General features: G+C 60.5%; 36 protein-coding genes and 1 pseudogene (1 of these 37 cut by a window edge). 15 read left to right on the top strand and 22 right to left on the bottom strand.

The annotated features are described in order from the left end of the window. Positions 1–341: 341 nt before the first annotated feature. The 4 genes from FH08_RS0134820 to FH08_RS0134805 all read right to left on the bottom strand — a co-directional run bounded on the left by FH08_RS0134820 (position 342) and on the right by FH08_RS0134805 (position 4,654). The gene (locus FH08_RS0134820; RefSeq protein WP_031362760.1) at positions 342–1,226 is read right to left on the bottom strand and encodes an NmrA family NAD(P)-binding protein; all 885 of its coding nucleotides are present in this window, start codon (positions 1,224–1,226) and stop codon (positions 342–344) included. Between the two features lie 148 nt (positions 1,227–1,374). Continuing rightward, on the bottom strand, positions 1,375–2,460 hold the full coding sequence (locus FH08_RS0134815; protein WP_081889671.1) for an alpha/beta fold hydrolase: 1,086 nt from the start codon (positions 2,458–2,460) through the stop codon (positions 1,375–1,377). A gap of 76 nt (positions 2,461–2,536) precedes the next feature. After that, positions 2,537–3,394, bottom strand: coding sequence for an aldo/keto reductase (locus FH08_RS0134810; protein WP_326928998.1), 858 nt, complete (start codon positions 3,392–3,394; stop codon positions 2,537–2,539). Between the two features lie 165 nt (positions 3,395–3,559). Further along, positions 3,560–4,654, bottom strand: a complete 1,095-nt coding sequence (locus FH08_RS0134805) for an alpha/beta fold hydrolase (protein ID WP_081889670.1) — start codon at positions 4,652–4,654, stop codon at positions 3,560–3,562. A gap of 226 nt (positions 4,655–4,880) precedes the next feature. Between FH08_RS0134805 and FH08_RS0134800 the strand changes: the two genes are divergently transcribed. Further along, entirely contained in the window at positions 4,881–5,828 is a 948-nt protein-coding gene (locus tag FH08_RS0134800; RefSeq protein WP_031362756.1) for a GlxA family transcriptional regulator, read from the top strand. Between the two features lie 719 nt (positions 5,829–6,547). Continuing rightward, positions 6,548–7,051, top strand: a complete 504-nt coding sequence (locus FH08_RS0134795) for a lipocalin-like domain-containing protein (RefSeq protein ID WP_035568214.1) — start codon at positions 6,548–6,550, stop codon at positions 7,049–7,051. 255 nt (positions 7,052–7,306) lie between these two features. Here the strand turns inward: FH08_RS0134795 and FH08_RS0134790 are convergent, their stop codons facing one another. Beyond that, positions 7,307–8,281 (bottom strand): acyltransferase family protein, encoded by a 975-nt coding sequence (locus FH08_RS0134790; RefSeq protein ID WP_051888759.1) that lies wholly within the window; start codon positions 8,279–8,281, stop codon positions 7,307–7,309. Between the two features lie 618 nt (positions 8,282–8,899). Between FH08_RS0134790 and FH08_RS0134780 the strand changes: the two genes are divergently transcribed. From FH08_RS0134780 to FH08_RS0134765, 4 genes are all read left to right on the top strand, one after another. Then, complete coding sequence (locus FH08_RS0134780; protein WP_031362752.1) at positions 8,900–9,412, top strand: DUF6622 family protein; 513 nt, start codon at positions 8,900–8,902, stop codon at positions 9,410–9,412. 62 nt (positions 9,413–9,474) lie between these two features. After that, positions 9,475–10,383 carry a sterol desaturase family protein gene (locus tag FH08_RS0134775; protein WP_031362751.1) on the top strand — a complete coding sequence of 303 codons (909 nt, stop codon included), beginning with the start codon at positions 9,475–9,477 and terminating at the stop codon, positions 10,381–10,383. A gap of 36 nt (positions 10,384–10,419) precedes the next feature. Continuing rightward, complete coding sequence (locus tag FH08_RS0134770; protein WP_031362750.1) at positions 10,420–11,502, top strand: sensor histidine kinase; 1,083 nt, start codon at positions 10,420–10,422, stop codon at positions 11,500–11,502. A 50-nt stretch (positions 11,503–11,552) separates the two neighbouring features. Then, positions 11,553–12,374 carry a LytR/AlgR family response regulator transcription factor gene (locus tag FH08_RS0134765; RefSeq protein ID WP_031362749.1) on the top strand — a complete coding sequence of 274 codons (822 nt, stop codon included), beginning with the start codon at positions 11,553–11,555 and terminating at the stop codon, positions 12,372–12,374. A 43-nt stretch (positions 12,375–12,417) separates the two neighbouring features. On the opposite strand, the gene FH08_RS0134760 is transcribed toward FH08_RS0134765, so the two are convergent. Beyond that, positions 12,418–13,005, bottom strand: a complete 588-nt coding sequence (locus FH08_RS0134760) for a hypothetical protein (protein ID WP_063771256.1) — start codon at positions 13,003–13,005, stop codon at positions 12,418–12,420. 189 nt (positions 13,006–13,194) lie between these two features. On the opposite strand from FH08_RS0134760, the gene FH08_RS48870 reads away from it, so the two are divergent. Beyond that, a complete protein-coding gene (locus tag FH08_RS48870; protein ID WP_051888758.1) occupies positions 13,195–13,944 on the top strand; it encodes a LysR substrate-binding domain-containing protein in 750 nt (249 codons plus the stop codon). 168 nt (positions 13,945–14,112) lie between these two features. Here FH08_RS48870 and serC read toward each other — a convergent pair whose 3' ends face one another. From serC to mdtD, 5 genes are all read right to left on the bottom strand, one after another. After that, positions 14,113–15,204, bottom strand: coding sequence for a 3-phosphoserine/phosphohydroxythreonine transaminase (serC, locus tag FH08_RS0134750; RefSeq protein WP_031362747.1), 1,092 nt, complete (start codon positions 15,202–15,204; stop codon positions 14,113–14,115). Further along, positions 15,205–16,566, bottom strand: a complete 1,362-nt coding sequence (locus FH08_RS0134745) for a hypothetical protein (protein WP_051888757.1) — start codon at positions 16,564–16,566, stop codon at positions 15,205–15,207. It lies immediately after the preceding gene. Positions 16,567–16,695: 129 nt separating this feature from the next. After that, a complete protein-coding gene (locus FH08_RS0134740) occupies positions 16,696–18,585 on the bottom strand; it encodes a DUF3857 domain-containing transglutaminase family protein (RefSeq protein ID WP_031362745.1) in 1,890 nt (629 codons plus the stop codon). 244 nt (positions 18,586–18,829) lie between these two features. Then, the gene (locus FH08_RS0134735) at positions 18,830–20,104 is read right to left on the bottom strand and encodes an EAL domain-containing protein (protein WP_031362744.1); all 1,275 of its coding nucleotides are present in this window, start codon (positions 20,102–20,104) and stop codon (positions 18,830–18,832) included. A gap of 292 nt (positions 20,105–20,396) precedes the next feature. After that, positions 20,397–21,845 (bottom strand): multidrug transporter subunit MdtD, encoded by a 1,449-nt coding sequence (gene mdtD / locus FH08_RS0134730; protein WP_031362743.1) that lies wholly within the window; start codon positions 21,843–21,845, stop codon positions 20,397–20,399. A gap of 172 nt (positions 21,846–22,017) precedes the next feature. Here mdtD and FH08_RS0134725 point away from each other — a divergent pair, with 172 nt between their 5' ends. Continuing rightward, entirely contained in the window at positions 22,018–23,400 is a 1,383-nt protein-coding gene (locus tag FH08_RS0134725) for a CoA transferase (RefSeq protein WP_419178037.1), read from the top strand. Between the two features lie 10 nt (positions 23,401–23,410). Here FH08_RS0134725 and FH08_RS0134720 read toward each other — a convergent pair whose 3' ends face one another. From FH08_RS0134720 to FH08_RS0134695, 6 genes are all read right to left on the bottom strand, one after another. After that, positions 23,411–24,157, bottom strand: a complete 747-nt coding sequence (locus tag FH08_RS0134720) for a GntR family transcriptional regulator (protein WP_031362741.1) — start codon at positions 24,155–24,157, stop codon at positions 23,411–23,413. A 106-nt stretch (positions 24,158–24,263) separates the two neighbouring features. After that, the gene (locus FH08_RS0134715; protein WP_031362740.1) at positions 24,264–24,845 is read right to left on the bottom strand and encodes a DinB family protein; all 582 of its coding nucleotides are present in this window, start codon (positions 24,843–24,845) and stop codon (positions 24,264–24,266) included. Between the two features lie 163 nt (positions 24,846–25,008). Then, the gene (locus tag FH08_RS0134710; RefSeq protein ID WP_031362739.1) at positions 25,009–26,223 is read right to left on the bottom strand and encodes an MFS transporter; all 1,215 of its coding nucleotides are present in this window, start codon (positions 26,221–26,223) and stop codon (positions 25,009–25,011) included. A 204-nt stretch (positions 26,224–26,427) separates the two neighbouring features. Then, positions 26,428–27,405, bottom strand: coding sequence for a LysR family transcriptional regulator (locus FH08_RS0134705; protein ID WP_051888756.1), 978 nt, complete (start codon positions 27,403–27,405; stop codon positions 26,428–26,430). A 230-nt stretch (positions 27,406–27,635) separates the two neighbouring features. Next, on the bottom strand, positions 27,636–28,286 hold the full coding sequence (locus FH08_RS0134700) for a 2-hydroxychromene-2-carboxylate isomerase (protein ID WP_031362737.1): 651 nt from the start codon (positions 28,284–28,286) through the stop codon (positions 27,636–27,638). A gap of 70 nt (positions 28,287–28,356) precedes the next feature. Further along, positions 28,357–29,712: a TAXI family TRAP transporter solute-binding subunit gene (locus FH08_RS0134695; protein WP_235210596.1), complete on the bottom strand. Its 1,356-nt coding sequence runs from the start codon at positions 29,710–29,712 to the stop codon at positions 28,357–28,359. An 847-nt stretch (positions 29,713–30,559) separates the two neighbouring features. On the opposite strand from FH08_RS0134695, the gene FH08_RS0134690 reads away from it, so the two are divergent. After that, positions 30,560–30,919 (top strand): BON domain-containing protein, encoded by a 360-nt coding sequence (locus FH08_RS0134690; protein WP_031362735.1) that lies wholly within the window; start codon positions 30,560–30,562, stop codon positions 30,917–30,919. A gap of 220 nt (positions 30,920–31,139) precedes the next feature. Further along, entirely contained in the window at positions 31,140–33,248 is a 2,109-nt protein-coding gene (locus FH08_RS0134685; protein ID WP_031362734.1) for a D-(-)-3-hydroxybutyrate oligomer hydrolase, read from the top strand. Positions 33,249–33,441: 193 nt separating this feature from the next. On the opposite strand, the gene FH08_RS0134680 is transcribed toward FH08_RS0134685, so the two are convergent. Beyond that, positions 33,442–34,233, bottom strand: coding sequence for a DUF2242 domain-containing protein (locus FH08_RS0134680; protein ID WP_031362733.1), 792 nt, complete (start codon positions 34,231–34,233; stop codon positions 33,442–33,444). Between the two features lie 2,000 nt (positions 34,234–36,233). Here FH08_RS0134680 and FH08_RS54070 point away from each other — a divergent pair. Then, positions 36,234–37,697, top strand: coding sequence for a hypothetical protein (locus FH08_RS54070; RefSeq protein ID WP_160172533.1), 1,464 nt, complete (start codon positions 36,234–36,236; stop codon positions 37,695–37,697). Positions 37,698–38,741: 1,044 nt separating this feature from the next. On the opposite strand, the pseudogene FH08_RS54205 reads toward FH08_RS54070, so the two are convergent. Together FH08_RS54205 and FH08_RS0134650 are read right to left on the bottom strand one after the other, a co-directional pair. Next, positions 38,742–39,042: pseudogene (locus tag FH08_RS54205) on the bottom strand (sugar phosphate nucleotidyltransferase); the annotation flags it as partial. A gap of 847 nt (positions 39,043–39,889) precedes the next feature. Continuing rightward, a complete protein-coding gene (locus tag FH08_RS0134650; protein WP_235210594.1) occupies positions 39,890–40,720 on the bottom strand; it encodes a sugar transferase in 831 nt (276 codons plus the stop codon). Between the two features lie 1,013 nt (positions 40,721–41,733). Here FH08_RS0134650 and FH08_RS0134645 point away from each other — a divergent pair. From FH08_RS0134645 to FH08_RS0134625, 4 genes are all read left to right on the top strand, one after another. After that, a complete protein-coding gene (locus FH08_RS0134645) occupies positions 41,734–42,024 on the top strand; it encodes a co-chaperone GroES (RefSeq protein ID WP_031362728.1) in 291 nt (96 codons plus the stop codon). Positions 42,025–42,130: 106 nt separating this feature from the next. Beyond that, entirely contained in the window at positions 42,131–43,771 is a 1,641-nt protein-coding gene (groL, locus tag FH08_RS0134640; RefSeq protein WP_031362727.1) for a chaperonin GroEL, read from the top strand. 642 nt (positions 43,772–44,413) lie between these two features. Beyond that, positions 44,414–45,445, top strand: a complete 1,032-nt coding sequence (locus FH08_RS0134630; RefSeq protein WP_235210593.1) for an SGNH/GDSL hydrolase family protein — start codon at positions 44,414–44,416, stop codon at positions 45,443–45,445. Positions 45,446–45,584: 139 nt separating this feature from the next. Further along, positions 45,585–46,619 carry a cupin-like domain-containing protein gene (locus tag FH08_RS0134625; protein ID WP_081889665.1) on the top strand — a complete coding sequence of 345 codons (1,035 nt, stop codon included), beginning with the start codon at positions 45,585–45,587 and terminating at the stop codon, positions 46,617–46,619. A gap of 450 nt (positions 46,620–47,069) precedes the next feature. Here the strand turns inward: FH08_RS0134625 and FH08_RS0134615 are convergent, their stop codons facing one another. Continuing rightward, on the bottom strand, positions 47,070–49,400 hold the full coding sequence (locus tag FH08_RS0134615) for a condensation domain-containing protein (protein WP_031362722.1): 2,331 nt from the start codon (positions 49,398–49,400) through the stop codon (positions 47,070–47,072). 3 nt (positions 49,401–49,403) lie between these two features. Beyond that, on the bottom strand, positions 49,404–50,577 hold the final stretch of the coding sequence (locus FH08_RS0134610) for a hybrid non-ribosomal peptide synthetase/type I polyketide synthase (RefSeq protein ID WP_051888752.1). The gene runs 8,708 nt beyond the window's last position; only the last 1,174 of its 9,882 coding nucleotides appear in the window; the start codon falls outside the window, past its right edge — the gene reads right to left on this strand; it ends in the stop codon at positions 49,404–49,406.

Below are 50,577 nucleotides of genomic sequence, written 5' to 3'. Positions count from 1 at the left end.
TTCCATCTCCTGACCTATCGCCGACATAGAGCGGCCGGCCAAAGTGACTTTGATCGTCTCAGTTCGACCCGTTACCGCCAGTCGGCGCCGCCACAGGAACGACTCCTTTGCATTCGGTAGCGGCCGTATGCACAACCCGCTCTCTCGGGTCAAAGTTTCGAATCCGATTAAGAATCAACTACGTCATATATCGCGCGTATTGGAGCCGGAAGGGTTCGCACTTTGCGGTCAGTGCCAACTACTTCATGCATTCTCTGATGATCGGGATACCTGCTCACGAGGCGTCCTACGCAAGTCCAGACAATCGCGAGCAGCTTCTGGTCGAGGGCAGGACTAGACCGTCAGTCTGCGAAGACCGCCACGTGCTTACGGATGAACGTCTCGACGGTCATGGGCGGGGTGCCCGTTAGTTCCTCGACCAGCGTATTGGTACCGGCGAAAACTCCATTTTGATAGTCGACAGCGACAGACAGGAGATGCTGTGAAAATGCATCGCTAAATTTCGAATCGGTATTCAACCGCTTTTCGAACATATCGAGGTCAATCGGCTGGTACTTCACTTCCCGGCCCAGAACCTTGCTCATTTCATCAGCGATCTGATGGTGGTTCATCTCGATGGGGCCGTATAGCGGGTAGACCTTGCCAGCGTGCGGAGCTGGATCACGAAGAATCGCAGCGATGACGCGCCCCTGGTCTTCGGCTGCAATCGGTGCATGACGCCCGTTACCAAAGGGCAGCCTCAACGTTCCGTCCTTTTTGACGTTTGCAACCTGGCCGGGATAAGTTAACCATTGTGCGAAGAACGTCGGGCGAATGTGGGTGACCGGGATTCCCGACCAGTCAAATACCCGCTCCGAGATCCAGTGGTCACGTGCGGCGTGACTCGTTGCGTTCCTGCGAGCGGAAATTTGCGACATGTTCACGATCCCGCTGATTCCAGCCTCCCGGGCCGCCTGAGCAAAATAGACGCTCGCCTGTATTCCCCCTGCTTCGATTGGATAGACAAAGTACGCCGAAAAAATGCCCTCGAGAGCTCGTGCCACGTCGTCCAGACTGGAAAGGTCACCGACCAAAACCTCGACTCCGCGCGACTTCAGTCGTTCCGAACGTTGGTCCTCCTTCCGCACCAGTGTGCGTACCTTTTCACCAGCCGCTAGAAGTGCTTCGGTAGCTGCTCCACCGGTATCGCCTGTCGCTCCGGCAACAAAAATTTTCTGATCAGACATTTCGAACACTCCACGCTGTAGGGAAAGGGCTGTTGGATCTGTGGCATGTCGGGGTGCTTGATTAACCTCATGCGAGGAAGCTTTGCCTCAGCCAATCGACGAACTGGTTCACTTCGACCGGGAAACGTTCACCCGGCCGGTCCACCCGCTACAACCCGCTCGTCTTAAGCCACGAACGAATCGCTTGGACAAGCTCAGCCTTGCGCTCAAGCGGAAGCCAGTGGCCAGCGGGCAGGTTCGTTACGGAAAGGTCGACGCAGGCGGTGCGCATGGGTTCTCCGAGGCGACTGCGGTTGATGTCGCAGATTGCGTCCCAATCACCGTTGACGAACAAAACGGGCTGGCGTAGTTGGCCGCCGTCGAGCGCTGTGCGCGCGTAGGCAATGTTGGCGGTGTCGTTCAGGTACCAGGCATTGACTGAACGGAAACCACTGACATCGAACGCATCGACCAGCGCGTTAAAGTCGGTGGGCGTCCAGAGCGCTGGATCAGGCGGCGTCGCCGGGGCGCGATGCGCCGAGCCATAACGCCCACCGTTTTTTGTGATCAAGGCGGACGGAGAGACCTGGCGGACAGAGGCAGGATTGCCGCGCCGATAGAGCGACGCGAGCGTTGCCGGGGTGTCCGCCTCGAAATCGCTAACCGTCTGGCTGAAGTGCGTCAGGTAAAAGCGGAAGTAATCCCACTGCCCATCCGGATATTGATCCGCAGGGTACAACTGACGGTCGATCAGCGGCACGAGATTGGGCAGTGCGAAGCCCTCCGGAAAGTAAGGGACTGAGATCAGCACCACGCCGCGACTGCGCGCCCCGTGGTGCGCAGCGAGTGCTCCGGCCACGGGGCTTCCCCAGTCGTGGCCAACCCAGATTGCCGGGCGCGCCCCCAAATGGTCGTGCAGTTCGACCATGTCGTGGACGATCTCGTTCAAGGCATAGGCCTCGGAAGCGGCCGGCACCGATGAGCCGCCATAGCCACGCATATCCGGTGCAACGCAGCGCCAGCCTTCGGATGCGAACGCCTCGATCTGCGCGCGCCACATAAGGCCGATCTCGGGCCAGCCATGGAGGAAGATCATCAACGGCCCATCGGCCGGGCCAGCCTCCAGGTAGCGCGTTGTGTGACGCGGCGAGCTGAAGGTACGCACGGTCAGGTTAGGGACGTTATCTGAACTGGCACCGACGACTACCGTGCCGCCGGCAGCGCCAGACCCAGCCCCAAAAGCTGCCTTACTCATCAACAGGCTTGCACCAAACGCGGTTCCATTGGCGAGCAGAGTGCGGCGTGACATAGCTGACATAGGTAGGTCTGGTTTAGTCACGATTGATTATAGGAAAGGTTTGCGGACTCACCTGCTCCGGGTCTGGTCCGCCACGTTCGCCGGTGTCGAGCTCGCTGATTGCCTGAACTTCCCCCGACGCAAGTCCGAAGTCGAAGATATCGATGTTCTCGGCAATCCGTTCCGGACGCACGGACTTCGGGATGGGAGACGTGCCCAACTGGATCTGCCAGCGCAGGATAATCTGCGCCGGGGTCTTTCCGTATTTCCTGGCGAGCAGCACCACTGTTGGATGGGAGAGAGGGTCATGCATCTCCTGCGAGGTCTTCGCCTTTTCACCGTCGCGTTTGATGCCGCCAATCGGAGACCACGCCTGGGTGATGATTCCGTGCTTCTCATTAGCTTCGCGAAGTTCACGCTGAATGAAGAAGGGATGCAGTTCTACCTGATTCACCGCGGGAATATGACCCGTTTTCTCAATCAGACTGCGGAGATGGTTGGAGCTGAAGTTGCACACGCCAATCGCGCGAACGCGCCCTTCCTCAAGGAGCTTCAGCGCGGCTTTGTAGGCATCGATAGTTGCCTCAAAGGCCGAAGGGACCGGCCAATGAATCAGATACAGGTCCAGGACATCGAATCCCAGCTTCAGAAGACTTCGGTCGAAAGCACGAAGGGTCTGGTCGTAGCCATAGTCGGTGATCCACACCTTGGTCGTCACGAAGACGTCCTCCCGAGGGACGCCAGACGAGCGGATACCTTCCCCAACCTGCTGCTCGTTCACATAGGCCGCAGCGGTGTCGATCAGCCGGTATCCATTTGCGACTGCCGATCTGACCGCAGCTACGGTTTTCTCAGGCTCGCTGCGAAACACCCCAAGTCCGAATGCGGGCATCTCAATTCCATTGTTCAACCTGTACACGGGGCTTTTGCCTGTCACCATCGTTAAATCCGTTTCTCAGTTGGATGTCTCTTGCCGGCGCGGCTGCTGCAGGGTGCGTGGGCGTGGGGGCGGTGACGCCGGATAGGTGCCCTTTCCGCGTATCAATCCCATAGCGAGTCAGGTGGGGGTTACGGTTTGCAGGAACTTCACGAGTTGCTCATTGACCACATCAGGGGCTTCGTGTTGTACCCAGTGGCCCACATTGTCGAGTTCGAGACCGCCAATGAGACTGGGAACGCCCGAGCGCATCTGGTCCACGGTCAGCGGATAGAGCTCTTTCAAACCATCCGCCTTCCCCCAGATGAAAAACGAAGGCTGCGTAATCCTGGCGCCTTTCCACGGAGCGGACAGGTAGAAGTACGGTTCAGCGGCCCGATAGTAGTTCAGGGCACCGTGAAAGCCGGTACGCTGAAATTCCGCCACGTTATGAGCGACGTAATCAGGCTCCGCCCATGACGGTAACGGTCCGGGGGCCGCACGGTGAAGGCTGCGTGCCGGATCCATCGGACTCCACCGCTTGTCTGCGGGAGCGGAGCCCGATGCCCAGTACAGGATTCCCGGAATTGTCACCGTGGCGTCGGCCCAGATCTGATCGGCGTCCGGCCGGCTCTGTTCGAACATGTAGAAGTCATCCTGGTGGCCGGACTTGCGCATCTTCTCGAAGACGCTGACATCCCCTCGAGGAACGAACGGCACGCTCAGACAGAACACGGCCTTGAATCGGTCGGGACGCATCAACGCTGCTTGCCACACATGCGTTGCACCCCAGTCATGACCCACGAGGACAGCGCTTGGAATCTTCAACGCATCGAGCAGGCCCACCAGGTCGCCGACCGTTTGCAGTGGCGTGTACAAGGTTGGGTCCGCCGGAGCCGAACTGCGGCCGCAGCCGCGCATATCGGGAGCAATTGCCCGATATCCGGCAGACGCCACGGCTTTCATCTGCCGGCGCCACGTGTAGGAAGTGTCCGGAAACCCGTGGCAGAAGAGTACGGCTGGCCCATCTCCCTGTTCGGTTACGTGCAGGGTGATGCCATTGGTATTGACGTCGTACTCCTTGATACCCGGTACGCCGCCGGTTCCAGGACTTTGCGCCTGCGCCCCGCGATCCAGCAGCAGGCTTGCACCAAAGGCGGTCCCGCTCGCGAGGAACGCGCGGCGCGAGATAGAGGGTGCGGGAATAGACGCTGTTCCAGAGAGGTTGTTTTCCATAGGGGTTTCTCGATTGGTCCGATGTGAGACTCGGGAATCCGCCAATGGTAGAAGCCCTCAACGAGGCGGGAGAGACGTATTTCCGACAATTCCGGCCATGCTGGCGCGGCCACTCTTATCGGCATCAGGATCGCTGGTTAGAATCACAGTTCAGCAGGCGACGGCTCGCGCCAGGCGCCAGCGTGGAGGACGTAACGTTATGTCCTGCTATTTTCCGGGACCTATCATGCTGCGCATTGGCTACATCGTCGTTCCAGGCTTCCAGGTCATGGTTTTCGGTGGACTGACCGTGTTTGAGCTCGCAAACCGACTGACCAAGGAGCCGTACTACGAGATACGTCTGATATCTGAAAGCGGTGGGCCGGTTCAAAGTTCTCTCGGATACTCCGTCATGACGGACAGTTTCTCTGAAGGCGGGTTCGATACGGTGATCATCGGCGGCGTCATCACTGGCGCGCACCTGGCGAGCGCCGCACTGATTGAATATTTGAGAGACGCGGTGAAAAACACCCGGCGCGTTGCCTCAATGTGCACGGGCGCGTTCTTTTTGGCTCAAGCCGGCGTTCTGGACGATCGGCGTGCCACGACTCACTGGGCACACGCGCGCGAACTGCAAACGACGTATCCGAAAGTCAAAGTCGAAGAAGATCGGATATTTATCGTGGATGGCCCAGTATGGACATCCGCGGGCATGACTGCGGGGACCGATCTTGCGGTTTCGATGGTGGAAAGAGATCTTGGTGCAAAGGTAGCGCGAATTGTCGCCAAGCGAATGGTCATGTTCCATCGACGTGCCGGCGGACAGTTACAGCACTCCACACTGCTTGACCTCGATGCAAAAACTGACCGGATACAAACCGCGCTGGTCTACGCGAAAAGCAATTTGCACACCCCACTGACGGTCGACAGACTCGCTGAAGCCGCCAATCTGAGTGTGCGGCAATTCAGCCGGGCGTTCCGTGAGGAGACCGGGCAATCACCTGCAAAAGCTGTCGAGAACTTGCGGTTGGAAGCAGCGCGTCTCATGGTCGAGCAGGGCAGGCTGCCGATTGACGTCGTTGCGCGAGAAACGGGTTTTGCTGATTCAGACAGAATGCGCCGTGCGTTTCTGCGAGCTTTCGGTGAACCACCTCAGGCTATTCGCCGCAACGCGCGTGAGCACGCCGACAATTGAGGTAGCAACTACCTGTCATGAGCACAGCGCACGGTCCAGATTTCCCATCAATCGAATGACCGATAACGTCGAAGCTGCGGTCGTCGCTCGCACATTCGCGACTGGCTCTTAGTGGCCGGCCAGAGACGGATGACGATCGCCACTGGTCAACCCTGAAGCGGCATTCCCCCTCACCCTCGTCGATCGTCCGGTTCTCGCACATACCGAAGAGATACAGGTTCGGTATCCATGTAAATTGGAAGTCGTGCCCGAGAAAGCTATCCTATAAGCATGTCGTCTGGTGATCGAGGGCGAACCATGTATCGCACGCCGACGATAGAGGGAAATGGTTCCCATACCGCCAATCTGCTGGAATTCCTGGCATGGATAGCGGCACAACCGCATACCTATGCGGAGATGATGATCGCTTGGCGAACCTCCTGCCCTCGGCTCTCGGGTTGGGAAGATGCAATCATGGTCTCCGGCGATCGTGGCAGACGCCAACCCTCGCAAAAATGGACACTAATTGACTCCGCTAGCGCGGTGGCCCGCACGGGGTTGCCTGGCTTCATTGACGGGTATTAGCCTGCGGCGCACCTTACAGGGTAGTGGGGAAACAAAGCAAGGAAGGCGATCCGTTAGGGAATCAGTTTCTCCCTGGCGAATTCGAGTGAATCGGGGAAGGTGCGCAGAGGTGTTTTGCCTTGGCACCATCTGCCCTCACGTTGTTGGAGAACGCCATGAAGTCCATGCTCCAAACCCTGCCTGTCGCAACGCTGGTGGCCTTTGCACTATGTATCGGCGCCCCCAAAACATTTGCCCAGGCGGCGCCTGACGTGGTGGGTTCGTGGTCTTTGGTCTCGTTGACCGTTACGACAAGCGGCAGCGAAGTCGAGGCGCTCGGTCCACATCCGCACGGCCAACTCATCTTCGGTAGCGACGGCCGCTACGTTCTGGTCGGAGTTCGTGCGGATTTGCCGAAGTTCGCATTGGATAACCGGTTATCGGGTACCGCCGAAGAGAACCAACGCATCGTCCAGGGTAACTTCGCGCATTTCGGTACTTATACCGTCGATCCGGCCGGACGAGTGATCGTTTTCCACATTCAGAACAGCACCTTTCCGAACTGGGACGGCGATGTTCAACGGCGCCCATTCACCCTTGATGGCGACCGGCTGACCTACATCACACCCGGAAGCTTTGGATATGGGGCATCGAAAGTTGTGTGGCAACGGATGAAGTAAGCACCTTGCGTCCGCGCCACCGTCAGCCAGGAGCACAACCAGGCAACCGTTGGCTATTGCCTTGTCAGATACATGCCATGCCGGGCGTGATGTCTGCCAGTATCGACCGCAGTGCCAACAACGCAGTCGCAGTGCCGCCAAGCACGACACGTGATCCCAAGTTCGACGAGGCCAACCCGGCGGCCCGCAACTTCATCGTGTCGACCCGGTATCTGACCGACGCGACCAATCAGGCCCCTGCGCCGCCCCACGTGTTCAACTTTGCGCACCCGTTCGCGGAGCGCGAAATGCGCCGCGAATCACACCACGGGTTCTCTGTAGCGCTTGCGAAACGCCGAGCGGCAGCACAACGCCGACCGCCGTTCCGATCAGCAGCAACGCATAAGCATTCTCGACACCGGCTTTCGTCAACACGATGCGAATCCCCGCCGCCGCCATGATGTGCATGACATAGATGTCCATCGAACGTTGCCCGCATAGCGCGAGCGGCGCTTTTGCCGGCGTCCGGTTCGCCCAGTAGCAGACGATCATGATTATTCCCATGCCGAAGATCGCGGCCGGCAGCGCTTGCCACGAATAGACGGGCGCCACGTTCCAGATCGCGCGGACCGCCAGGCCGAATGCAACGCAACAGATAACGAATGATTTCCAGTGTGCGATCGACGCGATGTGTCGATCGAGTCGCGGTCCGATCGCCGCGCCCGCTGCAAAGAAAACGCCCATTTTCATGGTGGTCGAGAAAATGGAGTCGGGCACCGCCGTGCTGAATGCGAGCGCCAGGACCGCGATCACCATGAGCGCCGGACCGCGCCGGCCGCAGGCAAACGCGACCAATTGCCAGATCATCAGCGCATAGAGGAACCAGAACTGACCGATCGGCGCATAGAAGAGTTTCGGCCAGTCGGACAATGCGAGCGAGTGATTCGTCGAATGCGCCATCGCGATCTGCACGCCGCCTTGAATGATCGACCATACGAAATACGGCACGACGATCGACATGAACTTCGAGCCGATGAACGAGCCGCGGCCTTTCTCGAGGGCCGGCCAGACGTAGAGTCCGGCCAGCAGGAAAAACAGCGGCATGTGAAACGTGTAGAGCGTGAAATCGATCTGCGCGAACGGATAGTTCGCCGGCAACAGATGCGCATCGGACAAGCCGCGCTCGACGTGCCCGAAGACGACGAGCCATATCCCCAGGCCACGCGTACAGTCAAGGAAGGTGTTACGCATGTCGGTGTGCTCCTGGGATCGATTGGTTGATTGATGTCTGGGCAGACATGTCTGCTCGCTCTGTTCCGGCTCCCAGGCGCACGCGATCCTCGACGCAAGGTGCGTCATGAGGACAACCGGGCGCATGCTGCACTGCAGCATGCAAAGGAAATGCTCGGGGACGTGCTGGAATGCAGGCGCGCGGACAGCTTCGCGGCTGAGGAAAGATAGGGTGCTTTGAGGGTGGGTTCCGTTCTCTGGCGTACGTACCAGTTAATTAAATTTGAGTGACTTTTTCAGTTATCTACCGCGCAGACAGAAAAAATCTCTAAATAACAGGCCGGCATGCGCAAGAACACCCAACAATTCCCTTACGTGCTTTCCGCGGCGATCACCGTTCTGCGACGTTATTCCGACTTCACCGCGAACGCTGACAAACGGGACGGGCCGTCATTTCAGGGCGGCCCGTTGTCATTTGTCGGTCTTTTTTTGGCTGCCGCCACTCGCGCCACTCGCGCCACATCCGGCGCGTTTCGCGGCGCAATATGTCATCCCGTCGCAAATCGCTAGCGACGTGCGAGGCGAACGCCGACCATGAGCATCATCGAAATCTCCTCCCTACGGATAAGGACGATCATCATGCTCATCGAAATTTTTCAGCACACACCGCATTGGGTCTGGTGGCTGCTCGCCGCCTTGATTTCCCTCGGCGTCTCGCAAACGAAGCCACAGCAAAAGACGCTGCGCAATGCGACGGTAATTCCCCTCGCGATGGCCGCGCTATCCTTTTATGGCGTGGTGTCAGTCTTCGCCGCGCAGTCCATCGCGCTGGTCGCGTGGGCAGCGGCGATGCTCGCGGCGCTTTCGATATCTCACGCTGCCGGCATAGGCAGCAAGGCCCGCTGGCTTGCCGCCGAGCAGCGTTTGCTCGTGCCCGGAAGCTGGGTTCCGCTTGTGCTGATCCTTGGCCTGTTCATCATCAAATTCGGCGCGAACGTCATGTTGGCGATGCATCCCGATCTGAGCGTCGACAGGCTGTTCGCGGTAGCAGTGAGTTTGGCGTACGGCGCCTTCAGCGGCATCTTCCTCGCACGCGGCCTCGCGATGTGGCGCGTCGCCCGGCAGGCCGAGCCGTCGAGCATGGCTTATTGAGCGGCCTTGCCCCGATGTATGCAGCAAACCAGCCTCTTCGCATAACCCACGAACCTGCGACCATGCTTTCGCTCGACAAATTCATGCTGTTCATTGCGCCGCCCGCGGTGGTGGCGTTTGCGCTGATCGAGGCAGCCGTTCTGTCGCGTCGTCAGCGCTACGACTGGAAGGCTTTGGGCGTGTCGGTGGCCGACATGATTGCGCGCATCGCGATCGGTATTGGATTGCCGCTCTCCATCGCCACGCCATTTGTCCTGCTTGCGCATCACTATCGCCTGATGACTCTTCAGCCTTCCGGATGGATCGCGTTGCTCGTGTTATTCGTGGGGCAGGAGTTCTGCTACTACTGGTATCACCGGGCCGCGCACGAGATGCGCTGGTTCTGGGCCAATCACGCGGTGCATCACTCGCCGAACGAGCTGAATCTCTCGGCCGCGTTTCGCATCGGCGTGTTCGGCAAGCTCACCGGCACCATGTTGTTCTTCGTGCCGCTAGTCTGGCTCGGGTTCGACCCGGGTATTGTCTACGCCGTCCTGTCGCTGAATCTCCTGTATCAGTTCTGGCTTCATGCGACCTGGATTCCCCGGCTTGGCTGGCTCGAAGGGATTCTCAACACGCCGTCGTCGCACCGTGTGCATCATGCTGCGAACATCGAGTATCTGGATGCGAATTACGGCGGTGTGCTGATCATCTTCGACCGGCTCTTTGGCACCTATGTCAAAGTGCGCGACGATCTGCCTTGCCGCTACGGCCTCGTGCATCCGATCACCAGCTACAACCCGCTACGCGTAGAATCCGCGCAATGGGTCGATCTGCTCCGTGACCTGGCCGGCGCGCGCAGTGTGTCCGCGATCCTCGGATACTTGTTCAAGCCTCCCGGCTGGACGCCACACGGTGAAGGCGCTACGACTGCCGAACTGCGCGCGCGGACGCGGACAGTTGAACAACCGGATGGCTCAAGCCGCGCCTGAATCACCGCATACCACCACTGCACAATTGACCACTGCATGCGCCACGCTCAACTCATCCTGAACCTGCTATGGCGCGAACTGCGGATCTTTATCCCGGTATCCGCGGCGAGCACCGTGTTCTTTTACGCGATGTATCGCGATTCGTTCGTGAGCAACCTGATCTACTCGCTGTGCAGCGCGCTGTTCATCCAGGGATTGATCGAGGTGGGCCGCTATGGCCTCGCCTACCGCATTCGCAAGCGTTCCCCCGATAACTTCGACGCGCAGCGCGACTGGCCTGGCTGGGGCTTGATGATTCCCTGGATTGTGGTGTCGGGCATAGTGGGTTACGCCGCCGGGCACATGCTCGGCGATCTGCTGACCGGCGTGCAGCACGCACCGTCCACGCGTATTGACAACCCGCGGCCGATGTTGCTGAGCATGACCGGTGTGTTAGTGTTTTCGCTGGGCATCACGTATTTCTTTTATGCCCGAAGCCGTATGGCCGCGATGGAAACGCGCACCGAAGCCGCGTTGCGAAGTGCTGCGGAGAGTCAGCTCAAGCTGCTGGAGTCGCAGCTCGAACCGCACATGCTGTTCAACACGCTCGCCAATCTGCGGGTGCTGATCGCGCAAGATCCGCCGCGTGCCCAAGCCATGCTCGACCGGCTGATTGGATTTTTGCGCGCGACGCTGGATGCTTCGCGTTCGGGATTGGGATCACATTCGTTGTCGGCGGAGTTTGCGCGTATTGACGATTATCTCGAGTTGATGCAGACCCGCATGGGAAATCGCTTGAGCAGGCAGCTCGATTTGCCGGACGAGCTTGGGCGGCTGTCGATGCCACCACTGCTGCTGCAACCTCTGGTCGAAAATGCCATCAAGCATGGACTGGAACCCAAGGTTGCCGGCGGCTGGATTCGGGTGTGCGCGCAGCGTGAAGGCAGCACGCTCGTGCTCAGTGTCCGCGATACAGGGGCGGGGATTGGCGGTTTGCCGTCCGGTGGCTGCCGCTTTGGCATCCAGCAGGTTCGTGAACGGCTCGCCGCGTTGTACGGTAAGACCGCGTCGCTTGAACTCGTTGCCGCAAGCGATGACGAGGGCGGTACGCTCGCTATCGTGCGGCTTCCTGTATCTTGATTTCGTCCGCTGAGTTGATTCCGACCGCCAACGACCATTCTGTGCCGATCATGAAAGCCACCGTATTGATTGCCGAAGACGAAGCTTTGCTGGCCGCAGACCTGCAGGCCCAGTTGACGCGGTTATGGCCAGACCTGCATTGCGTCGCGAGTGTGGCTGACGGAAAGACCGCGGTCGAACAGGCGCTGGCGCTGCAACCCGACGTGCTGTTCCTCGACATTCGCATGCCCGGCATGACGGGACTCGAGGTCGCGCAAGCGCTTGCAGAGGACTGGCCGGACCTCGCCAAACCGTTTCCGTTGCTGGTGTTCGTGACTGCCTACGATCAATACGCACTGCATGCATTCGAGCACGCGGCAGTCGACTATGTGCTGAAACCCGTGCAGCCCGATCGGCTTGAAAAAACCTGTGCGCGTCTGCAAGCCGCATTGCGGCAGAGGGCGCAGCCGCAGGCAGCGGAGCCGTCGTTGGAAGCTGCCATCCACTCGTTGCGCGAGCTTTTGCATGTCGATGCCGCAATGCCCCATGGCAACCCGCCGGCCGCCAGCCCACTGCGGCTGATCCAGGCGAGCGCCGGCAATACGATAACCATGGTGCCCATAGCGGACGTGCTGTACTTCGAGGCCGCCGATAAATACGTGCGGCTTGTCACAGCCGAACGCGAACACCTGATCAGGATCTCGCTTCGTGAACTGCAATTGCAACTCGATCCAGAGTGCTTCTGGCAGGTTCATCGAAGCACGATCGTACGGTGCGATGCCATCGCCAGCGCGTTACGCGATGACACCGGGAAACTCACGCTGACGTTGCGGGGCCACCCGGACAAGCTGAGCGTCAGCCGGCTTTACGCTGATCGGTTCAAGGGCCTGTAATCAAGCTCCGCCAAGCTTGGCCAAGCGGGAACGGCTACTTCGATTAGCCTTCGCCACCCTTCGGCGCCGGAGCCACCGGTGCGTCCAGGTCATGTTTCACCCGCGCGAAAAAATCGTCGTTGGTTTCCTTCGTCAGGACGGTTTTGGTTTTGGCGTCACCGCCGCTGTCCCATACGGTGTTGTCGAATCGAACGCGAACGACTACGCCCGGTCCGGTTGTGGAGGGTGTCACCGTGACAAGTGCCGTCGTGTTCTGGTGGTCCGGCTTGGCCGGCAAGAAACCAACGCGGGTCTTCAACACCCCGCGCAGAACCTCACGCCACTTGGGAACGAGTACTTCGCCGCGTGCTCCCTGGACCAGGCCCGTGTCGTTTTCTATCGTCAGCGGTCCGTAGCCGTTCGCCGTCAACGCGCTTCCGACTGTGCGCAACGCCTGCGCCACCGACACATTCGGGAACCCGCGATCGCGGATCGCCGCGAATGTGCTTTGCTCACCAGCGGTAAGATCCACGGTGGTCTGACGCGAACTGTATTTGACTGCGGTTCCTCCCGAACCCGTGACGCGCTCATTCGGATCGGGCGTACTGCAAGCCGTGAGAAACAGCAGCAGCGTAGCGAGCACGCCGCTCATCGTGCAGCATGCGCTTATCCGAAGACGACGCGAACCGCGGGTTTCGATGCAATATGTCATGCAGGAGGCGAACTATTCGCTGTTGAAAAGCTATTGAGGGCAAGCGCTATCCTAGTGAGCCCGCAGCGGTTTCTTCAACTGAAAGATTTTGCTGGAATTGCAAGAAATACTTGGATATGAAAGGACCTCATGCGCCGTCTACCGCCGCTGAATGCTCTGCGCAGTTTCGAAGCCGCCGGGCGTCTGAAGAGTCTTGCCAAAGCCGCCGATGAACTTTGCGTAACGCACAGCGCCATCACCCAGCAGATCCGCGTGCTGGAGGATTATCTCGGCCAGAAACTCTTCGAACGCAATGGCCGCGCGCTTGAAATGACGCCGCGCGCGCGGCATTACCTTATCGATGTCGCCAGTTGCCTCACCCGCCTGACCGAAGCCACCGAGCAAATGCGCGGCGGCGCGGTGAGCCGCGCGATCCGTGTCAATACGTCGGCGTCGTTTGCGCATGGCTGGCTGATCCCGCGCCTCGCGGATTTTCATGCGCAACATGAGGGTATCGACGTGCAGATCGTGACCACGCCGGACATGGGCGTAGAAGAGGTGGATGAATCGCACGATGCGATCATCCGGCGCAATCATCCCGACCTCCGCCGTTCCGGCTTCGTGTCGAGGCGCCTGCTTGCTAACCGTGCGGTGCCGGTGTGTTCGCCGGACCTGCGCGAACGGTTGGCGCTGCGCATCCCCGCCGATCTGGCCAGTGCACGCATGCTTCACTACTCGGGCATTCCTGAAGCGTGGCAGTGGTGGTTCCATAACGCAGGCGTGCCGGTCAGCGAGACGCTGCACGGGCCTTACTTCGAACATTTTTCGTTGCTGGTGCAGGCCGCTACGAGCGGTCTCGGCATTGCGCTGGCGCCGCATGCCATTGTGAGGGGGATATAGAGGGCAACAGGCTCGTTGCACTCTTTCCTGAGGTCGAGCTGGAAGGGCCGCCGTTTCAATGCTTGTATCGGGATGCGCCGGACGACCGGGCGCTCACCGTCTTTCTCGACTGGCTGTTCGCCGCTGCATGACGAGCGTGAACAACACGGCCAGTCGAACGTTCACCACCTAACCCCGCAGCCGGCAAAACTCCCCCAGCCACTCCGACAACACTGCCACCGCCTCGGGCGTCACCGCGTTGTATAGCGAAGCCCTCAGGCCGCCGATCGATCGATGTCCTTCCAGGCCATGCAAGCCAGCGCGGTGGGCGTCATCGATGAACTGTGCTTCCATGGCCGAATCGGGCAGACGGAAGGCTACGTTCATGGTCGACCGGCAAGCGCGCTCGCCGTGCACGCGATAGAAATCCGGCTCGGCATCGAGCGCACGATACAGCCGCTCCGATTTCGCGCGGTTGATCGCCGCCATCTTTTCCACACCGCCTATTTCATCGCGCAGCCAGCGTGTCACCAGCATCAACACATAGATCGCGAACACCGGCGGCGTGTTGTACAGCGAACGCGCTTGAATATGCGTCCGATAATCGAGCAGGGTCGGCAGCGCATGCGTTGCCCGCTGAGCGAATTCATCGCGCAGGATCACCAGGGTGACACCGGCCGGCCCGAGGTTCTTCTGCGCGTGCGCGTAGATCATCGCGTAACGGTCGATATCGAGCGGCGCAGCCAGCAGATTCGATGACATGTCGCAGACCAGCGGCACTTCGGGGACGCCCGGAATGTCCGAAAACTCCAGCCCTTCGACCGTTTCGTTCGACACGTAATGCAGATACGCCGCGTCTGGCGAGAGGTTCAACTCCGCTGGCGCAGGCAAACGGCGATACCCCTCCGCGCTACCGTCCCACACCACACTCGTTGTTCCTTCGTGTCGCGCTTCGACCGGCGCCTTGGCGCTCCAGTAACCCGACACAATGTACTCGGCATGCTTGCCGCTGCGACGCAGGAAGTTCATTGGCAGCATGGAGAATTGCAGGCTGCTGCCGCCCTGCATGAACAGCACATGGTAGTTGTCAGGGATACCGAGCAGCACACGCAGGTTGCGTTCTGCTTCATCCAGTATGCCGCGGAACCAGTCGGATCGATGGCTCATTCCAAGCACCGACAGACCGGTCTCCGGCAACCTATCGATAGCAACGCTCGTTTCGCGCAACACCGACGCTGGCAACGCGCCCGGTCCACCGGAAAAGTTCATGGTCTTGTTCATTCAGCCCGCCGTCCGGTGCGCGAGCATTTGCTCGAACGCATCGACGATATGTTGCACATGTTGGTTCTTGTGAGCGAGCACGCCGTTATCGCGCTCGTAGTGCGCGAGCATAGTCGCGTTGGCTTCGAACACGAAGACCTGACCGTCAGGCAGAAGCGTGAAATCGATACCGCCGTAGTCCAGATCAAGCCTCTGCCCGATAGCCGCAATGGCGTCCATCGCACGCTCACCGAGTGCGGCACGCGGGTCCTGCAGGAAGCGACGTTCCTCGTCGAGCTTCCAGGCGTGGCTTTCCATATCGGCGGAAAAATAATGCGCGATCCAGTGCGGCGAGATCACAAGATGATAAGGAAGCGGCCGTCGATCGACGTAGATCACGCGGTACTTACGGTAGAAGCCATCGGCTGATTGGCAATCGCGAAACGCCGTCAGGTACTGGGCGCCTGCTTGCGTCGATAAGCGGCCTTCAAGTGTTTCGATTGTGTCGCACAGAACCAGACCATCGCCGCCGTGGGCGGCAACGGGCCGAGCCAGCAGCGGAAACGTGACGGCGTGATCGGCGAGTAGCGAAGCGAGTGCGCCAACGCTCTGTCCTTCGTACCGCACGCACGGTGCGGTCTGTACGTCTTCAAGGCCATCAAGCAGCGCGGGCAACCTATGCCGCGAAGTCGGGGAGATCGCCGAGTTTGGGTTGAGCAACGGACGCGAACACCGCGCCTCGAAACGCGCGAGCCTCTCGCCAAGCGGCGCTGCAATATCCGGATCGCCGATTGCGTTGAAGACGAGATCGAAGGCGGGGAGTTGAGCGTCTTCGTCGTCGGCCGCGTAATCGATTGCGTACTTGATACGACGGTTCCTGGCGCCGGGCAACAACGCGTCGAATGGCACGTTGCCGGTGCTTTTACCCGCGCAAAGGATCAAAACGGAGCGAGTCCAGCCGGCAGTCTCCTCGACGAAAACCCGCTGAATTCCATAAGCGCGCTCGCGATAAACCTCTGCAAGCGCCGTGTTTCCTTCGCCCGCATAAATAGCGGCAAGGTTCTGGCACGCAACCGCGACGTTCGGATCGAGCGTCAGCACGAGCGCGTACCACTGCGCGGCCGCTGCGTGATCGCCCTTCATAAAATAGCCCGTGGCGACGTCGCACAGGCCGTTCGTGCGCGCGTCCGGCGAACCGGTTGCGTACGCATCGAGGGTATGGGCTGCGATCAGATGGGCGAGCGCGCGGAGTTCATCGCCGGCTTGGCGGCATGCATCGGCAAGCGTGCGGTGAACCGATGGATCTGGCGACGTGATCGCGCTTAGACGATCAATCGACGCAGCCGGTTGCTCAGGTGTGTCGTCGGATTTTTGGGTCATCATGGCCTGGCAGTGCGCATCGGGACGCTCCTTCAATGCGGGTTCCGCAGCATAGCCGCCTCGCCCGACATTCCGGTTACAGGCACGCATGCCACGATTACAAAAATTTACGCGCCGGTCGAACGCGCTCCATCACGGCTCCATCGCCTTCACGATGATCTGGGCATCCGCGTCCCGTTCGATCCGCTTCAACACCGGTTGCATGGCGGTGAAGTCCGCTGGCGTGCAAACCTGCTTGCCAAAGTTGGCCTTGAAATGGCGCTCTGCCTGAAACAGGTTCGTCGCGGGATCGAAGACATAACGCGATGAATAATCGAAGAACGCGTTCGTGAAACTGGCATTTGCTGGGACATCGGTGACGCGAACCGTCTTCGGCAAGGTGACTTGCGCGACTTCATCGAATGCGCCGCCGGTGCACATGAATGGCTGCGTCCGCACGCGCTCGGCGAGCAGGTTCTCGACCTGAGTGGCAATGCCGCCGGACAGGCTCGTCAGCGCGGGCAGGGCGGTCGTGCCCGTGGTCCACACCACACTGTCGAGAGTTCCATTGATCGTAGTCGTCAGCGGGCCGTTGCTTGCGTCCAGGTCGGTGGCGGCAAGCGTCGCGACACCGCGAAGGCCTGTCGCCCGAAGGCGGGTATCGGCGATCTGCTTGCGGCGCTCGGCAGTCGCGTGCAGCAGATTCGAACGCTCCGGCCCGGTGCTCCATCCGGCGTCTTCCACCTGATCGCCGAACGCGGCCGAGCCGTCGGGCGCCACGTCGATCTGCAAGCGCGCCGTGCGCGACAGAGGTTCGGTAGCGGGCGTGCGGGACAGCGTGCCATCGTTGACCAGCAGCGTTGGACGGTCCATGTCCGCGAGCGGCAGATAGCCGAACTCGATACTCAAGGCCGTCGAGTCGGCATACATTGCGAGCCCCGGCATCCACGTGATGACATGATTGATCGCACTGCCGCCATAGCCCGGCACGGAAGGCAGCGTATAGACCGAGCCAAGGCTGATCAAGGCCGGCTCGTTCTCGATACCCACTGCAGCCAGCAACGCCCCGTAGAGCGCGACATAGTCCTTGCAGTCGCCATAGCGGTTGGCGAGGATATCGGCGGCCCGGTGGGGGATCGCGGGGCTCTGCCCCAGGAACAGCGACACGTAGCGGATGTTGTGGCGCACCCAGTCGTAGAGCGTGGCCGCTTGGGCGCGTGGATCGGTCTCGTCGCGCGTGAGCGACTGTGCGAGGGTACGTACGGCCGGATTGTTCGCGCTTGGATCGACAGTCCCGTCCCGATAGCTCGCGGCAAAGCTCCGGTAGTCCGGAAACGTCGACACCATCAGCCGGTCGCCGTACTGCGCATATCCGACCGAGCCCGCCTCCACACGGTCGTAATAAGCCCGGCTGTAGTCGAATTCGTAGCGCGTGCGGCCGCCCTGTGTCACCGGCGGCACGGCTACGTAGCCGCGCGCATCGGCATAGAGGGGTTTATCGGCGGGCAAGTCGAAGATCAAGCGTTGCTCTTCCACCGGGCCGCGGCTGGGTTCGACGAAATAATCGAATTGCCCTGCGATGACCGGCTTCGACTGGGTCTTATGAAACCGCAGATGCACGATGGATCCCGTGCTCACTCCTGGAAAGACCACCGCTTTCAGGCGAGAGTCCTCGAACGTGGGGGCGCCTGCTGAACGCGGCTCCTGGACTTCGCGGATCTGATCGGGCGCCACGATGTGTTTGATGCCGTCGGAGCCGAGCGAGTAGGCGTCGCTTATGTCGATGGTCGAGGTCGATTTGTCGAACCAGATGTAGCGTTGCGCGATTTCGCCCACACCCGCCGGCGTATTCGCGCGCAAGGTGGTTTCGTCGTCCTCTGTCAGGGAGCCGTCTTCCGCGACGATGAAAGTGTGGACGTCGCTGACCAGCGTGGACGGTTGCGCGGTTTCGATGGTGTCCGTGCCGAATGCCGGCGATCCAAGACATGCCAGCGACGCAGCCAGCAGCACGCGGCGTTTGACACCTGGTGATCTCGAACTCATGGAGGGCGGTTTTGCCTGCAGCGTCAACGGCTTATCTTATCTCACGCGATATCACACCCGGTATCGGCAACTGCCTGTGATCCTGACGGCGGGATAGGCACACGGAGATGTATCGAAGGACCGCGTAGAGGGGTACGCGGTGCTCAGGAAGCCGTTTCAGATAGGCGACCTGGCGCGCACCGTGAAGGCTGCGCTGACGCGCTCGCATGTGTGATGCAGCGAGCCCGTTTTCGCTACACGACGCTCAACGCCGTTGCGATGTCACGTCCCAGTTGATATCGACGCAGAGAACCTGCAAGCCGCGCGGCGTATGCGCTGCGATGGACGCCGTCACGCACAAGTGCGCCTCGTTGATCGACAGATAGGGCGCTGTCAGATGAACCCGGTCCGGCGTGCGCAACGCTTCGATGAAATACGGCCGGCGTTCCCAACTCGCGCCTTCCGAATGCAACAACGGCCGGAAACGCTTCGCGCGTTGCGATGCCCGCGTGACGGGCAAGACGTTATCGCCGATCTGCCGTCCCGATGAATCGAGCAGGAAGCATCGCGCCGTCTCGTGAAGCTGCAACAGAGTGCGGGTCGCATTGGCGAGCGTTTCGCCTTCGATCAGACGCGCCGCCGCCGTTTCCAGCGCACCCACATACGGCGCCAACCGCGCCGACTGCGTACGTTCACGCGCCGCCACGCGTTCGCGGGACGCGGCGGACAACGCGTCCAGCACGCCTTGCGCGGCTTGCGGTCTCACCGCTTCCACGCTCGGACCCGCGAAATACGCGCCCTGCACGAAATCGACGTTGCATTCGAGCGCGATCAGCGCGTCGCGTTCGGTGCTCAGGCCACCCATCAACACCAGTTGACCGGATTCGTGCAGCAGGGAAACCAGCCCCGGCAAGACACGCTCGATATGCGAATGTTCGCTCGCCTGCTGCAGGATGCAGCGATCGAGCGTCACGATATCGGGCCGCAGATGCCACACGCGGTCGATATTCGAATGCTTCACGCCGAAGCCATCTAGCGCGATCAGGAAGCCGGACTTGCGCAATGAATCGATGATCTCGGCGAAGCGCGTGGTCTCGCCGCCCGCTTGCTCGGGCACTTCCAGCACGACGCGCTGCGGCGGCAGTCCGATGTTTTTCAGCGATGCCAGCAGCGCGTCGCCGTAGCTCGTGTCCATCAACGCGGCCGGGTGGAGGCTGAGGAACAGCCATTCGTCGTCGCTATCGAAGGAGAAGAAGTTGCCCAGATGCAGTGATTCAGCCAGCCGGCCGAGTTCGAGCAGATCGCCGCGCCTTGCTGCCTGCGTGAAGACTTCATGCGATGGGACTTGCTGTTCGGAATCGTCGCGGGCTCGCAGCGACGCGTGATAACCGATCGCACGCCGATGCGACACGGAGAACACGGGCTGGAAAACGCTGAACACCGTGTATTCGCCGTACAGGACGGTGCGTCGCGAACCGTCGTCGCCGGCAACGGGACGAGGTGGCTGAAAGCGGGGAGGGTCGAGATCAACCATGCTCATGGTGGTTTTGGCAGGCGTTCGAACGCGGCTCGAGTGGGAGTAAACATCGGGGAAGAACTAGTTTACAGGATAGGGCCGTTCCCTGAAGAGCAAGAAATATGCGCATTTGCCGGACAATTGAGATATTCCCGCCGAAACCGGGCCTGGCCGGGGCCGGGCGGCGACCGCGGTTTGCGTCGTAGCGAGACGGCGAGGCCTCATGCACTTTTGTAGTGCGGTGCGCACGGGGAGATGATGCGCGATGGCGCGTTGATCGAATTCGCCCACCGAGGCGCGGGCGAAAACCAGCGCCTTAGTGCGCTTCCGACGGATCGGTTTTCTTCGTATTCACAGCGCGAATCTCCGGCCCGAGCTGCGCAAAGATCCACGCTGACGCAGCCGTAATAACGCCGACACAGAGGAACGTCGCGTGAAAGGCAGGCAGCGAATTCGTCTCGGTTACCTTCGGCAGGATACCGGTGAAGGTCGCGAGCACCGCACCGGCGATGGTGACGCCGAGACTCATCGACAGCATCTGCACGAGCGAGAACAAACTGTTGCCGCTGCTGGCGCCACCGGTTCCGAGGTCTTTCAGCGTGAGCGTGTTCATCGCGGTGAACTGGATGGAGTTGACGCCGCCGAAGAACGCCAGTTGCACAAGCCGCAGCCAAAGCGGCTGATCGGCGCTGGTGAGCGAGAAACTGGCCATCGTGAGCCCGACCAGCACCGTGTTGACCATCAGCACCTGGCGATACCCTCGCTTCATGATCAGGCTCGTCACAATCCGCTTCGACGCCATTCCCGCGGCGGCCACGGGCAGCATCATGAGACCGGCTTCAAAAGGCGAATAACCGAGACTGATCTGCAGCAGCAGCGGCAGCAGATACGGCATCGCGCCGCTGCCTATGCGCGCGAACAGGTTGCCGAGCAAGCCGACGCTGAACGTGTGGATCTTGAAGAGATCGAGCGAGAAGATCGGCTGCGCAACCCGCACGGCGTGCAGTCCGTACGCGACAAAACATGCCATGCTCAGGACGAGCAACACGAGCACGATGGCGTGTTGAAGGCCGAGATCGGCGAGGCCATCGAGTGAGATCGTCAGCGCGACCATGCCGACCGCGAGCATCAGATAACCGGCGAGATCGAAGGGCGCGGTGGACGGGTTGCGGCTATCGGTCATGAAGAGCCGCGTGGCAATACAACCGATCACGCCCACCGGCACGTTGATCAAAAAGATCCAGTGCCACGACGCAATCTGTACGATCCAGCCGCCGAGCGTCGGCCCGATAAGCGGCCCGATCAATCCCGGAATTGCAACAAATGACATGGCGCTGAGATAACGTTCGGCCGGCACCACGCGTAGCAACGCGAGGCGTCCGACAGGCAGCAGCATCGCCCCTCCCACCCCTTGCACCACGCGATAAACAACGAGTTGCATGAGCGAATGAGCATTCGCGCAAAGCAATGAGCCGATGGTGAAGATCAGGATCGCGCTGAAAAAGACGTGACGTGTGCCGAGCTTGTCGGCGAGCCAGCCGGAAAACGGGATGACCGTCGCCATGGTCAACGAATACGCAATGACCACGCCTTGCATGCGAAGGGGCGCTTCACCGAGGCTTTTCGCCATGGCCGGCAGGGCAGTATTGACGATGGTCGAGTCGAGGGTCTGCATGAAGAACCCCGTGGCGACCAGCCACAACATGATGGTGAGCGATTGGGGCGAGGGTGTGGGGGCAACGGTCGAGCGGATTGTGTCGGGCATGAAAGGAGCAGGCGGAGGGAGTGCCGTGATTTTACGTGGATGTGAGTAACGATTGCGTGCGGATGTTTGCAGCAATCGGCGGGCCGATTGAAACGTTCCTGAAACTGATTGGAGCGCTGGCGGTCCATAGCAATCGAGGGTGAACCCGTGGTGGCGTACAAGGAGCATGGCGATGAAAGCTGTCGAAGAACTCTGGCGTCTGGCGCAGGGAGACCCTGAGGCGCTTGAGCATCTCACGGTCAGGGGCGACGAACGGCTACTGCCGTCGGTGTATCGGGTCAGTGCGTTGGCGGCGGCGAGCGTGGGCGCGTCGGCGTTAGCGGCGGCGCAATGTTTCAGGCATCGCACGGGGCGGCAGCAAGACGTGCACATCTACACCCGCCGCGCCGCAATCGCGTTCCGCAGCGAGCGCTATTTGCGCATCGGCGCTGACAACCCGCCCGAGCTTCGCGATCCGCTGATGGGCTTCTACGAGACGCGTGACGGCCGCTGGATCCAGCTTCATACGAACTTCAAGCATCATCGGGACGGGGTGATCAAGTTGCTGGGATGTACCAACGATCATGCCGGGGTCACGCAGGCGATCCGCAATTGGGAAAGTGCAAGCCTGGACGATGCGCTCGCCGATGCCGGCCTGTGCGCCGCGCTGATCCGCACGCCCGAGGAATGGGCGCGCTTGCCACAGGCTCAGGCGATTGGCGAAATACCGCTGCTGGAGATCATCAAGCTCGACGATGCGCCGCCGGAAGCAATAGGCCAAGGCGAGCCGCAACGGCCTTTGTCCGACGTCCGCGTGTTGGATCTGAGCCGCATCATCGCGGGTCCGGTGGCGGGGCGCACGCTCGCCGAGCACGGTGCCGATGTCCTGCTCATCAACGGTCCGCATCTGCCGAATATTCCACCGCTGGTGATCGACAACGGTCGCGGCAAACGCTCGGCGACGCTCGATCTTCGCGATGAAAGCGGCCGCGAATCGCTGCGTGCGTTATTGAAAGATGCCGATATATTTCTGCAAGGTTATCGCCCCGGCGCACTGGCCGCACACGGATTTGGACCCGAAGAAGCCGCGCGACTGCGACCGGGAATCGTGTATGTGACGATATCGGCGTATGGGCACAAAGGACCCTGGTCGCAACGGCGCGGTTTCGACAGCCTGGTGCAATCGGCGAGCGGCATCGCGTGGACCGAAGCGCAAGCGGCGGGTCAGACGCAACCTCGCCACTTGCCCTGCCAGGCACTCGATCACGCGACGGGTTATCTAGCGGCATTCGGCGCGATGATCGCGTTGCAACGACGCGCCACCGAAGGCGGAAGCTGGCATGTGCGCGTGGCGCTGGCGCGGACCGGGCGCTGGCTGCAATCGATGGGACTGATCGACGATGGCCAGAACGTGCCCGATCCCCAACTCGACGATGTCCGCGACATGCTGCAAACCATCGCTTCGCCGTTTGGAACGCTCACGTGCACGCAGCCGCCTGAGCGCATGTCGCTGACGCCGCCGTACTGGGGCTCGCCGCCGGTGCCTATTGGCACCCATCAGCCGCAATGGTGGTGACTATCCGCGACTACTTCCGCAGTTCCGCGACGAAGTCGTAGTAATCGTTGCGGCAGTAGGTATCCGTGAGCTCGATCGGGCGCTGGTCGGCCGTATAACCCACGCGTGTGATGAGCAGCAGCGCGTCGTGCGGCGCAATGCCCATTTGTGCGGCAATCTCATCGGTCGCATTCACCGCGCGGAAATGCTGCAGGGCTCGCACAATCGACAGATTGCGTTGCTCCAGAAAGCTATAAAGCGAATCGCCAACGGCGAGCGGGTCGGGAATCAGCGCCGCCGGAAAGGTGGAGTTCTCCACGGCCATCACAATGCCGTCGGCCGTACGCAGGCGGCGCAAGCGTGTCACGGCAGCCGCCGGCGATAACCCGAGCTGGATCACTTCATCGCGATTCGCGGGCTCGATCACGCGTGAGAGCCACTTCGAACCGGGGGTAAATCCGCGTCGACGCAGCATTTCGCTGAAGCTCGACAGCCGTGACAGCGGATCTTCATAGCGCGGCGTGATGAACGATCCGGCGCCTTGCGTGCGCCGGATCAGCCCTTGTTCGACGAGCAACGCGATCGCTTTACGCGATGTAATCCGCGATACCCCGAGCGCCTCCGACAACACGCGCTCCGAGGGCAGCGCTTCGCCCGCGTTCCAGCGGTTGTCGTGGATCGCGTTGCCGAGCTTGCGGGCGAGCTGGAGATAAAGCGGGGTGTCACTGTCCGGGTCCGGGCGCAAGTCGCGCCAGCGGTCCTCCGATGTCGTGTTCATAGAAAGCAGGAAGTGGGGACCAAGGGCAGATTCTAAGACAAGCAGCGCGGCGACGGGGAGTGAATGAGAAGCGGCACGCGAGGGGAGAGGCGGGTGAGCCCTTCGTTTATCCCCAGACAACCGCTTCGCTCAGGCCCATTTCGGCGAGGTCGGCGGCGCGCATTTCGGCGTCGATATCGCAGAAAAACTCGTCGAGTTGCGGCGGCGCGACCGATGTGCCGGCGAGCATCGCATGCACTTGCCCACGATGATGGATCTGGTGCTCGAACAGGTGTGCCAGCAGCCGCGTGCGGGTTTCCTGCTGTTTTGCGCGCGGGCGGAGGAGGGTGACCTGACGCTCGAGGGTGTTATCGGTGAGGTGAGCGCAGTAGTCGATGAGCCGCCGGTCCGCTAGCCGTTGCTCGCGCTGCAGGTCGGCGCAGGTATCGAAGGGTTCTTCCGGATCGAAGAAAGACATGATCTGCGGATGAGGCGGCTCGTTGCGTTGCTCGCGTTCGAGCGCATCGATGTAAAACCAGTCGACGGTCAGATTGTGGTTGAGCGTTGCCTTGATCGACGGAAAGAAGCTCGTTCGATGCGCGACGAAATCCGCCTGGGTCAGCCAGGCGCAAGCCTTCAACATACGATGGTTCGACCAGGCGTTGTTATAGGCCATGCTGAGCAAATGGCGGGAAAGGAGGTTGGACATGGCTGAAGGACTCGTGAGACAGGACGATTGCTATCGCGGGATAGCTCGCGGAAATTATGGCATGGGGACGGTTGACCGATGCCTTCGGTCCTTTTTGCATTTTGCGTACGCCAAACAAAACGTCCGCCGAAGCGGACGTTTTTCATCGACGTAGGCAAAACTTTCAGGCGGTAGCCGCGCCACCCACCCCGCGCCCTGTGCGCATATAAAGCGCGACGGTGAGCGCCACGCCCGCCGCCGACGCAACCGCGGCAAACAGATACACCGAGCTGAACCCAAACTCCCCCGCGACATACCCGGCCAGCGGCCCCGTCACGCCCAGCGACAAATCCAAAAACACCGAATACGCCGACAACGCCGCGCCCCGGCTGGCCGGCGGAACAAGCCCGACCGCTTCCACGCCAAGCGCCGGAAAGATCAGCGCGAAGCCAAACCCGGTCAGCGCGGCGCCCGCGAGTGCGAAGGCGGGATCGGCGGCAAGCCAGAGCATCAGCAAACCAACGCATTCGAACCCAAACGACACGATGGCCACGCGGAAGCCGCCGAAGACCTTGATGGTGTTGGCGAACAAGAGCCGCGAGCCGACGAACATCGTGCCGAACACGGTCAACGAAAGCGCTGCATCAGGCCAGTTGTGCGCAGCATAAAAGAGCGTGATGAACGTGGCGATCGATCCAAATCCCGCCGAGCCCAGCGCGAGGCCCATGCCGTGCGGCAGCACGCGAAAGAACACACTGCGATACGACATGCGTTCGCCATGCACGATCGGTACAGCCGCCATGCGCGTGGCGAGCCAGTAGCCAAGACCGCCGAGCGCAATCACGAGCACGCCCAGCGACGCGAATCCGAGCGAGCGTTCCATCGCCACGCCGAGCGGAGCGCCGATAGCCAGCGCGCCATACGTGGCAATGCCGTTCCACGAAATCACGCGTCCGCTGCCGGCGGCTCCAACCCGCCCGATACCCCACGTGATCGCACCGGTTCCGACCCAGCTTTCGCCAAAACCGAGCACAAGACGGCCGACGATCAGCAGCCCCAGGCTCACCGAATGCCACTGCGACGCGAGCGCCGCGCTGAGCAGCAGCACGCCGCTGATCGCGCAGGCGGTCAGCCCGTACAGCACGGTCTGCTTCGGCCCGATGGTGTCCGCCGTGCGCCCGGCGAGCGGCCGCGAGGCGAGCGTTGCGAAGTACTGGACGCTGATCGCCACGCCTGCCATCACCGATCCGTAGCCGAGATCCGTATGCACGAAACCTGGCAGCACCGCGAGCGGGACACCGATGGTCAGGTAACAAATGAACGTGAACGTGACGACCGAGACGATCCGCCCGGTAATGGCTAGATCGGCGCGTCGGGACAGCGGGGCTTCGGTGGACATTGGGGTAAGTGCGGGGTTGATATCGCGGAAGAAGCGTGATTCTCCCATAGGTTGAGCGCACACGTGGCCCGCCGGACGCGTTTTCAGGACCCGCAGAATGGCGAAAAGGCTTGTCGGGGAGGGGTTTGCGGAATTTTGCGCTGCAGCAGAGAATTTGCGTTTGGCCCGCGACCGGCCAGCATCAGGCAATGAAGCGGGAAACTTTTACCGGCTTTCTTCGCGCGCGGGCTGCCCGGTCAACTCCAGGGAGACATCGGCCATCAGCGCCTGCAACCAGGCCAGGTCGGTGGGCCTGGTGACCTCGGGCAAAGACATCAGGTAACTTTCGATCGGCGGAAACTCGATCGGTGACTCCATGACCACGAGCGGCAACAGCGCGGCGTAATGCAGCGCGAAGCGGCGCGTGGCGGTGAAGATCAGGTCGGATTGCAGCAGCACTTGCGGCACGAGACCGAAGTACGGAATGGTCGTGACAATGCGTCGCCGGATGCCTGCGCCCGCCAGGCCTATATCGATGGGATGACGCTTCGCGCCGCTATACGTGGTGGGCGCGAGATGCGCGGCGTGCGCATAGCGCGCCGTTGTCAGCGGTTCGCGTGCGAGCGGATGGCCGCGGCGCATGAGACACACGAAGCTGTCGGTGAAGAGATCGCGGCGCGTAAAACGCGGCTCGGGATTCTCCCAGTTACCAATAACCAGATCGAGATCGCCTTCATCGAGTGCGCGTTCGTGATCGAGCGTCGGCGTCAGCGACTCAATCTCCAGCCGTGCATTCGGCGCCGCCACGCGGAAAGCGCGAATCAGCGTCGGCATGAAAAAGTCGTTCAGGTAATCAGGCGCTGCGACCCGGAACGTGCGCCGTGACGTGATGGGATCGAAGGCGCCATGCGGTGTGGCGACAAACTCGACCTCACGCAGCGTGCGCTGCACGGCCGGCAGCAGCGACGCGCCGTACTCGGTCGGCACCATGCCCTGCTTGCCGCGCACGAGAATGGGATCGTGCAGCAGTTCGCGCAGCCGCCGCAGCGCCGTGCTGATGGCGGGTTGCGTTTGCCCCAGTTGCAGCGCGGCCTGGGTGACGCTGCGCTCGGTCAGCAGCGTTTGCAGCACGCGGATCAGCCAGATGTCGAGGGAATCGGCGGCGGAGCTGGCGTAATCGGCAGGATCGGTGGGATCGGTCATGGAGCGCGGTCTTCGGGCGGACCCTTGGGGCTGGATGATGCGCAGCGTGATGCACATCAATTCGTGGCGGGACGATCAGGCGTTGCGCACGCCCGATCGAAATTGCACTACGTTAAGCCCGGCCGAACCCTCACGCCATAGCGTGCGCGCTATGCACGGGATACGGCTCGCCCGCCAACCGGCGCGGGCCGAACCTGCCGATTCTCTGCCGATTCTCGCTACGCGCCGCTTCACACGGCCGGCGCGGTCCGCGGCAAATTGCTGATTCGCTGCACTTCCGCGCCTTCGAGCCAGTTCGGCGAACGGGCGACGTAGAGCACCATCGGCAGCGTGTCCTCGCCCCAGAACAATTGCTGGTTCACCACGAACGTCGGCACGCCGAACACGCCGAGTTCCACCGCGCGCGCGACATTGGCCAACAACTTCGCCTCAACGTCCTCCAGCTCGATCATCTTTGCGCCGTCGGGCAGGCCCACGTGGCGGCACAGATCATCGAATCCTTGCTCGGTCGACGGATCACGGCCTTCCTTCCAGATGAACCGGAAAATCTCGCGGATACAGCCGATTTCCCCGCCCGCCGCCACGGCGAGGCGCAGCGCCTTGCTGGAATTGAAGGGATGCGACGGCGGCATTTTGAACGGAATACCGAGCTGTTCGGCGCGAAAGAGCGCGTATCGATACATGAACACTCGCTTTGGCGGAATGTTCCCCGGCATCGGCTGGCCCCAATGCTTGAGGAGCTTCAAATAGTCGATGGGCAGGATCTCGAACGGCATGTTCGGCCACTTTTCGTGCTGTTCGAGCAGCAGATACGAAAAGGGAGAGTTGAAATCGAAAAAAAAGTACGGCTGGCGCGGATCGATGGAAGGCGAGGCGCTCATATGAATCTCCCTGGTGCGTTGCTCGTCGCGGCAGCCGTCAAACCGGCTACCGTTGTTGCTTCTTTCGATATTACGTGGTGTGCTGAACGCTGTCTGCCTGAGCATCGAGTGCGGCGGCCTGAGCGACGGTCAGCCGCTGCCGCACAAAGCCAATATGTTCGCGCAGCACGTAGAACTGGTCGGCGTAGGCGAGCGGCATTTTCATCTGGTTCACCGCATTTTCAATACCATCCACCCGCTCGATCAGCGCCTCGCGCTGGGCCGGTTCGGGGTCGCTCATGGCCTCGCGTTCAATGCCGATCAGCGCGCCGTAGATCTTGTAGATCCGCGACTTCACCCGCCACCGGTACAGTCCCGGCACCAGCCGCAAACCCGGAATCAGCACCACGATGATCGGCACCAGCAGCACGATCACGCGATCGGCAAGACTCGCGATCCAGAACGGCAGCGTCCGGTACAGGAAGCTTTTACCCGACTTGTAGTAACGCTCGGCGTCGTCGCTGATGTGGAACTCGTGCTGCAGCGGCGCGGGGAATTCGTTGGCCGTCTGCAACAGGTTCGCGCGCCCGTGCACCTCCTTCGCGGCTTCGATCAGCAGGTCGGACAGCGCCGGATGCAGGCCGTCGCGGGCGATCAGCTCGGCTGTCGGCGCAATCAGGTGGATAGGATGCGGCGGCACGTTCTTCGCCAGATCGAGGGCGCCCATCGGCAGGAGGATCACCTTCAGGTACGGAAAGCGCCGCGCGTAGGCGTCGGCCTGGGTGAAATCGAAGAAATGGATGCCGGGTGTGCGAAACAGCTTGCCCATGGTCGGCGGCTGCGCGGAATCGCCGGTGAGAAACGCGGCGTCGATACTCCCGTCCGTCAGCGCGCTGGCCGCGGCGTCGCCGCTCAGCGGCAGCAATTCGGTGTCTCCGCCCGGCTCGATGCCATTCGCCTTCAGCACCGCCAGCGCGAGCGCGCGCGTGCCGCTTCCTTCGGTACTGATGGCAAGCCGCTTACCCTTCAGTTCTGAAAGCCGCGTCAGCAGCTGTCCACGATAAAACACTGCCAGTGGCACATACGCAACGCTGCCGAGCGAGACCAGATTTTCGTGCTTGTCCGCCGCGCCGGGCGCCGACATGCCGCCCTGCACGAAACCGACATCGACGTTCACCTTCGGATCTTCGAGCTTTTGCAGGTTATCGAGCGAACCCTGCGACTCCAGCACATTCAGCGTAACACCGTTGCGCGCGAGGATCCTTTTGTACTGCTGCGCGTCGTTCCAGAACGAACTGCCCTTGGTTCCGGCAGACATGGTCAGCGTACTCGGCGGCGCGGGCTGGATCAGCCGCACGGCGAGATAGATCGCAGCGGCGCTGATCAGCAGGATAGGGCCGAACGACATCGCGAGGTCGCGCCACGAGATCGCGACGAAACGCGCCATGGTCGGAGCGATGCGCCGGGTGCGGAGTTTCTTCGGGGGTTCGTGAGCGGGTGGTTCTTGGCCGGGAGTTTGGGTCATTGTCGGGTTCGATGGAGCGGGGACCTGCGTTGACGCAAAACCGTAAAAGCAGCGGATTTATAAACGGGTATGAACGGGTATGAGTGGGTATAAGCGAGAAGCAGGAAAGGGAAAACCCTCGTATCCACTCATTCACTATACAAACCAGCGATGGCTAAATACCTCCCATTCCACGCGTTAAGCCTTTTATTCAGTCGCGGCAGTGAAATATGCCTGTGCTAATACGTTGAAACGTCTGCTGTTACATTCAACGCTCGCGCTCTGTTGCAATTTTCGCCGATGGTACAGGATCGCCCGTGCCGTTGGATCACGGGCAGGCCCTAAGGCGGTATGGCAATATGGATAAGTACGGCCGAGTGTGCACTTCATCGTGTTAAATGCTTTGCGCTTCTCGCGAGGCTGGATTAAATTGACGTTCGCCGCCGTATAACCAGCATCCGCGCCGCCAAACCGGCATTCGGAGCGTTGCTCCGAGCAGAACCGGCCGCGTCGTAGGATGTGCAGCAGCTTTTGTCCTTGTTTTTGTCCTTGTGCCAGCGGTCATGACACCCGTATAAGAACGGCCGGACATTTGTTTTTTTCGCCAGTCTCTCGCAACACCGTGTCGCCAGCATCGGCGGTCTGTTTGTATCGTATGTGCGTCGATCGTTTGCTCGTCGGTGGTACACAGACCGCAAGATGTCGTAGCCGAGCCGCTGGGTTGATGCGGTCCAAAAGAAGCACTAGAGCAACACTTTGCGAAGTCCAAAGCGAAACAAAAGGAGAAGTCATGAAAGTAGTCGATATGTTGAAGGCGCTGAGCGTCGTGGTGTGCGTCGCAGTGGCGTCGAGCGCCTATGCTCAATCAAGTGATGCCATGGCCACGACTGACGCAGCTCCGTCGGCCAAGACCACCAAGAAGGTCAACCGCAAGCTCGGCCTTGATGTGCGGCGTGCATTGAGTAAGGCACAGGGCATCGACGTGTCGAACATCTTCGTACGCGCACGTGCCGGTGCAGTCGTGCTGACGGGTACGGTGCCTGACGGCGCGCAGATTCCGAAGGCCGAGGAAGTGGCGAAGGGCGTGAGCGGTGTGACCTCCGTGTCGAACAAGCTCACGCTGGCTGTACCGAACGGTGGTGGAGGCTGATATTTCCCTGAGCCCTGGACTGCGGCGCGTCGTTGCAGTGTTTTTGCAGCGTGCGACGTGGTTTTGTCCAGTGGTTTAAATAACGGGTTCCGGTGCTTCGCACCGGAACCCGTTATGCGTTATGGGCTCGAGCTTCCTGGTTGAGAGCAGGAGCGGGCTGCTTGCTTGCATCGAATCGAAAGAAGTACGCCGGATAAAAACAACGTACTGGAGAGCGACGATGAAACGATTTCCGGGAGCCGCGGCGCTTGCCCTGGCAATGGCGGCGTTCGGCCTGGCGGCCTGTCACGGCGACGATGACGGGAATAACAACGGCAACGGTTCTCAGAACAATGCCCTGCCGACCTTCATCTCCGGCGGCGTGCGCACGCAAACCTACGACGGCACGACCGACGACCTGCTGACAGCGGGGCTGGGCAAGGACGGGCTGGCATCGGCAACGCCGCCGGCCATCGCCAATTCAGCCTCGCCGAGCGCCGCTGAATTGCGCCGCCTCGCGATCTACTCGAACTATCGCGCGCTCGTTGATATGTCCGCCAATGGCGGCTACGGGCGCTTCTGGGGGCCGAATGTCGACCTGAACGGCAACGACACGCTCGGCGAGGGGATGATCGCCGGAAAGGAATATCTGGCGTTCGCCGACGACGGCAGCGGCACGCTCAACGTGAGTCTGCTCGTGCAGATCCCGGCGAGTTTCAATCCCGACCAGCCGTGCATTGTCACCGCCACTTCGTCCGGGTCGCGCGGCGTGTACGGGGCGATATCGGCGGCGGGGGAATGGGGCTTGAAGCGCGGCTGCGCGGTCGCTTACACCGATAAAGGCACGGGCAACGGCGCACACGAACTGGCGACGAACACGATTACGCTCATCGACGGTACGTCGCTCAACGCCGTCGCTGCCGGCAAGACCAGCGTGTTCACGGCGAACCTCGGCAGCACCAATCTCGCTACGTTCAACGCGCAATTCCCGAATCGCTACGCGTTCAAGCACGCCCACTCGCAGCAGAATCCGGAGAAAAACTGGGGTACGAATACGCTGCAGGCGATCCAGTTCGCGTATTGGGCGCTCAACGATAGCTACGGAACGCTGAACGGCAGCACGCGCCAGATCCGCTATAAGCGCGGCGATGTGACGACCATCGCGGCGTCGGTGAGCAATGGCGGCGGCGCGTCGCTCGCGGCCGCCGAGCAGGACACACAGGGATGGATCACGGCGGTGGTCGTGGGCGAGCCGCAGATCAACCTGAACGTGCCTTCGCAGGTGTCGGTGAGGCAGGGCGGCCTGGCGGTGGCATCGTTCGGCCGGCCGCTCGCCGACTACATGACGCTCGCCAACTTGCTGCAGCCTTGCGCAGCGTTGGCGCCGGCCGCAGCGGGCGCACCGTATCTCTCGGCGTTGACTTTGACCACGACCGCGTCGATCCGAGCGGCGCGCTGCGCGTCGCTGGCGGTGAACGGCGTAATTTCCGGGGGCGACGTCGTCAGCCAGGCCACCAATGCCCTCGCCTTGCTGCATCAGGCCGGTTATCAGACGGACTCCGACTTCCTGCAGGCGCCGATGTGGGATTCGCAGGCCGTGCCCGCGGTCGCCGTGACGTACGCCAATGCGTACACGCAGTCGAGCGTCGGCGATAACCTCTGCAACTTCAGTTTCGGCACGACCAATGCCGTGACAGGTGCAGCAGGAGTCAGCCCGGTGGTTTCTCCGATGCTGACCGTGTTCGGCAATGGCAATGGCGTGCCGCCGACCAATGGCATCAACCTTGTCTACAACGCGGGGAATTCGGGCGCGGCGGACCATCGCTTCGCTACCGCCGACGCCAGTTTCACCGGCGCGTTTTGCCTGCGAGGTTTGTGGACCAACGGCGACGCGCGGATGACCGCGAGTGTCAATGCGATCCGGGTGAATGCCAATCTGCACGGGAAGCCGGCGATTATCGTGCAGGGGCGTTCGGACACGCTCGTGCCGATCAACCACGCGTCGCGCCCGTACGCCGCGATGAACAAGCTCGCCGAGGGCAATGCAAGCAATTTGTCGTTTTACGAGGTGACGAACGGCCAGCATTTCGACGCGTTCCTGAGCGTCGCGGGCTTCGATAACCGCTTCGTGCCGCTGCAGTACTACAACCTTCAGGCGCTGAACCTGATGTGGGCGCATTTGAAGAGCGGGGCGCCTTTGCCGCCGTCGCAGGTCGTGCACACGGTGCCGCGGGGCGGTACGGCGGGGGCGGCGCCGGCTTTATCGGTGAACAATTTACCGGCGATATTGGCGTCGCCCGGGGCGAATGCGATCACGTTCGGCGGAGGCAGGGTGAATGTGCCGAATTGAAGGAAGTCTTGATCTCGCCGATCAAAGGCTGGCCGGCGAGGGTATCGGACGGGTGCGATCTTCGATTAGTCGAGGCACGGCCGCTGAATGGGCGGCCGTTGGGGCGTCGCCCGCCGCGATCTTCGATTGATTGTGTGGCAGCGACCGCTGCGCAATTGGCTACAGCATGAACGAACGCACCGGCTGGAAGCGCTTAAGGCGCGGCCGCCGGCGCGGAAGCCGGCGTAGCCGCTGTCACACCCGTGGCGCTGGCGGCTGAAACAGCGCTCGCCGCTCGTGCAGCATTAGCGGCGCCGCTGTTCAACTCTGCGCGAGCGGCTGAACTCGCGGCCGGCGTCTGCACGACGATAGGTATGGGCGTGAGGTCCGGCGAATTCAGGATCAGCGACGGCGGGAGGGCCTGGCTGCTGACGCTCTCGCCGGGAATGGGCGAACTGCGCGGCACGGTTTTCAAATAATGGTCGACCAGACTAAAAAAGCGCTCGTAGAACTTGCCTGCCGGCACGGTTTCGCTGGAAATCTTCACCATCGAATCGCTGTTCGAGCGGATCGGCAGCGAGAGCGAGCCGAGCACGCTCAATCCCACGCTCGCCGACGTGTCGCTTTTCTTCAGCGTATAGCCGTCCTGCACGGCGTTCACGTACGCGATGCTCGTATTGGTGGCGTTCTCGCCCGCCGTGCAGACCACATGAAACGACACCACCACGTGCGTATCGGCCGACGGCTGGAAGTTCTTCGTGGCGTCGATGCTATCCGGCTGGGTCATCGTCGTCATGTAACCCTGGCTTAGCAACGCCCGGCGTGAGGCTTCGCACGTTTCCTGGCTGGTGGCGTCGTAGTTGCGGGCGAACGGACTGGCTCCCGTCGAGAACATTTCCGCCTGGTAGCTGGGCGTGGGCGCTGCTTTGCCGCCACACGCGGCGAGGATCAGCAGGGGCAGGGCGAGCGAAAGACGGGAAATCGGGCGGGCAAACAGGATGTGCATGACAGTCGGCAGGATGAAACGAAGGACATCGGCGGTCTAGATTGTAGTGTGCCGGGCGAGTGAACGTAAAAAGCAGGAAATTACCGGGATATTGCGTGCCGGTATCACGCCCACAAGAGCGCTTGTCTAACGTTTCGAAGCGCGTCAGAACGCCGATAGATCTCGCCTTGCTTTAATTGTCTGAGGTATTTGACGTTCAAGCGCTCTTGGCGGGAGCACGTGGTTAGATCGAGCAAGCGACCTTGATTCTTTGAGTTCTCTGACTTCGAACTTTCCGGGAAGGAGGTCCGTTAAATTGGTTCGCTTTGTCGCCGGGTTTGCAGTTGATCCATTTACAGCTGATTTGCTGCGTGAAACATAAAACGCCAGCTAACTCAGCAGCGACGATAAAAGCGACGCCGGGCGGTCGAACCGATCATCGGACAGGTGAAGCAAAGTCCCGGCAAGCTCGAGGAGTAAACGCGGTGACGTGCGGTAAGCGGTGTTGTACGCGCATGGTTTTCAACGCTTGGGCTATAGATCGGGATCGCGCCGGCTGCTGCGTGCGATTGTTCGCCTGACGCTGGTAGCGGCATTTTTTTTCTGCATGGCTGTGTGGATAGTGGGCACCTGGATGCGAGCCGCTCTCTTTGTTACCGCGTTCTAACCCTTCGAGCATGCCCCCTCGTTGTTCCCTACAGCAACGACAGCTTCGTCTGGGTTCGCGTGCTGAATTTTGCGGCGCCGACTTACCTGTCGTTGCCCGGCGTCCGGGCTCGGGCCACGCATAAAGCGCACACGAAGACGCCGAAGAGCACGCCGATAAAAAAGCATGCGGCGTGCGTGAAAAAGCTGAACATCTAGTACTCTCCTTATCGGTTGAATATCGGAAAATGGTGGTAGCGCAGACTAGGATAAGTGCATTCGATCAGACACAGCTTATTGCCTGGTTCCCTGACATACCCCGATACTCCGGCGCGCCACGGCGACATAGCTTACCTCACAAGCCTTGCCGGACAGGCTTCGAGTTGAATCCGCTGTCGTCTTTTTCTTGCAGTCGCTGCTTAGGCATCGCGACAAGTTGCCCAACGTCATGGCAGCGCTGCGCTCGCGCGCGCGGCTTCGTGTTCGTGTTGCTCTTCCTCTTCCTCTTCAGAACGAACGTTGAGAGCGACTGGTCTGGGCTAGACAAAATTCTACGTTTGGCTTGGGCTGCGTATCACCTTGTCTCGTCGGCCAAGTGGTGCGCCGTCTCCGGGAACGGAATTCGAACGGGATCGAGTGCAGTCAGCTTCTAGAATGGATTGCGATGAACAAACGGGACGCCGCCGCGTCCGTCAATATACGGAGGAATTTGAGAGCATGGCTATTGTTGAGCCACACGTGCCCGCTCGTCGATTTTGACGAATCGATACACCGCCAGTAGGAGAATCGGCATGCGGCATCACCGTCATGGCTAACCATATTTTTAGTTAGGGTAACGATGGAAGAGTGTTTTGGGGACTGAGGCAAAGGATGGCTGCCCCCCGCACGCGTTGATGACAACCATTGCGGCGTCGAGTTCGGGCGCCAGTTAAAGCCATCGCAGCGCTGCGTGCTGGGAGTTGTGCCCAGGACGCTCGCGCAACGGGTGCATATGTGCACGCATTGCGGACACACTGCACCACGCGATCTAAATAGCGCATCGGTCGTCCTGATCGATGCGCATATACCGGGAATGGGCGTAACGGCGAGCCCCAAACCTCTGGCGCGGTAACGCCCGAAGTCAAAATCCGTGGCCTGAGATACCCCTGCTACAGCGTCGCAAGATACTTAGCGGCGGGATAGTGAATCAATGCACGTGCCACGTGCCAGGCAGCAACGTGCACCGGGTGAATATTTCCCGTCGACGAGCACCAGCGAAATAACGCAATCGCGATGCTGCTCGACTAACCGCAGGGTAGCGACGGAACGTGGTCCGAGAGGACACAGCGGTAGTAGTCGCCGTGTCCTCTCGTTCCCGCAAAGCGTTGCCTGCTTCAGTGACCGCCGCCGCCACCGTTGCCGCCACCGCCACCGCCGCCGCCGTTGCCACCGCCGTTTCCGCCGCCGTGACCGCCGCCGTAACCGCCGCCGTGACCGCCGCCGTAACCGCCGCCGTAACCGCCGCCGTAACCGCCGCCGTAACCGCCGCCGTGACCGCTGCCGTGACCGCTGCCGTTGCCAACGCCATGACCGTCGCCGTGGCCATCGCCATGACCGTCGCCATGACCGTCGCCATGACCGTCGCCATGACCATCGCCGTTGCCAACGCCATGACCGTCGCCGTGTCCATCGCCGTTGCCAACGCCATGACCGCCGCCGTGGCCATCGCCGTGACCGTCGCCATGACCGTCACCGTGGCCATCGCCATGACCGTCGCCGTGTCCATCGCCGTTGCCAACGCCATGACCGTCGCCGTGACCGTCGCCGTGACCGTCGCCGTGGCCATCGCCGTGGCCATCGCCATGACCGACGCCGTGACCATCGCCATGACCGTCGCCGTTGCCAACGCCATGACCGTCGCCGTGTCCATCGCCATGACCGTCGCCATGACCATCGCCATGACCATCGCCATGACCGTCGCCGTTGCCAACGCCATGACCGTCGCCGTGACCATCGCCATGACCGTCGCCGTTGCCAACGCCATGACCGTCGCCGTGTCCATCGCCATGACCGTCGCCATGACCGTCGCCGTGTCCATCGCCATGACCGTCGCCATGACCGTCGCCGTGACCGTCGCCGTGGCCATCGCCATGACCGTCGCCGTGACCATCGCCATGACCGTCGCCGTGACCATCGCCATGACCGTCGCCGTGTCCATCGCCATGACCGACGCCGTGGCCATCGCCATGACCGTCGCCATGACCGTCGCCGTGACCATCGCCGTGTCCATCGCCATGACCGACGCCGTGGCCATCGCCATGACCGTCGCCGTGGCCATCGCCATGACCGTCGCCGTGTCCATCGCCATGACCGTCGCCGTGTCCATCGCCATGACCGACGCCGTGGCCATCGCCATGACCGTCGCCATGACCGTCGCCATGACCATCGCCGTGGCCATTGCCGTGACCGTCGCCGTGACCATCGCCATGACCATCGCCGTGACCGTCGCCATGACCATCGCCATGACCGTCGCCATGACCATCGCCGTGACCGTCGCCATGACCATCGCCGTGACCGTCGCCGTGACCGTCGCCATGACCATCGCCATGACCATGACCATGGCCGTGGCCGTGGCCGTGGCCGTGGCCGTGGCCCGAGCCGCTTCCCGTATCACCACCCGTGCTGCCGCCGGTGCTTCCGCCCGTGCTTCCACCGGTGCTGCCGCCGGTGCTTCCACCGGTGCTTCCACCGGTGCTTCCACCGGTGCTTCCACCGATGCTTCCACCGGTGCTTCCACCGGTGCTTCCACCCGTGCTTCCGCCGGTGCTGCCACCCTTGCTACCGCCCGTACTACCGCCTGACCCTACGCCGCCACCATTTGAGTTGCCGACTCCGCCGCCGGTGCCCCCGCTTCCTCCACTTGAGTTGCCGCCGGCCGCGGTGCCTCCAGCACCCGAACTACTACCTGAAGAGCCGGAGCTGGTTCCCGAACTGCCGCCTTTGCCCGCGCCATTACCACTCGACGTGCTGCCAGAGGACCCGCCTCCATTTGCGGAAACGACCAAACCCGCACCGACGCCTGAGGTCCCGTTCGAATCGTAGCCGTATTCTTCGTTGGCGCCGTTAGTGCTCAACGCAGCAACTTTTGCGACGGCAGAGGGTGCAACAGGTCCGCAATCGCTCGACGGCGTGGTGTAGCACGGGGAAATGGGCGCTCCTGCAAGCGGCAGAGCTCCGGCCTGCGCGTTCACCAGTCCTGGTATAGCGCTGGCGAGAACGATGCAGCTCACCTTGAGAGCGGTCCTCAAACTTGATTTGTAAGCAGTGCTCATATTATCTCCTGTATGAAACGCGTATCTGTATCGCGCTCCCACGTTGGCAGGACACGATGTGCGCTAAGGATGACAGGATGCGGGAGGCGTTCTGTGCGCTGCGCCACGCGACTGGAGTTAGTTGTGCTGCGAAGGTGCGCGAGGGCTCATAAAACGTTTGCGATGCCTCGCACAACGCCCCGTCCGAGTAATGCCATTTGGCTCGAAACCCCGTTTCTGTCAGCTTTGTAAGTCGACGGTGTCTCATCAACCATTCGATCTCAAGCAAGCGAACTCGCCCAAATTCGAATGCTTGGTCAACGACGACTCGCTATCGATGCCGACCGCTACAAGCAGTGAGCCGCAGAGCACGACAAGCGGATCTATGCATAGCGTGTCGCGGCTTTAGCGCGCTGGTGACTGGGCAGCGTTGTGCATGACAGGATCTTTCGTCGTCGGATCGGCGAGCGCGTCCTGATAACTCGCAGCAAAGGCTTGTATCCGGGAAGCGTCGACAGCATCAGCCGCTGGCCACGCGGCACCTCTGGTTTTGACGGTCGCTGAAATTTGATACTCGCTTTTCACGACTTCCGCTGCTGCTTCGTTCAGGATCACGTGACCCGCTGGCAGCACGAGCAACCGCGCATCGGGCGATATGCGCAATGCGAGAAGCGCCGCCATGGCGACGGCCGCAGCGGTGTCACAGCCCACTGGTTCGAGCAAGATAGAGACGGCCTGGTCCGGACTCCCCGAAACTGTTCTCGACGAGGAAGCGTTGCTCGTTGTTCGTGACTACAATCGGCGCAGTAGCGCCCACGATTCTGCTCGGACGCAACGTCGTTGGTTGCAGCAGGGTTCGATCGCTGGTCAGCTTCAGATACTGCTTCGGAAAGCCATCATGGATGTTTGCGCGATTGCTTGATATTAAGTTCATCGCCCCATTGCTGTAGGACCGCTTACTGTTCGAGGTACATCGATCTGGGGCGTCTGAGTAAGAGTGTGATCCGTAAATCGGAGCAGTTGACTAGCGCGACGATTGCCTACCGTAGCTGTATAAGGTCCGCCGGAAACATGAAATCCTCTTCTGCAACCGAGCTTTTAATCTGGTTTGATTTCGCTGTCCGTTCTTGAATGGGCCGCTCCCGCATACGATGAACTGGCTGCGGCGACTACTGTTCTGCATTCCTGATCGGCACAGCTTGAATGCTGGCCGCGATACCGCAATGCAGATCGGCACAGCGTTGATAACAAACGGACGGCGTGACATAACGAGGTAAATTCACGGGTCAGAAGCGAGAACTATGACAAGCCTCGATGCCGCCTAGTCCGGCTCTGGCCTGGAAAAGAACGTGATTACGTCAGCTCGACGGAGCTTGCGCTGTAGATCGTTGCGTCGCTGCGATCTACGCCTTGAACTCGGAACCCGTTTTTCGCAATATCAAGACCGATGCTTAGCGGGCGCACCAAGAATCTCCCGAAAGTGGCTCGGAAAGTGTGCGCCTTGGAGGAGGCGGGAGTCCCTACCATCAGCCTCGTTGCAGCTTGACCCCCGCAGGGCCACTATGAAATCCGGTGACTCGCGCCTCATTTATCAAGCGACCTCGAGGCTCCTATTGCGATCCAAGTTCTGCGAGTCCCGGTCCCACCTGTTTCTTCATGGTACTCGATGCCAACGCGACCTTTCGACGTGGCATCCTGTTTGCTAAATCACGCGACCTGCTACGTGCAAGAGTGATCAATATTCAATACGCCCCGTCTCTCTTGAAGATGACTTTGAACGTTTTCAGCAAAATTAATATGTCGAGCGAAAGCGAACAGTCCTTGGCGTAAGAAACATCGAGCGAAACCCTTGTCGCATAGTCAACATCATTCCTTCCGCTGACCTGCCACAAGCCCGTCATGCCCGGTTTGGTCTCCAGATAATAGTGCACGTCGGCGCCATATCTTGCCAACTCCTCATCAACGATCGGTCGCGGACCAACAAGGCTCATGTCGCCGCGGAGCACGTTCCACAGTTGAGGAAGTTCGTCGAGACTGGTGCGGCGTAGCAACCGACCGATCGGTGTTATCCGGATATCGTTCTTGAGCTTGAAATCCCGGTCCCATTCCTCGCGCGCTTTCGGATCGGTTGCCAACAGGTGCTTGAGGACCGCGTCCGCGCCGGTGACCATGGAGCGGAACTTTAAGCACCTAAATTTGCGGCCGTTGCGGCCTATCCGAACGTGACCGAAGACAGGACGACCTCCGTCGCTCATCACAATGGCACCCATGATGAGAAGGAAGGGAGACATAGCAATCAGCAAGGAAGAAGCGCCGACAATATCGATCGTCCGCTTGACGACGTTCCTTGTCGTAAGCGACAAATCCATACCGCCAGCATTTGATTCGTCAGATTGAAACCCTTGGTTAGCTGACACATCGAGAGATGCGTCCGTTGAGGCTGCGTCCAGGCAGGTTGTTGAGTCGGGCAAGCTATCTCCGCGAGACACGGATAATTCTCGACTGTGGGCTGCCGGAATACTGGCGGGCATAAGATGTCTCGACATGGCGCGTTTCTCCATCAGCACTTTCATTTGCATCTCTCTTTGGTGAGTCCATGGCTATGTTTATACCTTCCGCAGAAAACCGAGAACGTGCGTTGCCACACGGAAATGCGAGAGCGCTGATTCATTCCTCGCGCCTCGATGACAAAAGAGGCAGCATGATGACAATTCGGCTAAATCGATATGTTTTTTGAGCGGCTAAAAGGGCTGTTTTAAGCTACAAGGCGCCCAAAATCTGAATATCGTCTAACCAATCACCGGGCAGTACAAATCGCCGCCAAGGAGCAATTTGGCTGAGCGTTTTCTGATGGCTGGCGGTGAATCAGATTAGTCACCCGTGAGACGCTGTTCGGATCGTCACGGGTATCGCATTTCGTCAATGAATTTGATTCAGTGTTAAAACATAATTGCGGTCGAGTGCGGCGACTGAGCGGGGAGAATGTAAAGCATAACTAAGTAAAATAACATATCAGGCGCTCATTAGGACATTCCTACTGAGGGGGAGATCGCGGTTCCTCCTGGCGTCTGTCGCAAAGTGCAGCTTTTGTTGTTCGATGGGGTTACGTCGCCGTATTTCCCAGTGCGGCTTCCGTGACGTTCATTTCCGACCGGCAATGCTCGGGCGTCTTTTACGCCAATTGTCCGAAATGCACTATCCAACCCCGCTCCAGGTCATTGCTCGACAATCTTCCTTCCTGACACACGCTCGAACATGCTGGACCAAAGGCTCAACGTGCATCCGCATATCGGTCAAATGAGGGTAATTGCCTAGTCCGCCTTACCGGCAAGCCATTGTTTTCCAAGACATGGAGCTGCCGGATCGGCGCCGTCCCGTCTTCAGCGCGCAGCCCAAGATCCGAGGCCTGTCACGGCTCGACACATATTTCTCGTCCGTCGCCGATATCCCTTCTTGAATTTACCGATCGGTGTGTCATATACTTGGCACTCGTCGCACGAGAGTGCTAACAGTTTTCCGACCGGCGGTTCTGTGAGCCGTCGGACGGGTTTCCCGCGTTTTTATAGTCAGTTAGAGAGGAGTGTGTATGAACCTTCGTCCTTTGCACGATCGCGTCATCGTCAAACGTCTGGATCAGGAAACCAAGACTGCCTCGGGCCTCATCATCCCCGACGCTGCAGCTGAAAAGCCGGATCAAGGCGAAATCCTGGCCGTCGGCCCGGGCAAGCGCGATGACAAGGGTACGCAAAACGCCCTCGACGTCAAAGTGGGCGACCGCGTGCTGTTCGGTAAGTACGCTGGTCAGACCGTCAAGGTCGACGGCAATGAACTGCTCGTGATGCGCGAAGAAGACATCATGGCCGTTCTGGTCAAGTAAATTCACGCCCATTTGGCTTTCCCGGCCGGACGATCGATCCGCTCAAGCGATTCTCGCCCGGCCTCATGAAAAGCCAGAAAACTGAAACGAATCAAGGAGTTTGAATATGGCAGCTAAAGAAGTCGTATTTGGCGATATCGCCCGTGCAAAGATGGTTGAAGGCGTGAACATCCTGGCCAACGCGGTCAAGGTCACGCTGGGCCCGAAGGGTCGCAACGTGGTTCTGGAACGCAGCTTCGGCGGCCCGACGGTCACGAAGGACGGTGTTTCGGTTGCTAAAGAAATCGAACTGAAAGACCGCCTGCAGAACATGGGCGCGCAAATGGTGAAGGAAGTGGCTTCCCGCACCAGCGACAACGCTGGCGACGGCACGACCACGGCTACGGTCCTGGCCCAGTCGATCGTTCGCGAAGGCATGAAGTACGTTGCATCGGGCATGAACCCGATGGACCTGAAGCGCGGTATCGACAAAGCAGTGTCGGCTGCAATCGAAGAACTGCGCAAGATCAGCAAGCCTTGCACGACGAACAAGGAAATCGCTCAAGTTGGCGCGATTTCGGCTAACAGCGATACGTCGATTGGTGACCGTATTGCTGAAGCAATGGACAAGGTCGGCAAGGAAGGCGTGATCACGGTTGAAGACGGCAAGTCGCTGGAAGACGAGCTGGACGTGGTTGAAGGCATGCAATTCGACCGCGGCTACCTGTCGCCGTATTTCATCAACACGCCGGAAAAGCAAGTCGCCATCCTCGAAAACCCGTTCGTGCTGCTGCACGACAAGAAGGTGTCGAACATCCGTGACCTGCTCCCGATCCTGGAACAAGTTGCGAAGGCTGGCCGTCCGCTGCTGATCATCGCTGAAGATGTGGAAGGCGAAGCTCTGGCAACGCTGGTGGTGAATAACATCCGCGGCATCCTGAAGACCGTTGCTGTGAAGGCTCCGGGCTTTGGCGATCGTCGTAAGGCCATGCTGGAAGACATCGCGATCCTGACTGGTGGTCAAGTGATTGCCGAAGAAACTGGCCTGACGCTGGAAAAGGCTACGCTGGCTGAGCTGGGTTCGGCTAAGCGCATCGAAGTGGCGAAGGAAAACACCACGATCATCGACGGCGCTGGCGAAGCGACGAACATCGAAGCGCGCGTGAAGCAAGTTCGCACGCAAATCGAAGAAGCGACGTCGGACTACGACCGTGAAAAGCTGCAAGAACGTGTCGCCAAGCTGGCTGGCGGCGTTGCAGTGATCAAGGTTGGCGCTGCTACCGAAGTCGAAATGAAGGAAAAGAAGGCACGTGTTGAAGACGCACTGCACGCAACGCGCGCAGCTGTGGAAGAAGGCATCGTGGCTGGCGGCGGCGTTGCGCTGATCCGCGCTCGTCTGGCACTGAAGGACCTGAAGGGCGACAACGCCGATCAGGACGCCGGCATCAAGATCGTGCTGCGCGCGATGGAAGAGCCGCTTCGCCAGATCGTCACGAACGGCGGCGAAGAAGCCAGCGTCGTGGTGGCAGCAGTTGCAGCCGGTACGGGCAACTTCGGCTACAACGCGCAAACGGGCGAGTACGTCGACCTGGTGGAAGCCGGTGTCGTGGACCCGACCAAGGTGACGCGTACGGCACTGCAAAACGCGGCATCGGTGGCAGGTCTGCTGCTGACGACCGACTGCGCTGTGTCGGAACTGCCGAAGGACGATGCTCCGATGGGCGGCGGTATGCCCGGCGGCATGGGCGGTATGGGCATGGACATGTAATTTCGGCTTCTGCCGAAGTTACAGGGCGGCGCGGGCTTCTTCGGAAGCCCGGCGAACGCCCAAAAAACCCGCGTCGGCAACGACGCGGGTTTTTTTACGGGTACGCCCGGCTGGGCACACCCGCTTAAAGGCGGATTTCCTGTATTCGCCGAATGAGGGGCGGGTTCAGCAAATTGGTGAGGGAGCGCGCGCGTAAAGCGCTTCATATGCCTGCCATGACAACGCTTTACATCTTGCAGAAAGTCATTCGCGCCAACCGTCGCCTTGATTCCAGGAAAAACGAAGCCCTACACTTGCATTATGAAAGGGCATATGTGAGCGTGAAACCGGCCTGATTGGCCGGCACCTGTCTATTCGCCATGCGAAACCAGGATATGGCGCTGGCGGAGTGGCTGAGGCCGTTGTTGAGAATCTGGAGCCGGGTAGCGGAGCCAGATATGCACGCCGTACATTTCGGATCTGATTGGATAGGGTGGCAGGGCTATGTCCCGTTTTCGTAGAGTGTTACTCGTCGCGTTTTGCGGTGCACTGACCGTAGCGAGCCTGATATATGTCAGGCTGGCCCTGCCTTATCCGTTCCGACGCCCGCCTGCCACCGTTGCTACCGGGTCGGCGGCGCCATCTGGCACCATACGATTTGCGGTGCTCGGGGATTCCGATAGCCAGTCTTTCCATGACAACCTGATGTTGGCAGATCCGAGCTTGCGAGGAGGACCCCATCGCGCGACCACCTGGCAGTGGACCGAGGTCTTGGCTCGACTGAGGGGCGACCAGATCGACTCCGGTGAATGGGGAGCTTGGGGAACCGGCTACTATCGCGCCTATTTCGACGAAGCTTTTGGGCTTCTCGCCCGGACGCCTCGCAAAGACGACTACCGCTACAATTTTGCTGTCAGCGGCGCTTCCTGCAGCCAATTGATGGGACATCCGCTGCGTCAGGCGGTCCGTCTTGTTGACTTGATGAACACAGAGCCGCAAGCCTGGCGAAACGGCATTGTGCTGATCCGGATCGGTGTCAACGATATAGGCGGGAACGACGTCCTTGACGAGTTGTCCCGGGACCCGGCTGCGTCGCGTCCCACGGCCTTGATCAACGGTTGTATTGGCGCAATCGGCGAGGCAGTCGCCCTGATCCGCAGACAGCATCCGGATACCTACATAGTGCTTGTAGGCGTGCTCAGCAACGCGGATTGGTCGGTCGACTTCAACAATTGGCAGTCAGCCAGGGAGATAGCCAATATCGACGCCGGCATGGATCTCTTCGACAATGGCTTGCGCAAGCTGGCCGCAGCGAATCGCCACGTTGCCTTTCTTGATGATCGCGCCTGGTTCAGGAGCCTGTGGGGCACGCGCGACGACCAAGGTCGGCCGCTTTACAAGACGGTTCATCTGTCACCTGGCTGGGCAATTACCAATACATCGGGCGACGATCCGCACAACGCTGTTCTTTCCGACGGTCATGCCGGCGTAGTCTGGAATACCCTCTGGGCGCAGCACCTTGTCACTTCCCTGAACGCCGCATTTGGATTGCATTTCAAACCGATTACGGATGCCGAAGTCATCGACTTCCTGCAACCGAGCTTTACTGCAAGCGCGCGATCAGCGTCGTCATTGCCCACATCCTTTCCTTCACGCCCAGAAGCGCAACCCGCCGGTCGGACGCCCCCGAATTGAAGGGAAACTGTAAACTTTAAACCAATCTGCCGGTTGAAAGGGCGCTGAAATAGACGCGAATGTTAGTCGGCGCACATGTGGCCGACAAGCGGGATAGTAGGCTAGAAACGATGGCCCCTATAACCCACGGAGGTGCGCCGTGTTTGTGCCTAGCGATGTTGCTGTATTGGCTGGTGATGGTATTGCATTGCCCAGTACGTCACGCCAACTGCCCTCAGACGGCAGAATTCTTCAGGCGTGCGGGAACGAATTCAAACGCAGTTTCAATCTGCACCCATTCAAATTCAATCATACGTTGCATCAAAGTGGCTTGTTCGAGATCCCCAGGATCGTTGAACTCGCCAAACGGATGATCGAAAAAAATGGTGATTTCTGTGCCCTTAACTTCAGGCATGGGACTATAGGCAGGAAGTTTGGTGATGGCACTGATGATACAAAGTTGAGTGCCGTGCAGCAGAGCGAACAGCTGGACGAGACGGTTTCCCGTCTTGGCGAAAACTGCACGTGGATCAAGCTGGTTGGAGTGCAGAACTATGACGCCGAGTATGCTGAAGTTCTGAATGCCATTACATGCGAGCTCGAAAGTCTGTCTGACTTTCCGCTGCGCAAGGACATGACCTGGGTAACGATGACACTGTTACTCTCCTCGCCCAATATCACGACGCCCTTCCATATCGACCACGAAACCAACTTCCTCTTCCAGGTGCAGGGCTCGAAGGACGTATGTCTCTTCCCTGCGACCGATCGCGAGTTGGTGCCGGATCAGGAGATCGAACGTTACTATAGTGGCGACTTCAGTGCTGCGTTTTATCGCCAGGAAATGCAGGATCGCGGTACTGTCTTTCGGCTTGCCCCGGGCGAAGTGGTGCATCACCCATCATTGGCGCCGCACTGGGTAAAGAACGGCGACAATATCTCGGTGAGTATCAGCATCAACTACTGCATGAAGTCTCTCGAGAAACGTGCCAGGGTTTATCAGGCTAACTACTTTCTGCGCAAGATGGGTCTAAAGCCTGTGCCGCCTGGGCTTTCACCATTGCGCGACAGCTTGAAGCGGAAGGTCATCTCGACGATGGAACACCGCAATCCAACGACCTTTTCGGAAGTCGTCCACGCGCCAGTGACCAGATTGAAATCACCGCTGATTGCGATTCGGCGGCTAGTCAAGCGCTGACCTGACAAGCCATGGACATCGTTCCTGCCGGGTTTGCGAGGTTGTCTCACGCAGCTTGGACGGGGCCGATGCGCTTGCTTTTGAAGCGGCCCGGGAATGATGACGCCGGCTTTCGGCAACTGTTAGACAAGCTGTTCGGAAGCGCGGCCACACCGTCTCCGCGCAGCCACCAGCCACGTTACGTGCTCATACCGCCGGTGGGCCGCCAGAATCGCCAGCAGCAAGGAACCGGGCACATCACGCTTGCCGGGCGCGATGCCGCTGCGGCATTCGAGCGGGCAGGCGCGCACCCATTCATCAAACACGCCCTTGCTCGATCTAGACCCTATCTTCCGCAAACGGGACGATGCCATGCATAAGCGTGCTGCCTTGAGCTGAAACCCGAGGTGCAAAACCAGCTTGCACCCCGGGAGGCGTCCACTTAAGCGGCCTTAAAGCCCATCAGCAACCTTAAGCCTTCGCATGGCTCAGGACTGCTGCCGGAGCGTCCTGCTCGCCAACACCGGCTTCAACCCTGTCAGCCCCGACTCCGCCCTCCAGGCGCACACGCAGTTGCTTGCCAATAACTGCTGTGCCGGCCGGGCGGAAGATCTGGTCGTGCAGGCCCGGAACATCGGTGACTACCAGTTTGCCCGTTACCACCGAACCCCATCCCAGGTCACGGGCGAACAGGCGGCCGTTGAGCACCTGAGCACTGCGGAAGATCTGGACCTCGCCGTCATAGAGAGCCGGACGGTACCGCGTCTGCTGCTCCAGCAGATATTCGATGTACCAGCGATTCTCGGCAATCAAATGCTCTGAAGCGCTTCCCTTGATCAAGCCGAGCTTGAGAGCAAGTTTTGCAATGCCAAGCGTACGAACGATCCGATACTGATTCAGGAAAGCGACCATGGAGGTCTCGCCGCGCATGGCCTTGCGGAAGTCGCGCGGAATGTTGTCCGCACGCACCTGCAGCTTGCGCAACTGTTTATCGTACCAAGGCATCACCTCGCGATAACCGGGGCACCAGGAATCGTTGAAGATGACGAGTTCCACCGTTTCGCCCTCGCGCCGCAGCTGATGAGCTACCTCCAGGCACATCGCACCCAGCACGCAAAGTCCCATGAGGATATACGGACCCTTTGGCCGGGCCAGCCTGATCAGCCGCACGGCATCCGCGGCGACATCCTGGAAAGCGCGTTGCGGGAACTCGCGCGGCTCGCCTTCCGGAATCATCGGGATGTCGATGATCGGCCGATTGCCGACTTGCTGAGCCAGTTCGTAGAGCACGGCCGTGTTGTTGAGCACGATGATGGGCGTTCCCGGCGCATCCTCGTTGAATCGCACGATATTGCGCGCTTTCGCCTCCAGCTCCGCCTGACTCATGAACCCGCTGAGACCGACGCCTCCAGCGACCGTTAACGTCTCTTTCCCGGGAGCGGGCGCCAGCGGCAGTTTCGCTTCAATTTCAACGGTTTCCAGCATCTCGCGCCACTTGGCCAGATACCCGTCAATCGTCTCGACGTCATAGAGGTCCGTGTCGCCTTCACAGGAGATGCGCCAGCCTTCCGGGCGCCGCACCATGAAGAAGCTGAGGTCGTAGAGTGCGCCCGCGTTGAAGGAGGGCGAGGTCGTCGCGGCGAAATCCTGCCGGCGGACTTCATCGCCGAGGCCGACGAAGCTTTGCTGCAGGGCGAAATTGACCGAGCACAGCGGCGGGCGATCCATATCGGACACTGCGCCGGCCATCTCGATCATCTCTTCGAACGGCAAGTGCAGATGCTCGATAGCGTCGCTGAGCTTGGCGCCACACTGCGCCGTGACGGCGGCAATGCTGCTGTTTTCGGGAACGTCGAGACGAAGGATCACCGTGTTGATGAGCGGTCCGACCACCCCCTCGAGTTCCTGCTGATCCCGCACCGACATCTGGGTGCCTATGGCAACCCTGGTTTGGCCGGCGGCCGGTTGCAGCGCCATCGCGAGGCCGGCAACGGCCACGCTGAACGGCGTCACGCCTTGAGCCTTGGCAGCCGCGATCAGGCGGTCGCTAAGCGCGCTCGGCAACAGGATGGAGCGGATGACGCCCTGGAAACGGCGCTCCTGCGGCCGCGGACGATCGCCGGGAACGTCGAAGCGGCTGAAATCCTGAAGCTCCTGGCGCCAGTGGGCGCGCGCCTGATCGAGCGCACCGCTCGCATGGAACTCTTCCTTCCACAGCGCGTAGTCGCCATGGTGAAGGTCGACCTCGGGGAATTCGGGATCAAGCCCGGCATGCACCGCGGCAAGACCCTCCACGAGCTCGCGCACGAGGATCGCGAAAGACCAGCCATCCATGACAAGCGAATGGAAGGTCAGTTGCAATTCACCCTGCGTGACCGACTTGGGCAACCACACCGCCCGGAAGAACGAGGGCGACGACAATTCGAAGGGCGTGCGGGCCTGCTGCCCACCCACACGCTCGGCCTCCGCAATGCCGGCCTTTTCCTCCAGACCCGTGAGATCAACCACGTCCAGCCGGAATGGAGCACGGCTCCAGACCTGCTGGCGCAGCCCCGCACCCGTCACCACGAAGCCGGTACGCAGTATTTCGTGTCGCGCTACCAGTTCGCCAAGCACCTGTTCGATGCTCGCGGCTTTCAGCGGACCCGACAATTGCAGCCGGAAGGCGATGTTGAGCGCGGAGGCCTGCGGCGACGCCTTCTGCTCTTGCCAGAACCGTACCTGGCAGGCGCTCGCCGGGAACAGCGCGTAGCCGGCTTCGATCTCGACAGCAGGGGCGATACTCAAGGCTATCGCGTTCATGACTTAGACTCCCTCTGCGTGTCTGCGCTTGAAGTTGAGAATCGATGGCCTGGCCACGGCATTAGCTTCCAACGACTCGGTCGTCTGCGTGCTGTCAATGCTCGCCGCCAATTGGGCGATCGAGACGTTCTTCATCAGTTGACGGGCATCCACACCCAGCCCGCGCTCGTTCATTCGTGCAACGATGCGGAACAGCTGGAGGCTGTCAGCGCCGAGGCTGAAGAACGGCTGGTCGACCCCTACCTGCTGGAGGCCGAGCACTTCGCCCCAGATCGCAGCAATGCTGGCCTGAGTCGGCGTCATGGCTGCTGGTTGGGCCGGGGTGGCCGGCACTTCGATCAGCGTGGCCCCTGATTCGGCGGGCACGGGGGCCGCCGGAACCACCTTGAGAGCCGCATGCGGCTGGCGAACAGGGGTAGCCACCATGTCCGCTGTCGGCATTGGCAGGGCCTTGCGGTCGAGCTTGCCATTGCCGGTCTGGGGCAGCGTGTCGAGCGTCATCCACAGGCTCGGCACCATATAGGCCGGCAATTGTTCGGCAACATGCGCCGCGACTGTTCCCAGGTCGGACTTGTCGGCGGCAGCCTCGACGATGTAGCCCACGAGGCGAGGACTGTCGTTGACGGTACGCAAGGCAACGGCAGCTGCGGCAACGCCAGGCGTCTTACGCAGGGCAGCCTCGATATCCTCGATCTCGATGCGGAAGCCGCGCAGCTTGATCTGCTGGTCGCGACGGCCGAGGTGCAAGAGCGAGCCATCGGCAAGCCGCTTGGCGAGATCGCCGGTGCGGTAGAGCCGGCGCGGTGCAGCGCCTTCGATGGCAACCTGCGTGAAGGCGGCATCGGTGAGATCGGCGCGATCGAAATAGCCCTTTGCCAGGCCTTCGCCACCAATCCACAGTTCGCCGCTCACACCTTCCGGCGCAAGATGCAGGTCGTCGGTCAGCACATGCAGGTCGGTATTGGCGAGGGGGGCGCCCAGAACGATGGACCCGTTCGCAACAACACGCGAGGCAGACGACCAGATCGTTGTTTCAGTCGGGCCATACAGGTTCCACACTTCAGCGCCGGTCGCCAGCAGCTTGTCGGCGAGGTCGCGCGGCAACGGTTCACCGCCGCAGAGGATCTTGAAGCCCTTCGGTACCTTGAAGCCGGCTTCGAGCAACATGCTCCAGAGA

Source organism: Caballeronia sordidicola (genome assembly GCF_000729995.1).
In the GTDB taxonomy this organism is placed as follows: domain Bacteria; phylum Pseudomonadota; class Gammaproteobacteria; order Burkholderiales; family Burkholderiaceae; genus Caballeronia; species Caballeronia sordidicola_A.
Note: the sequence above shows the minus strand (reverse complement) of the source record. Positions and strands in the feature narration are given on the sequence as shown.

What these genes read in the sequence shown, in the direction of transcription:
- FH08_RS48870 (WP_051888758.1), top strand. Translation starts at nt 13,195, where the DNA reads ATGCGCCGTCTACCGCCGCTGAATGCTCTGCGCAGTTTCGAAGCCGCC.
- FH08_RS0134780 (WP_031362752.1), top strand. Translation starts at nt 8,900, where the DNA reads ATGCTCATCGAAATTTTTCAGCACACACCGCATTGGGTCTGGTGGCTG.
- FH08_RS0134705 (WP_051888756.1), bottom strand. Translation starts at nt 27,405, where the DNA reads ATGACCGATCCCACCGATCCTGCCGATTACGCCAGCTCCGCCGCCGAT.
- mdtD (WP_031362743.1), bottom strand. Translation starts at nt 21,845, where the DNA reads ATGCCCGACACAATCCGCTCGACCGTTGCCCCCACACCCTCGCCCCAA.
- FH08_RS0134820 (WP_031362760.1), bottom strand. Translation starts at nt 1,226, where the DNA reads ATGTCTGATCAGAAAATTTTTGTTGCCGGAGCGACAGGCGATACCGGT.
- FH08_RS0134645 (WP_031362728.1), top strand. Translation starts at nt 41,734, where the DNA reads ATGAACCTTCGTCCTTTGCACGATCGCGTCATCGTCAAACGTCTGGAT.
- FH08_RS0134790 (WP_051888759.1), bottom strand. Translation starts at nt 8,281, where the DNA reads ATGCGTAACACCTTCCTTGACTGTACGCGTGGCCTGGGGATATGGCTC.
- FH08_RS0134795 (WP_035568214.1), top strand. Translation starts at nt 6,548, where the DNA reads ATGAAGTCCATGCTCCAAACCCTGCCTGTCGCAACGCTGGTGGCCTTT.
- FH08_RS0134745 (WP_051888757.1), bottom strand. Translation starts at nt 16,566, where the DNA reads ATGATGACCCAAAAATCCGACGACACACCTGAGCAACCGGCTGCGTCG.
- FH08_RS0134615 (WP_031362722.1), bottom strand. Translation starts at nt 49,400, where the DNA reads ATGAACGCGATAGCCTTGAGTATCGCCCCTGCTGTCGAGATCGAAGCC.
- FH08_RS0134760 (WP_063771256.1), bottom strand. Translation starts at nt 13,005, where the DNA reads ATGAGCGGCGTGCTCGCTACGCTGCTGCTGTTTCTCACGGCTTGCAGT.
- FH08_RS0134685 (WP_031362734.1), top strand. Translation starts at nt 31,140, where the DNA reads ATGAAACGATTTCCGGGAGCCGCGGCGCTTGCCCTGGCAATGGCGGCG.
- groL (WP_031362727.1), top strand. Translation starts at nt 42,131, where the DNA reads ATGGCAGCTAAAGAAGTCGTATTTGGCGATATCGCCCGTGCAAAGATG.
- FH08_RS0134740 (WP_031362745.1), bottom strand. Translation starts at nt 18,585, where the DNA reads ATGAGTTCGAGATCACCAGGTGTCAAACGCCGCGTGCTGCTGGCTGCG.
- FH08_RS0134735 (WP_031362744.1), bottom strand. Translation starts at nt 20,104, where the DNA reads ATGAGCATGGTTGATCTCGACCCTCCCCGCTTTCAGCCACCTCGTCCC.
- FH08_RS0134775 (WP_031362751.1), top strand. Translation starts at nt 9,475, where the DNA reads ATGCTTTCGCTCGACAAATTCATGCTGTTCATTGCGCCGCCCGCGGTG.
- FH08_RS0134690 (WP_031362735.1), top strand. Translation starts at nt 30,560, where the DNA reads ATGAAAGTAGTCGATATGTTGAAGGCGCTGAGCGTCGTGGTGTGCGTC.
- FH08_RS0134770 (WP_031362750.1), top strand. Translation starts at nt 10,420, where the DNA reads ATGCGCCACGCTCAACTCATCCTGAACCTGCTATGGCGCGAACTGCGG.
- FH08_RS0134725 (WP_419178037.1), top strand. Translation starts at nt 22,018, where the DNA reads ATGAAAGCTGTCGAAGAACTCTGGCGTCTGGCGCAGGGAGACCCTGAG.
- FH08_RS0134720 (WP_031362741.1), bottom strand. Translation starts at nt 24,157, where the DNA reads ATGAACACGACATCGGAGGACCGCTGGCGCGACTTGCGCCCGGACCCG.
- FH08_RS0134810 (WP_326928998.1), bottom strand. Translation starts at nt 3,394, where the DNA reads ATGCCCGCATTCGGACTTGGGGTGTTTCGCAGCGAGCCTGAGAAAACC.
- FH08_RS0134815 (WP_081889671.1), bottom strand. Translation starts at nt 2,460, where the DNA reads ATGAGTAAGGCAGCTTTTGGGGCTGGGTCTGGCGCTGCCGGCGGCACG.
- FH08_RS0134700 (WP_031362737.1), bottom strand. Translation starts at nt 28,286, where the DNA reads ATGAGCGCCTCGCCTTCCATCGATCCGCGCCAGCCGTACTTTTTTTTC.
- serC (WP_031362747.1), bottom strand. Translation starts at nt 15,204, where the DNA reads ATGAACAAGACCATGAACTTTTCCGGTGGACCGGGCGCGTTGCCAGCG.
- FH08_RS0134650 (WP_235210594.1), bottom strand. Translation starts at nt 40,720, where the DNA reads ATGAAAGTGCTGATGGAGAAACGCGCCATGTCGAGACATCTTATGCCC.
- FH08_RS0134710 (WP_031362739.1), bottom strand. Translation starts at nt 26,223, where the DNA reads ATGTCCACCGAAGCCCCGCTGTCCCGACGCGCCGATCTAGCCATTACC.
- FH08_RS0134695 (WP_235210596.1), bottom strand. Translation starts at nt 29,712, where the DNA reads ATGGCGCGTTTCGTCGCGATCTCGTGGCGCGACCTCGCGATGTCGTTC.
- FH08_RS0134680 (WP_031362733.1), bottom strand. Translation starts at nt 34,233, where the DNA reads ATGCACATCCTGTTTGCCCGCCCGATTTCCCGTCTTTCGCTCGCCCTG.
- FH08_RS0134765 (WP_031362749.1), top strand. Translation starts at nt 11,553, where the DNA reads ATGAAAGCCACCGTATTGATTGCCGAAGACGAAGCTTTGCTGGCCGCA.
- FH08_RS0134805 (WP_081889670.1), bottom strand. Translation starts at nt 4,654, where the DNA reads ATGGAAAACAACCTCTCTGGAACAGCGTCTATTCCCGCACCCTCTATC.
- FH08_RS0134715 (WP_031362740.1), bottom strand. Translation starts at nt 24,845, where the DNA reads ATGTCCAACCTCCTTTCCCGCCATTTGCTCAGCATGGCCTATAACAAC.
- FH08_RS0134800 (WP_031362756.1), top strand. Translation starts at nt 4,881, where the DNA reads ATGCTGCGCATTGGCTACATCGTCGTTCCAGGCTTCCAGGTCATGGTT.